This is a genomic window from Arthrobacter sp. TmtSoilC48, assembly GCF_059739425.1.
This window is the reverse complement of record NZ_AP046049.1, coordinates 3,311,624-3,368,646: the sequence shown is the minus strand read 5'-3', so window position 1 is coordinate 3,368,646 and position 57,023 is coordinate 3,311,624. Positions and strand designations below refer to the sequence as shown.

Here is a 57,023-nt window from a genome sequence, read left to right as displayed (position 1 = left end):
CCGATAGAACGCATCAGGAACAGCCGGCTCAGTGCAGAGATGGTCTATCGAGGCAGCACCATCGGGGCTTCTCCGAGGAGCAGGCAAAATCCACCCGTTCCCGGACGTCCCGGTGCCCTGGACCCCGCAGTGTCGGAAGCCGAATCGGATTTTGCACAGCGCATGAGGACGTCCTGGCGAAGTGGGAAATGCCTTGATGCCGTACTGGAGGTGTGGAGCCAGGTGCTGGATGACGCCCGGATCCATCCCGACAGTGAACCGGCAGATTTGCCAACCCCGCAACTCGCGGGTTTCCTCAGGTCGACCCTCGGCGTCCCCGGATGGCGGGACGCCGTAATGATCATGGCGGCTGCTGGCATCGGTTCCGCGAAGGCCGGGGCAGCAGCGTTCGGATTATGCAGCAGGAACGATGATTCCGACCCACTTCCTTTCGACGCCGGAGAGCTGGCATTGCCGCCGACGGACACCCGGGAAGGGGCTGGCAAGGCCTATGAAGCAAAAGGGGTGCTCAGCATCTTTGCTTACGCAGACGTCCTTCTAGGTGTTGAACCAGCTGTTCCTGACTGGGGGCAGCTTGATGCCCTGCACCGCGTCCTGTCGTACTTGTGTGTCCAGGGAGAAATGGGGGACGTAGCTGCTGCTGCCTTGACCCTGCAAGGCTGGATTGCCTGGTGCAAGGGCAGTGGATCCGTCGCACACGCCTGCCTGACGCGCGCCAATTCGGCCAGCCCTGGCTACAGGCTCGCCGAATTGCTGGACGAGGTTCTCGGGCAAGGAAGCATCTGCGCTTGGGCAAGCCGTCCAGAGTCCGCATGGGGAACCTACAAAGGATCCCTTCGGTAGCCATTACGCTTCATCAAGCGTGGGATTCATAAAACCGTGAGACAATGGATGCCGAGACCCGGTTGGGTCCGCGTTTGAATGCCTGTAATGAGCCCGGAATCCGGGAACATTACGGTGTCGTTGGCAGTTGTACATAGTGACTCTGCAGACGGCGATCGCATTTGAAATTGATCGCGGACTTGACAGGGTCATAGTGGTGTTGCCCGCATGGTGATTCCACAGACCGCCGCTAGAAAGGTTTTCTGTGACCCCGTCTTCCGTCGAGAAGGAACCCGCCGCCCAGGCCGAACTGTCCGCTGAGGAAAACAAGGCGGCCACTTCGGCAAAGCGTGCGGCGACACGTGTTGCCACCAAGGCCTCAGAGGACACCTCTGACAAGCCGGCACCAAAGAAGCGTGGACCCAAGCCCGGCGCCAAGGCCGCGGCCGAAGCCGCGAACCAGTCTTCGGACCCCGAGGCCGACGCCGAAGAAGTGGTTGTCGAGGACGAAGATTTCGATCCCGCAGCAGCTGAGGAAGTTGAAGTCGGAGACGACGATGTCGAGGACGGCGCCGGAACCGGCAAGGACAAGGCAGCGCCCTCCGGATCCGGATTCGTCTACTCGGACGCCGATGACGACGACGCCCCTGTCCAGCAGGTCATGTCGGCCGGTGCCACGGCTGACCCCGTAAAGGACTACCTGAAGCAAATCGGTAAGGTCGCCCTGCTGAATGCTGAACAGGAAGTCGATCTGGCGCTTCGCATCGAAGCCGGCCTGTTTGCCGAAGAAAAGATCAACGCCGACGACGGTTCCATGGACCCGAAGCTCAAGCGTGAACTTGAATTCGTTATCCACGATGGCAAGCGGGCCAAGAACCACCTGCTCGAAGCCAACCTTCGCCTCGTTGTTTCCTTGGCCAAACGCTACACCGGCCGTGGCATGCTCTTCCTGGACCTCATCCAGGAAGGCAACCTGGGCCTCATCCGCGCCGTGGAGAAGTTCGACTACACCAAGGGCTTCAAATTCTCCACGTACGCAACGTGGTGGATCCGCCAGGCCATTACACGCGCCATGGCTGACCAGGCCCGCACCATCCGCATCCCGGTGCACATGGTGGAAGTCATCAACAAGCTCGCCCGTGTCCAGCGGCAGATGCTTCAGGACCTGGGCCGTGAACCTACGCCGGAAGAATTGGCGCTGGAGCTGGACATGACGCCTGAGAAGGTCGTGGAGGTCCAGAAGTACGGCCGTGAACCGATTTCGCTCCACACGCCGCTGGGAGAGGATGGCGACTCCGAGTTCGGTGACCTCATCGAGGACTCTGAAGCTGTTGTCCCGGCTGATGCCGTGAGCTTTACGCTCCTCCAGGAGCAGTTGCACTCGGTTCTGGACACCCTGTCCGAGCGTGAGGCCGGAGTCGTAGCAATGCGCTTTGGCTTGACCGATGGCCAGCCTAAGACTTTAGACGAAATCGGCAAGGTCTACGGCGTTACCCGTGAGCGCATCCGCCAGATCGAATCCAAGACCATGTCCAAGCTGCGGCACCCGTCCCGCTCGCAGGTCCTGCGGGACTACCTGGACTAAAAAGAGGTCCTGGTGGACTAAAGAGGTCCACTGACAACGGTATTGGCCCGGTCGGAGTATCCGACCGGGCCAATGCTGTTTCGGGCACTTTGTCACTAATGCGGATCAATGGCTTCAAACGAAACAGGGCCCCTCCCGGATGGGAGGAGCCCTGTTCTTGCTCGAAGTGATGTGGCTGGATAGTGTCCGGCCTTACCGCCAGTCCTGTCTAATCGACCGGGACGGGTGCCTTCTCGTTGAGGCGCTCGGTCTCGTCGTGCCAGTCGGAGGTCAGGGGCCGGAGCGTGGCCTCAACTGCGCGTGCGTGGTGGCCGCAAAACAGCAGCTCACCGCCGGAGGACTCGAGTACAACGCGGACATATGCTTGAGCCCCGCAACGATCGCATCGGTCAGCTGCGTTCAGTGTGCGGTCTGCAACTGCTGTTGTCATGTCGGCCTCCTTAGTAGTTCTGTACATCCATATAACCAGTATTCGGAGCAGAACCATGGCAAGGATGGATCACTTTCGCTGTCCGCGTATCACATGTGCGTAACGTAACGAAGTAGAATGCCGGTTTCCGGGAGTGGCAACCGGTGCCGATGGGGGACCGCGACTAGCCTAAGATGGGCAGTGTTTGCCTTGAGATATACCCCGAAGGAGCACACCGCGAGTGGCACCGAGTTCTGAATACAACGCCCGGCATCTATCTGTCCTGGAGGGCCTGGAGGCCGTTCGCAAGCGCCCGGGCATGTACATCGGTTCCACCGACTCCCGTGGCCTTATGCACTGCCTGTGGGAGATCATCGACAACGCTGTTGATGAGGCACTGGCGGGCTTCGGCCATGACATCAAAGTCATCCTGCATGCGGATAATTCGGTCGAAATCCATGACGACGGCAGGGGCATCCCTGTTGACGTCGAACCGAAGACGGGACTTTCCGGCGTCGAGGTTGTCTTCACGAAGCTGCACGCAGGCGGCAAGTTCGGCGGCGGTTCTTACACCGCCTCCGGTGGCCTCCATGGTGTGGGCGCCTCCGTGGTCAACGCGCTGTCCAGCCGGCTGGATGTCCAGGTCGACCGCGGCAGCAAGACGTACCAGATGTCCTTCCGCCGTGGCGAGCCGGGACGTTTCATTGATGCCGGCGCCAAGCCCAGCCCCAACGCGCCCTTCGAGCCTTTCGTTGAAGACTCTGTATTGGACGTGGTTGGCAAGGCCAAACGCGGGGTCACCGGCACCAGGGTGCGTTACTGGGCCGACCGCCAGATCTTCACGCCGGACGCCAGATTCTCTTACGATGACCTCGCCTCGCGCGCACGCCAGACGTCGTTCCTGGTCCCCGGGTTGAAGATCACTGTCCGCGACGAGCGCAAGCTCGCGGGCACCCCTGGCGAGAACGGTGTGCACGAGGAAGTCTTCCACCACGACGGCGGTATTTCGGAATTCGTGGAGTTCCTCGCGGCCGACTCCGGAGTCACCGACGTGTGGCGTCTCCACGGTTCTGGGAAGTTCAAGGAAACCGTCCCGGTCCTGGACGAAAACGGGCACAGCAAGATCGCCGAAGTTGAACGCGATTGCGAAGTCGATATCGCCTTGCGCTGGGGGATCGGTTACGAGACCACGATGCGCAGCTTCGTCAACATCATCGCCACGCCCAAGGGTGGCACGCACCAGGCGGGCTTCGAGGCAGCCCTGCTGAAAACCTTCCGCAAGGCCGTGGAAACTAATGCCAGGAAGCTGAAGGCAGGCAACGACAAAATCGAGAAAGACGACGTCCTGGCCGGCCTGACCGCTGTGCTCACCGTCCGCTTGGCCGAGCCACAGTTCGAAGGCCAGACCAAGGAAATCCTTGGCACGTCCGCTGTTCGCGCCATCGTCGCAAAGGTGGTCGAGCAGGAAATTTCCAGCAGGTTGTCCTCGGCCAACCGCAATGACAAAGCGCAGTCGGCGTTGTTGCTGGAAAAGATCGTTGCGGAGATGAAGTCGCGCATTTCGGCCAGGGTGCACAAGGAGACCCAGCGCCGGAAGAACGCACTGGAAACCTCCTCGATGCCCACCAAGCTTGCCGACTGCCGTACTGATGATGTGGCGCGATCCGAGCTCTTCATCGTTGAGGGTGATTCCGCCCTCGGTACCGCCAAGCTGGCCCGGTCTTCGGATTTCCAGGCCCTGCTTCCTATCCGGGGCAAGATCCTTAATGTCCAGAAGGCGTCGGTAGGGGACATGCTCTCCAACGCAGAATGTGCTGCACTCATCCAGGTTGTCGGCGCAGGCTCAGGCCGGAGTTTCGACCTCGATGCGGCGCGTTACGGCAAGGTCATCCTGATGACAGATGCCGACGTCGACGGCGCGCACATCCGCACGCTGCTGCTGACGCTCTTCTTCCGCTACATGCGGCCCATGGTCGAGGCGGGCCGGGTGTTCGCGGCAGTTCCGCCCCTGCACCGCGTGGAGGTCATCAACCCGGGGCAGAAGGCCAACGAGATGATCTATACGTACTCCGAGGCAGAATTGCATGTTCTCCTGGCCAACCTGGCCAAGGAAGGCAAGCGCTACAAGGAGCCCATCCAGCGTTACAAGGGCCTGGGCGAAATGGATGCACAGCAGCTCGCCGAGACCACCATGGACCCGCGTCACCGTACCCTTCGGAAGGTCGGCATCGACAGCGCCCAGCGTGCCGAAGAGGTTTTCGATCTCCTCATGGGCTCGGACGTCGCGCCCCGCAAGGAATTCATCATCGCAGGGGCAGCGACCCTGGACCGGGAACGCATCGACGCCTAGGAGACTGCGTAATAGCGTTCAGACCCGCGGTTTCCGGCCTGGCTTCGTGACGGAGCCGGAAGCCGCGGAAGCTGGTGCAGCAAAGGCCGCTGCTCCTACGGCCAGGGCCAGTGCTCCCAGGCCCCACGGGAGACCCGCCGCTACGGCAACCCCGCCCACCAACAATGGCCCGCCGGCGTCGCCAAGCTCCCGGCCAAGTTCAGCTGAACCCATCGTGCGGCCGAGGCGTTCGGCGGGAGTCGCATCGGCCAGGTGCGCGAAGGCCAGTGGGGTGGCAACGCCAATTCCCAAGCCGATAAAAATGGCAGCACAGTAGATCGGCACGGCGCGATAGATGGAAACGGCGCCGTCCATGGCCAATGCCGCGGGAAGAAGGCCCGCGATGAGTACGCCAAGGACTATGGCCAGCAAACCGGCCACCATGCCGGGCCGGTCTGCCAGGACTCCGCGATCCCGCAATCGTCCGATCCTTGGCTGGACGAGGGATGACGCCACGGCCAATACCGTAACGACGGCGACACTGCCGGCGGTGCCCATCCCTTCCCTTGCCGCCAGCGCAGGGAGGAAGCCCACTGCCGCGCCCAAGGCGCCGGTCGACGCAGCCAGCACCACGGTAGGTCCAAGGAATGATCGCTCGGTACTTTGCTTCCAGACATCAACGATGGTGTACCTGGGCCGGGGCAGGGGAGCCAGTCGCGGCACCGAAATGGCCGCCCAGACGGCTACTGCCAAGCCCAACAAGGAGAGGATGAGGAAGAGCAGGCTGAATCCGCCTGCGATGATCGCGACAGCTCCCAAAAGGGGACCGATCGCGTAGCCAAGACCTTTCCATGAGCCGTAACGGCCAAAGTAGCGCCCGGTGTGTTTGCCTGCCAGCCTGGCAACGCCGGCAGAAGATGCCGGCGAGAATGCCGAGGCAGCCATGCCTTGGCCAAGACGCGCTGCGGCCAGCATGAACGGTTCATCGGCCCACAGTCCGATCAGGGACGCACCGGAGAAGGCAAGGAGCCCTCCGATGATCACCGGTTTGGGCCCGATGCGGTCGCTGACAGCCCCAAACACCGGTTTGAGGAAGATTTCCGCGATGTCGTACAGGGCCAACAGGATGCCCAGGCCAAGCAGGCTCAAGCCGATGTCCGCGCTTTCGGCGCCAAGTCCGGCGGCTACTGCGTGGGCTCCAAATGCGGTGGTGAAGCCGGCCGCATAGAGGGGCCATCGGCGGCTCGGGGAGATGTCTGCACTCAAGCGTGACTTGTGGTCGTTCACGCTTCTCAATGTAACAGCTGCTACATTCAATCTTGTGACTGATGACGAATTGGGATGGTTGCTGATCCTGGTCCACGTGCCATCGCAACCCTCCAAGCACCGTGTTGCCGTGTGGCGGGAGCTTCGGCGGACGGGGGCGGTTCCGTTGTCCCCCGGAACATGGCTGGTTCCGGCCCACCCCGCTTTTGACGCCGGCCTGGCCAAGGCCCGTTCCCTTGTTGCCAAAAGCGAGGGCAAGTGGACCTTGATAGATGCTTCGCCTCGAGATGGCGCGGACACCTTCCGGGCGGCGTTCGAGACGGCCCGCGCCGAGGAGTGGGCGGAATTCATGGCGGATTGCGCGAAGTTTGAGCAGGAGATAGCCAAGGAGATTTCGCGGAAGAAGTTCACATTCGCAGAGCTGGAGGAGGAAGAACAGAGCCTGGAGCGCTTGCGGCGTTGGTATCGCGGGTTGAAATCCAGGGATGTATTACGACTCCCGCAAGCCAGTGAAGCTTCAGAGCGCCTGGCTTACTGCGTGACCGCTTTGGAGGAGTATTCGTCCTTGGTCTATGACGCCACTCTTCCCTAAGGATCAGCACGTTCCACGGGCAACTTTCGGCCTTAGCCAAGCCAAGGGATTCTAGCCGAGCAACCCGGGGACAATGAGGAGCCCTGTGGGCACGGCGAGGAGCAAGGCTGAGGTGGCCAGGACCAGGGCGCGAAGAGCGGTGGCGAGTGGGGGCTGTGGTGAGAGCAGGCGGCTGACGCGTGACGCCGTCGTGCGCGGTGAATCTGCCCCGCCGGTGGCGCTTATGCTGCCGCCCTCGACGACGGTGCCCCCGCCGCTGAGCGCCCGCGGGCTGAGTGAATGGCCGCCCGGCTCTGGCGTTGAGGACCCGCTGGAGACTATGGCGATGGCCTTGATCAGCGTGCCTTTGCTTTCGGTCCTGAGCGCGACGTCGTCCGCCAGCATTTCGATCAGGGAGTTGACGGCTGTTTGGGCAAGCCGTGTGGTGGGGAACCAGGGGAGTGCCTGCCGCCAGGCAGCGAACGCCCAGAGCAGGAGATCGTGACGCTGCGACAGGTGGGCGTTTTCGTGGATGAGCACCGCCCGCAGTTCTGCAGGTTCCAGTGCAGCCATGAGGCCGTCGGACAAGACTGTCACCGAACGTGCGCCCCCGGGCAGGCAGTAAGCCACAGGGGAGTCGTGGTTGATCACTACGGTGCCAGGGCCGTCGTCGGAGGGCGATGCCAGAAGCGTGAGCAGTTCGCGGTGTCGCCTGCGTTGCCGTTCAATCTTGTAGTAAGTCAAAAGCAGCGTGAACACCAAGTGCGCCGTCAGGAGTGCGGCCGCGGAGAGGGCAAAAAGGTGCCAGAAGCCAAGCGCTGTGGTTGGCTCGTTGTTGAAAACCATTCCCGCCAGGCTCCTGAGCCCCGCGATCAGGTTGTCGCCGATCGGTTCCAGTCCGTAGACGAGCATGGCGCCGATCATGGACAAACCACCCGCGAGGGCAATCGCCTGCCACAGGACCATGGCCGTGAAGGGGGACCGGGCAGGCCATTGCGCACGCGAGAGAAGAACGGGTACCGGCCACGCCAGTATCAATGCCAGGACCGCCAGGAAGTATGAGGTCCAGAACATACTGGCTAATTGTAGCCGAGCAGTTTGCGCAGGGTAGCGGCTTCACTTTCGGAGACGGAGCCAATGAAGCGGGCCAGGACCGCTTCGCGGTCGGGAGCCGAGCCAAGGACTTCGTGCATCAGTTCCGCAGTGTGGTCAGCGCGGCTCGAAACAGCCTGGTAGCGGTGCGGCCGGGTTCCGCGTTCGCGTTCCACCAGGCCCTTCTTCTCCAGCCTGGAGAGCACGGTCAGGACTGTGGTCACTGCCAGGTCTTTGCCCTGGTGTCCTGCTGTGCCGTCGCCGGCTTCGGAGTCCTGCGCGAGAAGATCACGCAGAGTGTTGGCAGTTGCAGCCTCTTGGCCCGCCCAGAGCAGGTCCATCACTGCCCGTTCCAGTTCCCCAAGACTCGCCATCAATACGTCCCTACCTTCCGCGTCCCGGTGGCATAAGCCGCAACCCGGGAGCGATGATCCAACATTCCACAATAAATCTACCGCTTTTCAGCCCTTCATTCTACGTGAGGTAGAACTATCGGCGCGCCGCGGATGCCGATTCACCCTTGCAGGTGCGTAACGCCACTTGAAGAATGGGCATGTGGCTGGGCTATTTGTTCTACACTGTGTAGAAGAATAGATTTCTACACAACGTAGAAGTAAGTACACCGCACTTCGGGCCGCCGGACAAAGGACAGCCATGGACGCCTTGGAAATCGCACGCTGGCAATTCGGGATCACCACCGTCTATCACTTCATGATGGTGCCCCTTACTATCGGCCTCGGCCTGGTGGTGGCCGTGATCCAGACCCTGTGGTACCGCACGGGAAAGCCGGAGTATCTCCGGATGACCAAGTTCTGGGGCAAGCTCTTCCTCATCAACTTCATCATGGGTGTGGCAACCGGCATCGTTCAGGAATTCCAATTCGGCATGGCCTGGAGCGAGTACAGCCGGTTCGTTGGCGATGTCTTTGGTGCACCGCTGGCCCTCGAAGCCCTCCTCGCCTTCTTCGTCGAGTCCACCTTCCTTGGGCTCTGGATCTTTGGCTGGAAGCAACTGAAGCGCGGTGTCCACCTGGCATGCCTATGGATTGCCGTGATTGGTTCTGTCTTCTCCGCCTACTTCATCATCGTGGCCAATTCGTGGATGCAGCACCCTGTGGGCGTTGAGATGGTGGACGGCCGGCCCGTCATGACGGACGCCTGGGCGGTCTTCACCAACAACACTGCACTGGTTGCCGTACCGCACACCCTCTTCGGTGCCCTTGGTGTTGCCGGGGCCTTCCTGCTCGGCATCGCCTGGTATCATCTGTGGCGCCGCCGCCATGACGGCATTGACGTGGTTGGCGCGGACGGCCGGCTGGTCGCAGGCGAGGCCGACATCCCGGGCCGCGACAAGGGCGACTACACCGTATGGATGCGTTCCCTCCGGATCGGCGCCGTGGTGGCGATGATCTCCTTTGCGGGCACCGCCCTCACGGGAGACCTGCAAGGCAAGCTCATGTTCGAACAGCAGCCCATGAAAATGGCTGCAGCGGAGGCAGCGTGCCACGATGGCACCGGTTTTTCCGTACTGAGCGTAGGCAACCTGGGTGCCAAGAACTGCGACGACATCGTGGCGGTCATCGAAGTGCCCGGGATCCTTTCCTTCCTCGCCAAGGGCGACTTCACCACCGAGGTTAAGGGCGTGAACAGCCTGCTTGGGGAGTATAAGGAGAAGTACGGCACACACTTGCCGGACAACCCGCTGTACGGCGACCGCGCCGGCCAGGAAATCCAGTACGTGCCCGTCATGGAGGTCACCTACTGGGGCTTCCGGATGATGATCGGCTTCGGGGGCGTCGCCGCCTTGGCCGCGTTGATAGCCCTCTGGGTCACCCGCAAGGGCGTCGTCCCTGGGTCAAAGTGGCTCATGCGCCTTGCCGTCTTCGGAATCCTGGCACCGTTCGGGGCCAACGCCGCCGGCTGGATCTTCACGGAGATGGGCAGGCAACCCTTCGTCGTAGCCCCAAACCCTGACATGAACGGCATTGACCAGGTCTTCATGTTCACCGCCGCTGCCGTTTCACCCGGCGTCAGTGCCGGCGAGCTCATGACCTCCCTGGTTGTCCTGACCGCAATCTACGCCGTCCTGCTGGTGGTGGAAGTCAAGCTCCTGGTCAAGTACGTCCGTGGCGGCGTCGCCTCAGCCATGCCCGAACTTGCGCACGGCCAGGAGCAGGAGCCCCGCGACAAGAACGACGACGGCGCACCCGGCCCCGACAAAGCCGACGACGTCCTGGCGTTCGCCTACTAGAAACAGAGGAATAGACAATGGAATTGTTGCCAACCATCTGGTTCGTGGCCATCGCAGTACTGTGGACCGGCTATCTCTTCCTTGAGGGCTTTGATCTCGGGGTAGGCATGCTCATGAAGCTGTTTGCGCGTAACAACACGGACAGGCGCGTACTGCTCAATACCATCGGCCCTGTCTGGGACGGCAACGAGGTTTGGCTTCTCACCGCAGCCGGAGCCACGTTCGCAGCTTTCCCCCTCTGGTACGCCTCCTTGTTCTCGGCGCTCTACCTACCGCTCCTGTGCGTCCTGGTGGCGTTGATCTTCAGGGCAGTTGCCTTCGAATACCGGGGCAAAGTGGACACTGAACGCTGGCGCACCACGTGGGACTGGGCAATCGCCGTTGGATCCTTCGTGGCCGCCTTTGGCATCGGCGCAGCGCTGGCGCTCACCACCACGGGGTTGCCGCTGGACGCCAACGGGGACCGAAGCGGTGGACCGTTCGCCTGGTTCAGCGGATACGCACTCCTGGGCGGTTTCGGTGTTGTCGCGTTCGCCTTGGTTCATGCCCTGGCCTTCCTGGCGTTGAAGACCGACGGCGAGGTGCGGCTGCGTGCCCGCCGCTGGTTTGTGCGGCTGGTGCCGGTTGCCGTCCTGCCCATGCTCGCCTGGATGGTTGCAGTGCAGTTCCTGAGCGGCAAAGCCTGGACCTGGGTCATTGTGGTGGCTGGAGTCGCGGCAGTTGTTTTGGCCTGGCAGTGGGCCCGCAACGGTTCCGAGGGCCGGGCGTTCGCTGCGATCGGAGCTTTCGTGCTGTGCGCCACGGCCTCGATCTTCGGGGCCGCGTTCCCGGTAGTTATCCCCTCAACCATGGATCCCGCGTTCAGCCTGACTATTTCCAATGCTTCCTCCTCCGACTACACGCTGGGCCTGATGAGCATCGTGGCGGCGGTCGGCCTTCCCCTGGTTATCGCCTACCAGGCCTGGACATACTGGGTGTTCCGGCGCCGTGTCAGCGCAGCGCACATTCCCCAAGCCCACGGTTTCCTTCCGGCCATCGCCGCCAAGGTGCTGGTTGCCAAGGAAAACACCAGCCCTTCCAACCCGGGAGCATAGCCGCGCCATGAAGCCCGTGTTCCCCTCCGGCCCGGCCACTCGAGCCGCCCTCTACGGAATAGGCCTGCTCTCAGCCCTCAAGGCACTTTCGCTGGTTCTCATGGCGCAGGCTGTGGCGGGTGCGCTGGCCGGGTTGGCCGGAAGTCCGTCCGATTGGACCAGCGGGCTGGTGTGGGGCGCCGTCGGCGCGGTGCTGCGGTCCCTGGCTGTCTGGGGCCAGGGCGTTGCGTCGCGGCGTGCCGCGCTGGGGGTCAAGGAGGAACTGCGGGCGCAGCTCCTCAAACGGTCACTGGCCGAGGGCGGAACGGCGGTTGAGGGCACGAACGACGGCGGGCTGGCTATCCTCGCCACGCGGGGCCTGGACGCACTGGATGACTACTACACCCAATACCTGCCGGCCCTGGTGAACTGCGCCACCGTTCCGCTGCTCATCGGTGCCCGGATACTGTTTGCCGACTGGGTAAGCGCCGTGGTCATCGTATTGACCGTTCCCTTGGTGCCGCTGTTCATGATCCTGATAGGCCGCCACACGGAAGATAGCGTCAGGGACGCCCAAACCACGCTGCGCAGATTGTCCGGGCACATCCTTGAACTTGCCAAGGGCCTGCCTGTGCTGGTGGGTTTGGGACGGGCCAGCGAGCAACGCGCAGCACTTGAGGACATTTCCGAGCAATACCGCAGCCGAACCATGGTCACGCTCCGGACGGCATTCCTCTCCGCCCTTGCCCTGGAACTCATAGCAACCATCTCGGTGGCTGTCGTAGCGGTCTTCATCGGCGTGCGGCTGGTTGCCGGAGACATGGCCCTGGAAGCCGGGCTTCTGGCACTGATCCTTGCTCCTGACTGCTACTTGCCCCTGCGTGAACTCGGTACCGCCCACCATGCCAGCGATGACGGCAGGGCAGCCTTGGAAACTGCCAACACCGTATTGAAGGCGCCCACGCACCATCGTCTTACCGATACCGAGCTACCTACCGAGAACCAGGCCTCCCGGGCCGGGCTGGCTGACATTGTGGTCGCAGGCCTCACGGTGACCTACACCGGACGGTCCGCACCCTCCGTCGAGCGTTTGGACTTTACCGCCCCGGCAGGCTCCGTTACAGCGCTGGACGGAGACAGCGGCGCCGGAAAAAGCACAGTCCTGGGTGTCCTGGCGGGCCTTATCGGGCCGGGCGCGGGCGCATCCGTGACCGGTACGGTAACTGGCGTATCAACGGGTACCGTGGCCTGGGTACCGCAACATCCCGTGATGGTGGCCGACACCGTGCAGGAGGAGATGGAGCTGTACCTTGGCGGGGAAGGGACAGCGGATACCGCACAGTCTGTAGTCAACATCCTGCGGAGAGTCTCGGCTGACCACCTCGCCGCCAAGCACCCTGCCGAGCTCAGCCCGGGGGAGTTGCGCCGTGTGGCTCTTGCTCGGGGTCTGGCCCGGCTCGAGTCCGGTGCCACCGTGCTGCTCCTGGACGAGCCCACCGCACATTTGGACCACTACTCAGCCAGCGTTGTCCGCTCGGCCATCACGTCCCTTCGAGGCTCTGCCACCGTGATACTGATAGCACACGACTCCGGCACCAGGGCGCTCGCCGACCATGTAGTCCGGGTGGAGCACTTACCTGCAGCGAAGCGGCCCGCCGCCGTGGCGGAACGAAGTGCTGCTGCCACCGCCGCCGTCGTTTCAACCCCTGCCTATCAGTCCACCTTTGCTGTCAACGCCGGGGCGAACGCACCCAATCCGGAAGCGCAGAACGCCGCCCTCCACACATCCTTGAACCAGGGATGGCTTCCCAACGTGCAACGCCTCGCGCTGGTCCTCCGGCCGGTCCAGGCCAAGTTCGCCGCGGCGGGCGTGGTCGGAGTCCTCGCCGCACTCTTCGCAGTCGCCCTTTCCGGCCTGTCAGGCTGGCTGATCATCCGGGCCAGCGAGCAGCCACCCATCCTCTACCTCCTGGGAGCGATCGTTGGTGTGCGCTTCTTCGGCATCGGCAGGGCCGTCCTTCGCTACTGCGAGCGGCTCCTGACCCACGACGCCATCTTTGCTGCGATGACACGCCTGCGCGGGGCGCTCTGGGCGACGCTGAGCCGCCGTGCACTCTCACTTCGCCGGCTTTTGCAGGGCGGCAACGTCCTGGGCTCGATCGTGGACGACGTTGACACACTCAGGGACCTGCTCCCGAGGGTCGCCCTCCCTCCGTTAACTGCCTTGGGCGTGGGCGCTGCGGCCATCACCGCAACTGCCATGGTGTTGCCTGTTGCCGTGCCCGCCGTTGCCTCTGCCACCTTGGTGGGACTCATTGTTGCGCCGGTCCTTGCCGTACTTGCTGACCGGAACGCCGCCAAGGCAGAACAACAGCTGCGCTCGGTGGTGCTCCGCGGTGTTGCGGCCGCCCTCGATGCCCGCGCCGAACTAACCGCCAACGGCGTGGCCGGACGCATCCTGACCGCACTCAGCGACAAGGACCGTGCCGCTACTGTTTCGGCGCAACGTTCTGCCTGGGCCGAAGGTCTCGGCCAGGCCGTCACCGTCCTCGCCTGCTCGCTCGCCGCCCTGTGGGCGGCGCTCCTGGGCGCTGAATCCGTTCAGGATGGTTCCGCCGCTCCTGCCTTGGTTGCCGTGATCGTGCTCATGCAACTGGCCCTCGTGGAGCCTTTCTCGGCAACCGTTTCCGCCGTCCGCCAAGGCCCTGCGCTCGCAGACATCCTGGGTCGCGTGGCAGCTACCGGGGCATTGTCCGCCTCCGCCGAGGCGGACAACGCAGATCACGACGCCGGTACGCACCCTTTGCCTGACCGCGAAGGCAAGGCGGGGCTGGAGTTGAACGGAATTGCGGCTGCATGGCCCGGTGGCCCCACGGTGTTCTCAAGGGTTACCGCTGAGGCAGCGCCGGGCCGATGGCTGGCAGTCACCGGCCCGTCGGGAGCCGGCAAATCAACGCTGCTTTCCGTCCTCCTTGGCTTCCTTCCCGTGAAGGAAGGCAGGGCCCTGCTCACGGGGAAAGCGGCGTGGTGTCCGCAGGAAGCCCACCTTTTCGACTCCACCATCCGGGGCAATCTCCTTCTGGCGAGGCCCGCGGGGAAGAAGCCCAACGAACAGGAAATGCATGAGGCCTTGCGGGACGTGGGGCTTGACGTGCTGGTGGAGACTTTGCCGGAGGGGCTCGACACACGTATTGGATCAGCCGGGGCATTCCTCAGCGGCGGTGAGCGGCAGCGCCTCGCCATGGCCAGGACACTCCTGACGGGCGCGCGGGTGCTGTTGCTGGATGAGCCTACGGCGCACCTGGACGCTGCTGCCGCACGCGAAATGATGGCCACCCTTCGCCGGGGTTTGCGGAACGTCACGGTGGTGTTGGTGACGCACAACCCGGAGGACATCGATCCAGCAGATGCCAGGCTGGAGCTCCCCAGCGCGGCTGGGCCCTGTTGCCTCACGTCAATACCTCCGGGAAGGGGCATACGTTGCGTCATTGGAAAACCTCCGGTTGGGTCGGCGGTTCCAGTCCTCGTTGACGGGTGGTTTGAGCGGTGCCGGCTGCTTTGCGGTGGAGAGTGTTTCAAGCCTGCGGGTGAGGGACAGGATTTGGCGGGACAGGGCGGCGGGTCTGACTTTTTGGTATTCGGTATTCATGCGGATCAGGGCCATTGGTGAGACATCGGGAGCAGCGGCCGTGCGCCGGTGCGCAGTGGCCGGGGCGTCATGTCTCTTGCTGACCTTGGCTCCCACTCGGACCTTGGATACGAGTTTTTGCTGGGGCAGCAGATAGTTGGTGAAGATCCGGTCCAGTTCCCAGATCTGATTGAGCAGCTCCAGCTCCGCAGGCGTGTCGTAGCGCAGGTAGCCGACCAGCTCGCGGACCCTGGACCAGTTCTTCTGCTCCACGTGGGCCCCGTCGTTCTTGTTGTACGGACGCGAACGGGTGAAGGTGATCCGCTGGTCCTGGCAGAAGTCGAAGAGCTGGTTGTTGATGAATTCGCCCCCGTTGTCCGAGTCGATGCCGATCACCGGGAACGGGAAGACGGATATAGCATGCTGCAGGGCCGCGAACACGTGCTTCTGCGCCCTGTTCGGCACGGACCGGTTGACCGTCCAGCCGGTGGCGATGTCCGTGACAGTCAGCGTGAAGCAGAACTGCCCTGAGTTGTTGGCTCCCTCGTGGCTGACCAGATCAATCTCCACGAACCCCGGCACAGCGTCATCCCACTGAGCCCAGGTGCGGATCGGAATCTGCGACTTCAGCAACGATCCCGGCTTGGTATGGGAGCGCCCGCGCGGCAGCAGCTTGGCCCGCTCCCCGGCCAGGCGCCTGTCGATCGTCGCCGCGCTCATCCGTGCCAACAGGGCCGCCTGAGCATCAGTGACCTGCAGCGCCTCCTCTGCCCGCAGCAGCGGAACAAGCTCGGGCAATTCCGCGGCCAGCAGCCTTCCCGCCGGAGCCCGCAGCACCGCCCAGCAGAGCACCAGCGCCTGCTGCAGATCCGCCCCGTACACGGGCGCCCGTCCGGGGCGAACGGGTCGCGGCCTCGGCGGATCGAGGGCGTGCCGCAGCACCGCCCGGGCGTAGTCCCGGTGCCAGCCTGTCAGTTCAACGACCTCGTCCAGAATCCTGCCCTTCCGGATCCGGTCACCGGCCCGATAGGACCTTGCCAGCTGCTTCGTCACGGCCTTGCGCTCCGCCATCGTCAAACCCATCCACCCTGCGTAACCCGCACGCACCCGCCCGGCAACCCCGCACCAGCCGGAGGATTATTTATGAGGCAACGTATGCCCCTTCGCGGAGGTTTTTTATGAGTCAACGCGTGGGCTGGTGAGAGTGCCTACTCCCCAGTAGCCTGTTGGCATGCCTTCTGAGGTTCCACCCCTGATCCAGCCCGATGCCAGCCAAACGGGCCTGCAGTGGCGGCCTGCCACAACTGCGGACCTCGGCAACTGGGCGGATCTGATCGCCCGGACTGCCGCCGTCGAGCATCCCGTCTGGTTCGAAAAGCGTGGCGACCTTGTCCACGTCCTGGAGTCAACCAAAAATGATCCCGGGACCAACACGCTTCTGGGATTCGATGCGGATGGTATTGCCCGCGCGTACGGAAGAATCACAAAAAACCCCGAAGGGGACAAGGCCACAGGCATGGGCTGCGTAGACCCGGACTGGCAACGCCGCGGCGTGGGGTCGGCTGTGCTCGCGTGGCAGGAAGCACAGACCCGGAGAAGGTTTCACGCCGACAACGCAGCAGGGCGCAGTACTGCGCCGCCCCGCCTCCGCATCCAAACGGAAGAACAACACCCGCACCAGGCGGCGCTGCTCCGGGCCAGGGGCTATGACGTTGTGCGCTGGTTCAACGAAATGCATCGGCCGTTGTCAGGGCCTGCTTCCACGCCTGCTCCAGCAGCACCGCTTGAGCCCGGACTGGAACTATCCACGTTTGACCCATCCCTGCACGAGGCTGTTCGCCTGGCCCACAACGATGCCTTCAGGGACCACTGGGGAAGCGAGCCACGCGACGAAGAGACCTGGCGGTTCACCGTTGAGGAACCCACGGCAAGGCACGATTGGAGCGCCGTAGTGGTTGACGCCGCCACGGGTGAAGTGGCTGGATACCAGCTGGCCAGCCATGATCCCGACTCAGCAGCCGTCCGCGGCTTCAAGGAGGGTTACACCGAGCTGCTTGGAGTCCGGCGGGCCTATCGCGGCCGGGGAATAGCGCAAGCACTGCTGGCAGACGCCCTACGGCGATTCACCGCCGCCGGGATGGACATTGCATCCCTGGACGTAGATTCTGCAAATCCGACAGGGGCCCTGGCACTCTACCTCGGCATGGGATACAGCCCGGTGAACCGGAGCATGACGTGGGAAAAGACGCTATAGCCAGGCGCGCCTAGCCGTCAACGTCGTGGAGGTGATGGACAACATCGTGCAGGAAGTACTGCGAGAACGTGAGCACGGTGAATTCAGAACCGTTGCTTCGCCGCCCTGTACGCTGCCATTCATCCTGCACCACCCGTGCGAAGGACTCAGCGATCTGCTCCCCTTCCGCGATCAACTCGTCAGCGACGGTGCGGGGGTCCGAACGTCCATATTCGCCATCGATGGCCGCTTGGTCCTGGTCCCAATTGGCAAATTCGGCGTTGTCATCACTCAGCATCAGGTTCAGCCTCTTATCGAAAAGGCTGAAGACATCCCGCACGTGGCATGCATATTCCAAGGGCGACCACGTGTGATCATTCGGGCGTGCCGCGACGTCCTCGCGGCGCAGAACGGCGCGCCACCTCGGAAGCATGTTGAGCACAGTGCCCGGGACCGTGGACGGCGTCACGGTGGAGGCGTCAAAGCCGCATTCGGGGCAGGGCTTTGAAAGCACCCACGTCCAGTCTTTTTCGTCAGGGATGATCGGCATGCCGCCAGTCTAAGGGGTCTCCGCCGGCAATCTCAGGCAAGGGCTAAAACCTGCGTCTGTTTGCCACTGACTTCGTTGCCGCCCAGGAGTAAAGTTCGCTCCGGGGAGAGAGTCGGAAAGAGAAAAACATGCTCAAGGATCAGCAAGTGGGTGCCGTTCTTCCGGCATCGGATATTGCCCGGGCCCGCGCGTACTACAGCGAGAAACTCGGACTCGAACCAGAAAATCCAGACGCCGACGACAACCTTCAGTACAGGTGCGGAGACGGGACCGGATTCTTCATCTACCAAACATCCAATGCAGGGACCGCCAAGAACACCCAGATGGGCTGGATGGTCAGTGACGTCGCCGCCACGATGGAGGAACTCCGCGGGAAGGGTGTCAAGTTCGAGGACTACGATTTCCCAGGCCTGAAGACTGAAAACGGCATTGCAACGATGCCGGACGGAACCGCAGCAGCCTGGTTCCTGGACTCAGAGGGAAACATTCTGAGCATCAACCAAAACGGCTAACCCAGCCGGACATGGCCTGACAGGGGCAGCCTGCCAAGCCAGGGCATACAGGCAGGGCCGGCGGTCTGCAACCGCCGGCCCTGCTGTTGTTCCTTGTGCTATTTTCGGCGGCGGCCTACTCGGTGGACACAGCCATTTCGTCCCAGGCCATGCTCGGCCCGATCGCCTCAACCGGCTGGGACAGCGGCACGCCGGAGCCGTCCCTGCGGCCGTGCTCGTGGGGCAGTGCCCTGGCTACACCGGCGGCCGATGACGCCTTTGCTGGTCCGTGCCCGGCCCACGCAAGGAGCAGTGTGTCTTCACCCTTGAGGAACCGGTGGACGCGGACGCCGCCGGTGGCGCGGCCCTTCGCGGGATACTCGTCGAAAGCCGTCACCTTCGCGGTTCCGGGCGCGGTGCCTGGCAGGGCGCCGTTGGTACCGGCAATGGTCACCACGACGGCGGCAGGATCGTCGGCGCGCACGGTGCCGAAGTGAATCACCTCGTCGTCAGCGGCGAGCTTGATCCCCGCCATACCGCCCGCAGTTCGTCCCTGTGGACGCACGTTGGACGCACTGAACCGCAGCAATTGGGCCTGCTTTGTCACGAAGACGAGTTCGACGTCGTCCTCCTGCGCGGGTTCCACGGCCAGAACGGTGTCCTTGTCCTTGAGCGAAATGATTTCCCAGTCCTCACGGTTCAGCGGGTACTCCGGCTGAACACGCTTCACTACGCCCTGCACGGTTCCAACGGCAAGGATGGCATCCAACGGAACCAGCGCAACCAACGTCTCGCCCTTGACCAGAGTGATGAAGTCCTTGGCCGGCACTCCACCGGCCAGGTTTGGAAGGCCGCCGACAGGGGGCAGGGCGGGCATATCCATGACCTGCAGGCGCAACATGCGGCCCAGGGAAGTGACGGCGCCGATCTCACCACGGGCCGTGGTCTTCACCACTGAACGGAAGACGTCGTGCTTCGCCCGCGGACCAGCCTCGGCCAGCGGTTCCTGGTTGGTTGTCCGTGCGATCTGTCCCGACACGCTGAGGAGGGCCCAGCAGGGGTCGTCCGGGATTTCCAACGGAAGGGCCGCGGCCTTGCCCTTGGGTCCAGGTACCGCAGCGGCAAGGGCTGCGGCGACAGTGGGGGAGACTGCCTCGGACTCCAGGAGCACGGTTCGCCGGGGAGTACCGTACTTCGTGGCGATTTCGGCCAGCTCACCCGAAACGAGGTCGCGGAGCAGCTCGTCGGAGCCAAGGATGGCCTCCAGGGCTTCGATCTCGCGGCGCAGCTCGTCCTGCTCCTTCTCCAATTCAAGGCGGGAGTACTTGGTCAGCTGCCGCAGGCGCAGTTCCAGGATGTAGTTGGCCTGGATCTCGGTGAGGTCATAGATGGACATCAGCCGCTCACGGGCTGCGGAAGCTTCATCAGAGGAACGAATGATCTGGATGACTTCATCGATATCGACGATCGCGATCAGCAGGCCTTCCACCAGGTGGAGGCGGTCCTTCTTCTTGCCCAACCGGAAAGCCGTCCGACGTCGAACCACATTGAGACGGTGGTCCACGTAAACCTGCAGGAGCTGCAGCAGGCCAAGAGTCTGCGGCTGGCCGTCAACCAAGGTGACATTGTTGATGCCGAACGAATCTTCCATGGGCGAATAGCGGTACAGCTGCTGAAGGACGGCGTTGGGGTTGAAGCCGTTCTTCAGCTCAATGACCAGCCGCAGGCCATGGTTGCGGTCCGTGAGGTCCACGACGTCGCTGATGCCGGTCAACTTCTTGGCGTTGACGGCGTCCTTGATCTTTTCGATGACCTTTTCCGGGCCAACCATGTAAGGCAGCTCGGTCACCACCAGGCCGGTCCGGCGGGCAGACAGCTGCTCCACTTCCACCTTGGCACGCGTCTTGAAGGAACCGCGGCCCGTGGCATAGGCATCGCGGATGCCGTCCAGGCCCACGATGCGGCCACCCGTGGGAAGGTCCGGGCCCGGAACGTACTTCATGATGTCATCCAGAGTGGCGTCCGGATTCGCGATCAGATGGCGTGCGGCGGCAATGACCTCAACGAGGTTGTGCGGAGCCATGTTCGTCGCCATGCCGACTGCAATGCCCGTAGTGCCGTTGACCAGCAGGTTGGGAAACGCTGCCGGAAGGACGTCAGGCTGGGTCAACTGGTTGTCGTAGTTGGGGACGAAATCCACAACGTCTTCGTCGAGGTGGTCCGTCATGGTCAGCGCAGCCGCTGCCAGGCGCGCCTCGGTGTAACGCGGGGCGGCAGGACCGTCGTCGAGCGATCCAAAGTTACCGTGGCCATCGATCAACGGCAGGCGCAGGGAAAAGTCCTGGGCCATGCGGACCATGGCGTCATAGATCGCGGCATCGCCATGCGGATGGAGTTTTCCCATGACTTCGCCCACGACGCGCGCACTCTTGACGTGCCCCCGGTCCGGGCGCAAACCCATGTCCGCCATCATGTAGAGGATGCGGCGCTGAACCGGTTTGAGGCCATCACGTGCGTCAGGAAGGGCTCGCGAATAGATCACCGAGTAGGCGTACTCCAGGAAGGAGCCCTCCATCTCGGAAGTGACGTCGATGTCGACGATGTTCTCGGTGAAATCGCCGAGAGGCTCGCCTTTGCGTGCGGGAGTTTGGCTGCGGGCCATGGGGTCGGTGGATCCTTAAAGATGTACTGCGGATGTTTTAGCTAGGCTAAGCCTATGGTGGATCAGCCCGGCGTCGGCATTTATCCGGAATATTGGGAGGCCGATGTCGTCCTGCGTGACGGCGGGACAGCCCACCTCCGCCCCATCCGCCCCCAGGACGCAGATGCCCTGCAGGCCTTCCATGCCGGTCAATCCCAGGCTTCCATCTACATGCGGTTTTTCTCCTTCAAGCCCAAACTGTCCGGAAAAGAAGTGCGGCGCTTCACTGAAGTCGACCATGTGAACCGGGTGGCGTTCGTCATCACGATCGGTGGCGAAATCATGGGAGTGGGCCGCTACGACCGGCTGGAGGACCCCGACGAAGCCGAGGTGGCGTTCAACATTTCGGACGCCCATCAAGGCCGCGGCATTGGCTCAATCCTCCTGGAGCATCTCGCCGCAGCCGCCCGCGAGAACGGTATTCGTCGGTTCATCGCCGAGGTCCTCCCCGAAAACCGCAAGATGCTCATGGTGTTCGCCGATGCCGGCTATGACCTCAAGCGCGGGTTTGACGACGGCGTTGTGAGCGTCGAGTTCAATATCGACCCCACCGAAAAATCGCGGGCGGTGATGGAGTCCCGCGAACACCGCGCAGAGGCCCGCAGCGTGCGCGACCTGCTGGCGCCGTCGTCGGTGGCGGTGATCGGTGCCAGCCGCAAATGGGGGACAGTAGGCTACCAACTACTGGAACACATTATTGAGGGTGGCTTTGAGGGCCCGGTCTATGCGGTGAACCCGGAGGCCTTCGAGCTGGCCGGCATGATCTCCTTTGCCCGCTTATCGGAAATCCCCGGGCCCGTTCAACTGGCGATCATCGCAGTGCCTTACGAGGAAGTGCCCAAAGTAGTGGACGACTGCGCAGCAGCAGGCGTCAAGGGCATCGTGGTTGCAACCGCCGGATTTGCCGACGACGGCGAAAGGGGCCTCGCGCGCCAACACGAGTTGGTGCGGCGCGCCCGGGCCAATGGCATGCGGGTTATCGGGCCAGAGTCACTGGGAATACTGAACACCCATCCAGCCGTATCCCTCAACGCCTCCATGGCGCCGAGCATGCCGCCCCGAGGAGGCCTGGGCCTTTTCAGCCAGTCAGCGGCCGTGGGCGTGGCCGTCTATGCCGCGGCCAGGCGGCGCCGGTTGGGCCTGTCCACATTTCTCTCCGCCGGGAACCGCGCAGATGTCTCGGGCAACGACGCCATGCAGTACTGGGAGGACGACGCCGATACTTCCGCCGTAGGGCTCTACCTGGAGTCAATCGGGAATCCCCGTAAATTCTCCCGGCTTGCCCGCAGGCTGTCCCGGAGCAAACCGGTGATCGTCGCCAAATCCGACGTCACGGGCCTCCGCCTTCCGCCCGGACATGAAGTCCGGACCACCCAAGCACCCGCCGCAGCAGTGGACGCAATGATGAGGCAGGCAGGGGTCATCAGGGTGGGAACCATTGAGCAATTGATGGACATCGCCCAGATCGTCTCCTCCCAGGCATTGCCCGCCGGCCCTGGCCTGGCTGTCTACTCCAATTCAGTCGCCTTGGCGAAAGTCGTCGCTGACAGTGCCGGGCCCCTTGGGCTGGATGTCAACCGGTTGGTAACGGACGTCGATCTCGACGCCGGCATGTCAATCGCCCTTCCAGCGCTCCGGGCCAGCCTGCAGGCAAGCCTCGCGGACGAATCCGTCAACGCCATCGTGGCCGCACTCCTGCCTGCACGCGGACTCACGGTAGAAGCGCTCGCCGGTGTCCTGGCCGAGTGTGCGGCGGAGGCCGGCAAGCCCGTGGTAGCTGTATTCACAGGCATTCTGGACCCCTCCATCCCCGTGGAAGGAATGGTAGGCGGCTCCGATGGTCCGTTACTGCCCTGCTATTCCAATGCAGGTGCCGCAGTCGGTGCCCTGGCCGCGATCGTCCGCTACGCCCAATGGCTGGATCGCGACCAAGGTCTTTTCGTCGAGCCCGGTGGCTGCGACGTCGAAGGGACCAAGGCAACACTGGCCAGGATGCTGACCGGCGTGACGGGCGAGAAACTCCGCAAGCTCGACGCCGGTGCTGCCGCGGAACTACTCGCCGGCTACGGTATCGCCGTGGTGCCGACAATCGGCTTCGGGACGCCGGAGGAAGCTGTTGAAGCAGCCGAACGCGTGGGCTGGCCAGTGGTTCTGAAGACCACTGACCCCACCCTGAGGCACCGCCTGGACCTGGGCGGCGTCCGGCTGGACATCCAGGATGCAGAGTCCTTGCTGCAGAACATCGCGCAAATGAAGCGGGCACTGGAACCCTACGGTTCGCCGTCCCTCGAAGTCCAGGCAATGGCCCCGGTAGGCCAGGCGTGCACCTTCCGCGCAATGGAGGACCCCTTGCTGGGTCCAGTGGTGTCCTTCGGCTTGGCAGGGGACGCAGTGAATCTGCTGGACGATTGGGCACACCGGGTCCCACCGTTGTCCGCGGCAGACCTGCACGACCTCATCCGCTCACCGCGGGCGTCGAGGAAACTGTTCGGCTATCAGGGGCTCCCCGCAGTGGATGTTCCTGCCCTGGAGGACATCGCCGCCAGGCTGGCCAAACTCAAGGATGACCACCCCGGAATTGCCCTGGTGGAGTTCAACCCTGTGCTCGGAGGCCCTGAAGGTGCAACGATTCTGGGTGCCGATGTGTGGATCGGTAACGCGGCCAGGCGCACCGACAGCGCTCGCAGGGCAATGCGCGGCTAGGCGCTTCCTGCACGCCAGCGACAGGCCCAGTGGCCGGGCACGCAGTTAGGAAGTCCCCAGTGGATCTGTGAAAATGGGGGAATGAGCACCCAGTCTCCGACGCCTCAGTCCCGTCCGTCCAACGCCGGGCACCACAGCGCCCATAACCACAGCTTGCAGGGACAGAGCCTGGACCAGGCGCTGCAACAGGCTGGTTTCTACCCCCGGCTGGTGGCCGACGTCGTGGATGACGCCTTGGATGGCCGCGACTGCCTGTCACACCTGGTGCACCTTGAGACGCACTTCGATCGCGCCGAGGTTCGCCGCCACATCACAGTGCTGGTGCTCACCGAAGACATGCTGGTGATCACCCACGTTGACGATCAGCAACTGGATGAAGCCGGGGAGCAGATCGTTGCCCAGATTTCCACGGAGTCCGTACCCGTGGCACAGATCCGTTCCGTGGTCCTTAGCTACATGTATTCGCAGCCGCAGGACTACAAGCCGTCGGATCCCGTTCGGGAAATGACGGTGTCCATTGCCTGGTCCGGCGGGCAGCGCCTGGACATGGGCCCGGCAAGCTGCGGTGATCCACAGTGCGAAGCGGACCATGGCTACAGCGGAACCATTGCCCAGGAGGACATCGTCCTGCGCATCAGTGCCGAAGCGGACGGCCTCCAAGCGGTCCAGGATGCCAAGGTCTTCGCACGCGCCCTTCGTGCCGTGAACACGGCAAATCCCACACCCGTCCCACACACCGGCATCCCCGCGCCGCGGCCACGTTCGGGGGTCTTCAGCAACCGCTTGAGCCGCGGACACCAGCGTTGAGGGTGACTGCACAGGAGCACACGCAGCCAACGTCCGGTACGGCGCCGGCCCTGGACCTCCCTTCGCCCCCGCTCTTTGGGAGCAGATCGATCGCCGAAGTCTTCACCAGTGCGGCCGCGAGCATGGGCATCCCCGGATTTGCCAACCAGCTTCACCTGCCTGCCGCGCAGCGTGTCTGTGTGGTCCTCGCCGATGGGCTGGGCCGTAGCCTGCTCAAACAAAAGGCCTCGCACACACCGTTCCTGCGGTCCATTCTGTCCAGCGGACAGGGCAGCGTCCCCAACTGGATTGATTCCGCTTTTCCCAGCACCACAGCGGCTTCCCTCGCCAGCCTGGGCACAGGGCTTCCTGCCGGGCAGCACGGCATGGTGGGCTATGACGTCCTGGATCCTTCCCAGGACAAAGTAGTGAACCTGCTTGGCAACTGGGACGCCCACGTGGACCCTGCGCTTTGGCAGCCGCACGCTACCGTGTTCGAACGCATTGGTGCCGAAGCCGACGTCGTTACCGTGAGCCTCCCGCAGTTCGGCAATTCCCCCATGACCCAAGCAGCCCTCCGGGGCAGCCGTTTCGTGGGCGGCACAAGCCTGCATGCGCGCACAGCCGCCGCAGCAGAGGCAATGTCCGGCGGCGGCCCATCCCTGATGTACTTCTACGTCAACGAGTTGGACAAAGCCGGTCACCGCTACGGCTGCCAGTCCGACCGCTGGGAACACCAACTTGAAGAGCTCGACTCCACCGTCAAGAGACTGTCCGCGACGCTGCCCCCTGGAACCACTATCGTGCTGACCGGGGATCACGGAATGCTGGACGTTCCCGAGTCCCAGCGCATTGACTTCTCAGCTGATGCCTCACTCGTCGCCGGGGTCCGCCACACTGCAGGCGAGCCCCGCATGGTGCATCTCTACCTTGAGCCCGGCCTTCCTGAAACCCAGCGCGAGCTACTGATCTCTGCCTGGCGGGCAAGGTTTGGCGAACGCATCTGGGCTTTCACCCGTGAGCAGGCGATAGGCGCCGGATTGTTCGGTGACGTCCAGCCGGAGGTGGCGCCGCGCATCGGCGATGTCATGATCGCCGCCCGGGATACCCTTGCCCTTTACGACACCCGCAGGGTCCGTCCGGCATCGTTGGAAGTAGTCGGCCAACATGGGTCCTTGACGAAGGCGGAGCGCGAAGTGCCATTCCTTTGCTTCCCGGCGGCCGGCAAAAAGGGCAAACGTGGCTGAACTCGTCTTCTTCTCGGGCACCATGGACTGCGGTAAGTCCACCTTGGCTTTGCAAATGGACTACAACCACCGCGCGCGGGGCAGGGGCGGGGTACGTTTCAGCTGCAACGACCGCGCAGGTGATTCGACGATTTCCAGCAGGTTGGGCCTCCGGACAGACGCCGCTGAAGTCCGTGCGGACACGGACTTCTGGGACGAAGTGGTTGTACGCCGGACCAGTGGGCTCCGTGTGGACTATCTGATCTGCGATGAAGCCCAATTCTATTCCGCTGCCCAGGTGGAGCAACTGGCACGCCTGGTGGATGAGATGGAGGTGGACGTCTTCGCCTTCGGGATCACCTCGGACTTTCGAACCACCCTGTTTCCCGGCTCCCAACGTCTGATCGAACTCGCTGACAAAGTACAGGTGCTACAGGTCGAGGCACTGTGCTGGTGCGGGCGCCGGGCAACTCAAAATGCCCGAACCGTGGACGGCATCATGGTGGTGGAAGGGGACCAGGTCATGGTTGGCGATGTTGCTCCCCAGACCGCCGGCGACGCCCAGGCCATGAGCAATGAAGTTCGGACAGGGGAAGCTGCCGGCCATGAACCGGTGGTTGGCTATGAGACGTTGTGCCGACGCCATTACATGCGCCGCGTGACAGCCCACGGGGCCAACCTGATGGCCGGCGGAGACCAAACTCTGCCGTTCGACGTCGATGCCTGCCTGTGGCCCGGAGCGGGCTCCGGCACTGGCTCCGGCCTGAAGCCAAGCTAGGTGCTGGTCGCCGCGCTGGATGCTGGTCGCCGCGCTGGGTGCTGGTCGCCGCGCTGGATGCTAGTCGCCGCGGGCGCCGAAGACGATCTCGTCCCAACTGGGGATGCTTGACCGCTTTGGACGGGAGGGCTGGCGCTCTACGGGTGCCTCAGCATCCTTGTGGGTGTTATGGTCCCCGGCCTCAACGCTTGCCTTGTCCTGCGCGGCTGGCTCTGTACGCGAGACAGCACGATCGGACTGTGTTTGCGGGGTCGTGGCGCCGCCAAGCAGTTCGTCCAACCCTGCCCGTTGCGTTTGGCTGGCCCCGGAATCAATTCGATCCGCATCCCTGGGATCATGAGCGCCGACCGCCCCCGGCTTGCGGTCGGTTAAGGACGTCACGGGCCTCAGTGGGCTGGCCACAACGGTGATTTCCCGTGTTTCCGTGCTGACGCCATCGTGGAGCTTCAGTGAGTCGTCGTCGTTTGAGTCATGGTTCCGGGGCGCGAGGCTAAGCCGGGACAGCATGGACGGGCGTCCGTCCTTCCGCGCAGGCTCGGCCACGGGAGAAGCTTCCGGTTCCGGTTGATCTGCGGCGGGTTCCTCGGCCGGGTGTTGATCTTCACCGGTTGAACGCGGGTGGGCTGCAGGAACGTTGCTGAGCAGGACGGCCAGGGCGTCATCGCCGTCCTCGTCCACGCCCAGGCGCTGCCCGCGCCGTGAGCGGAGCATTTCCAGGAGGCTGTCGGACTCTTTCGCAGACGCGCGTGCCGCGGTTTCGGCGTCCGTCTCAAAGTCGAAAGGACGATCGGAGACGGCGGCAAGCCGGCGCGTAGGAACGGGCCCGTCCAGGGGCTCCAGTTCACTGAGCTGCTGGGCCCAGCGGTTGGCGTTCTGCAGGGATTTCCGCTGCGGACTGAACGTCCACATCGCGGGCGGCTCCTCGCCGATGCTGCCGCGCGTACCGGGGACCGCCTCAAAGCGCGCGACGACGGTCCAGGAACCATCCGAACGGCGCCACGAGTCCCATTCAACCGTTGAAGAATCGATGCCGTGCGCGGACAGGCGGTGGGCTACCATTTCGCCGAGTGTCGCTGGATTGTCGCCAAAGGCGGAACGATAGATGTCCTGGCCCGGTGCCGGGGAAGCTACTTCAATGTTCCTGGCCTGCTGCGCAACGTACTCACGCTCGGCCAGGACCGGGCCCTCGTAGCGTTGCACGTTGGCAAGGGGCAACCCGGACAACTCCGCTACCTCGGCCGCCGTAGCTCCACTGCGGATTCTGGACTGAATATCCCTGGGGGACATGGCAATCGGGGTGTTTGACGCCCGCGCAGCAACCTGGGCGGGGGTCCTGCTCGTCGCGGCACGAAGTGCCTCGTCGATCGGAAGCTGGAACATCGCACCGCCGGGTCCGCTAAGGAGCAGATGCCCGCCGTCGTCGTGGACGCCTACCAGCCGTAGATCCTGCATAACACCCTCCACCACATGGCATAACTGACATTCGAAACTCTGCCACCCCCGTTGCCCTTTTCCTACTAGGACAAAGGGCGTGCCGTGATATTCCGGCGAAAATGGCAGATTACCGGCCGGTTCCGTCCCTGCAATCCGAGCTCAAATTGCTGCCTCTGGACAATCGCTGGACAGGGGAGGACAATCTGGCCGATATCGGGCACAAATCCGGGGCGTCCGGCGTTACACCCTTAGACCGGCGGCGGGCAGGAAATCCGCCAGGCCGGAATCCTACCCGGAGCAAGTACGACAGGACGAAGAAGGACCATGGCCACGGATTACGATGCCCCTCGAAAGACCGAGGAAGACGTCAGCGAGGACTCGATTGAGGAACTCAAGACGCGCCAGTCGGGGAAGCAATCCTCTGCGGTGGATGTCGATGAGACCGATCTTGCCGATGGCTTCGAGCTCCCCGGAGCGGACCTATCCGGAGAAGAGCTCCTTATTCAAGTCATGCCACCACAGCCTGACGAATTCACGTGCTACAACTGCTTCCTTGTGAAGCACCGCTCCCAGATTGCAGCTGAGAGGAACGGGCACCTGTACTGCACGGAATGCGAGAGCTAGCAGCTAACGTGCGCCCAGCGCAGCGACGAGTTCGTCCGGGCGGCGCGAAGACACCAGCCAGTAGGGTGTTCGATCGGCGGGATCGGTGATCTCGATTTTCACGACGGCATCGATCCACCCGCGGAAGCACATGTAGGCGAGGCCATTGAGGCGGGTTCCACGTTCGGCGGTGGCCGCCTCTTTTCTGAAGGCCTCGACGCTGCCGACGAATTTACGGTCGATAGTGGCCCGTCCCACCCTAAGGCTGTCCCGCGTAACGGTGATGGTGGGTGTTGAAACCACCAGCAGGGTGGTCATGACGGCCAGAAGCACCAGGGCGGCGGTGATGCCCGCGGCGGCACTGATGGGTGCGAACATCAGGATTCCGGCGCTCGAGAGGCCCACGACGACAACCCAGATCCAGATGGTCGGCCATAATTTCTCGGTGAAGAGCACCTGGGAGGCGGAGGGACTGTTCCGGGCAGGCATGGGGACGGACTGGTCAGGCGTAGGCATGGGTCCAGCTTATCGGCCCTTGGGCCGGCTAACTGCCCGGAGTGCCCGCAGGGATGTGCCCCACGTAGAATGGTCCACTGTGAGCAACGAGACCGCAGTATTCAGTAATGACACCACCGCAGCGTATGGCGCGCCCACTTTGGACGTTCAGCTGAAAATGCTCGACGCCGGGCTGGAAGCACCGTCCTACGCGCACCCGGGCGATGCCGGCGCGGACCTGCGGGCCCGCGAGGACGTGAAACTTGCCCCGGGTGAACGGAAATTGGTTCCTACGGGCGTTTCGATTGCCCTCCCGGATGGCTTTGTTGCCCTGATCCACCCGCGGTCCGGGCTCGCCACCAAACATGGCCTCACCGTTGTCAATGCACCCGGGACTGTGGACGCAGGTTACCGCGGCGAAATCGCGGTCACCTTGTTGAACACTGACCTGAACCACGCCATTGAGCTCAAGCGCGGCGATAGAATTGCCCAAATGGTGATTCAGCGCGTCGAGTACGCGCGCTTCGTGATGGTTGATGATCTATCCGACTCCGCCCGCGGTACGGGCGGCTTTGGTTCCACTGGCGGATTCAACGCACCGGTGGCCTGATAACCCACGGGGTTGCGGTTTACTTGGGGATAGACCACTACTAAGGAGACAACCCAATGCTTTTTGGGCGCGGCAAAAAGTCCAAGGCCGAGCGGCTGGAAACCGCTGGCACCGTCGAGGAAAACGACGCCGTTGAGGCAACAGCCCCTGCAACCGGCGCATCCGGTACCAAGGGTGATTTCCGGCTTGGCAAAGGTCCCTGGGACATCGATGAGATCGAGGACCGCGACGGATACGTGGATCTCGGCGCACTGCTGATCGCACCCGCCGACGGACTCCAGCTGCGGCTGGAAGTAGAAGAAGCTACCCAGCGCGTGGTGGCAGTGACCATGGACCTGGCCGGCTCAAGCCTTCAGCTCCAGGCATTCGCCGCTCCGCGTTCGGAGGGCCTGTGGGACGAGATCCGCGAGCAGATCGGCCAATCCGTAGCCAGCCAGGGTGGCGAGACAGAAGAAGTATCCGGAACGTTTGGCACAGAGCTCATCGCCAAGCTTCCCGCGGAAGCTACCGACGGCAGCCGGGGTTTCCGCGCCGCCCGCTTCATGGGTGTGGACGGCCCCCGCTGGTTCCTGCGGGGAGTCCTCGGTGGCGAAGCCGCACTGGACCGGGAGGCCGCCGCCGCCCTGGAGGAGCTCTTCCGGCGCGTAGTTGTTGTCCGCGGCGACAACCCGATGCCGCCGCGGGAACTGTTGCAGCTGCGCCTGCCCAAGGACGCTGCCGCCCAAGCCCCAGCCCAAGCCCAGGTTCCCGATCCCGATGCGCAGCAGGCCGGGCCTGCCATGCAGCAGCCGGAGCGGGGACCGGAGATCACCCAGATTGGCTGATACGCCCGGCTCGACAGGACCGTCCAGCCAGCAGTCCCAGCAAGTCGCTATCCGTGATCTCCCTTCCCGCGGCAGGGCCACCTGCACTGGGTTCATCGAGTCCGTCACGCATCAGCCGCCAAGTGAGCAACCCTTCTTTTCAGCAGTGGTGGTGGACGCGTTGGAGCACAGTTTCCAGCCGTCGGTTGGTGGCGGGGGAGTGAAAAGGCCCTATGCGCGGTTGCGCGTCATCTGGTTGGGCAGGAACCGTGTACCTGGGATTGAAGCAGGAGTTGAGCTGCGCCTGAACGGCATGGTGACGCAACTGGACGGCTTGCCTGCGATGTTCAATCCACGCTACGAAATACTTTCCCGTCAGGAGCACCTATGACCGTGGCCAACGGATCAGAGCCGAAGGATTCCGCACAGCCGACGCCAGGCGGGACTGAAACCCCGGCCACTGGGTCAGCCAAGACCCCGGCAGCCGAAACCCCGGGGGTGGCGGAGTTGGCTGCGGGCTATGCAGAAAAGGCAGGGCTTCAGCGCAACAGTGCCGGCCATGTAGACATGTTGAAGTCTGCCGGGGGAGTGCAAGGCATCGCGGAGAGTATCCTGCCGGGCCTCGTTTTCCTCGTGGCCTTCACCATAAGCCGGGACTTGACGGTTTCCCTGGTCGCGGCGTTGGCGACGGCAGCAATCTTCACTGTTGTCCGCCTGATCCAACGACGCCCGTTGACGCAGGCACTTGCCGGTGTGGTCGGCGTCGGGATTTCTGCTTGGTTGGCCAACACCACAGGGAAGGCCGAGGACTTCTACGTTCTCGGCTTCTTCACCAACATTGCCTACATCACGGGCATGGTACTTTCCATCGTCCTCAAATGGCCCATTGCAGGGTTGCTGTTCGGATTCGTCCGCAACGAGGGTCTCGAATGGCGCAAGGATCCCGAACGCCTGCGGGCGTACCAGCTTGGTACCTGGATTGTTGTGGCCGTGCTTGCGCTGCGGCTGGTGGTGCAGGTGCCCCTGTACTTCCTGGGTGAACCAGGCTTGACGGCGTTGGCGACTACCCGGCTCCTCATGGGTGCACCGCTGTACATCCTTGGCCTTTGGGTGGCCTGGCTTGTGACCAAGCCGGCACCTCAGCCGTCGAAGCCGTCGTCCTCGGCCTGATCCGCAACGCCGGCATCGCCGTCGCGGGGCCCCTGGCCTGCCATCGACGCCGGCGACAACAGTGCCCGCAGACCGTCCTCTGCCTGGATGGTGGTGACGAAGAACAGTTCGTCGCCACCATCGAGGACATCGTCCCGGCTTGGGGTGATGGGTGCCTGATCGCGCAGGATGGCTACCAAGGTGGCGTCTTCCGGCCACTCAATGGCGCCCACTGTGCTCCCAATGACGTGGGAGTCGTGCGGAACGGTAAATTCCACGATCGAGGCGACGCCGGTCTGCAAGGTCAACAGCCGGACGATGTCGCCGATTTCTACGGCTTCCTCAACCAGCGCAGTCATGAGCTGGGGAGTGTTGACGGCGACGTCCACACCCCACGAGTCATTGAACATCCAGTCGTTCTTGGGGTTGTTGACGCGCCCAACAGTGCGGCCCACGGCGAATTCCGTCTTGGCCAGCAAGGAAACCACCAGGTTCACTTTGTCATCACCCGTCGCGGAAACCACGACGTCGGCATCCTCAAGTTTGGCGTCCTGCAGGGTGCTGAGTTCGCAGGCATCGCCCACCAGCCAGCGCGCACCCCGCAGGCCGCTGCGGCCAATGACTTCAGGTTTGAGGTCGATGAGCAGGATTTGATGGTTGTGGGCCAGGAGCTCACGGGCAATGGACGAGCCGACGCTGCCTGCGCCAACGATGACAACTTTCACTAAGACTCCTTGGCCGGTGCTTTGGCGAGGACCCGGCTGATCTCCGAGGTCCTGTCCAGGCTCAACATTGCGTGGACGGTATCGCCTTCCTGGTACGCCGTGCCCGGCAGGGGCAGGAGGCCTTCACCAAAACGCGTCAGGAAGGCTATGCGAATGCCCGCGGCAGCTTCAATGGACGTCAGGCTGTGGCCAATCCATCCTTCATGCAGGTCCACCTCCGCCAGGACGAGCCGCCCTGATGGCTCCCGGTAATCGCCGGCGAGATGCTGTTCGGGAAGGATGCGCCTGAGGACCTGGTCGGCGCTCCAGCGCACGGCAGCCACGGTGGGAATGCCGAGGCGTTGGTAAATTTCGGCGCGTCCGGGATCGTAAATACGGGCCACGACGTGTGCCACATGGAATGTCTCACGTGCTACCCGGGTGGCCAGGATATTGGAATTGTCACCACTGGAAACTGCGGCGAAGGCGTAAGCCTCTTCCACTCCGGCCTGCTTGAGCGTGTCCCTGTCGAAACCTACGCCGGTGACCTTGCGGCCGGTAAACGTGTTGCGAAGCCGACGGAACGCCCGCTCGTCCTGGTCGATGATGGCCACCGAATGGCCGGCGTCTTCCAAAGTGTGTGCCAGGGTTGCGCCAACACGGCCGCAACCCATGATCACGAAGTGAGCCACCGTGTCTCCTTATGTGTGTTTACCGTGCCGCTGCGTATGACTTTACCGGTGCAGCGGACGTAAGGCGGCGACCGCCGTCATGACATCGCCGGGGATTCAGAGTAGTTTTGCGAAAGTGTTGACAATACTGAATGCTGCGAAGCGTGTGGTTGTGGGCCGGCCAGTCCGGAATGACCGCTTATCCCACACCCTCTTGCCTAAACGCATCGCTTTGCCGATCTTCGCCTCGGACGCCCTGTCTTCAGTGGCCTACGCGCCGGATGAAATCCTGCTGACCCTGGCTCTCGCCGGTGTCAGCGCCGTGGCCTTCTCCCCGTTCGTCGGCTTAGCCGTGATGGTGGTTTTGCTCACAGTGGTTGCCTCCTATCGGCAGAATGTGCACGCCTACCCATCGGGCGGGGGCGACTACGAGATCGCCAACGTCAACCTGGGCAAATATGCCGGGCTCACCGTCGCTTCCGCGCTCTTGGTGGACTACGTCCTGACCGTTGCGGTATCGATGTCTTCCGCAGCGGCCTACCTCACCACGGCGATCCCTTCATTGCACGGCCAACAGGCGATGATCGCGACTGTGGGCGTGATCATTCTCGCCCTGGTCAACCTGCGGGGCATCAAGGAGGCCGGCACGGTCTTCGCCGTTCCCACCTATATTTTCATGGCGTCCATCCTGGGCATGACCCTCGTGGGCATCTTCCAGGCGCTGACGGGACAACTTGGCCAGGCGCCATCCGCCAACTTCACCATCGTGCCCGAGGCCGGCTTCGATGAAGGCCTCGTTGGACTTGCCGGCGCATTCCTGTTGCTGCGTGCCTTTTCCTCGGGCGCCGCGGCATTGACGGGTGTGGAGGCAATCAGCAACGGGGTGCCCAATTTCCAGAAGCCCAAGAGCAAGAACGCTGCCACAACCCTGCTGTTGCTGGGCGCGATCGCGGCGGCCATGCTGGCCGGCATCCTTTACCTCGCCAACGCCACCAAGGTCCACATTGTTCTGGATCCCGCCAAGGAATTCCTTCTTGACGGCAAGCCGTTGCCCGAGGGCTATATCCAGAACCCGGCCATCAGCCAGATCGCAGACACCATTTTTGGGGCAGGTTCCATTCCCTTTTACGTGGTGGTGGCCGCCACTGGCGTCATCCTTGTCTTCGCTTCCAACACCGCCTTCAACGGCTTCCCCGTGCTGGGATCCATCCTTGCGCAGGACGGCTACCTGCCCCGCCAGCTCCGAACCCGCGGCGACAGGTTGGCCTTCAGCAACGGCGTGCTGGCCCTGGCTGCCGGAGCGCTGGTCCTCATCCTTTCGTTCAACGCCGACGTCACCAAGCTCATCCAGCTCTACATCGTGGGTGTCTTCATTTCCTTCACCGCCAGCCAACTCGGCATGGTCCGCCACTGGGGCCGGGAGCTGAAACTGGCCAGGGACAAGTCGGTACGCCGCAGGATCATCAAGTCCCGGACCATCAACATGGTGGGCTTCGGCATGACGGGGTTGGTCTTGGTCATCGTCCTCATCACCAAGTTCGAGCAAGGTGCCTGGATCGCACTCCTGGCAATGTTCGTGCTGTTCCTCATCATGTGGAGTATCCGGGCGCACTATGACAATGTTGCCAAGGAGTTGGCAGTTGACGAGGATTCATCGCCACGCGCATTGCCCACCCGGGTCCACGCCGTTTTGCTTGTGTCCCACGTCCGCAAGCCTGTATTGCGTGCCCTGGCCTACGCCCGGGCGTCGCGGCCTTCGCGACTCGACGCGGTCACCGTGGATATCAACTCCGAAGAGACAGAACATACCGTCCGGGATTGGGAGAAGCTGGAAATTCCAGTACCCCTGACCGTGCTGGCCAGCCCCTACCGTGAGACCGTGACTCCCATCATGGAGTACATCAAGAACATGAGACGCGACTCTCCCCGCGACTTGATCGTGGTGTACATCCCCGAGTATGTCGTGGGCAAATGGTGGGAGCAGCTGGTCCACAACCAGACGGCCCTCAGAATCAAGACGCGGCTCCACTTTGAACCTGGAGTCATGGTTGCCAGCGTTCCGTGGCAGCTGAAGTCCTCCGAAGAAGCAAAGGCACTGCAGGATACCCAATGACCTCCCACAGCATTTCACCCCTTACTGACAACAGCGGAGGCCAAGGTACAGCCGGCACCGAACTGACCGTTGACGTTGGCCCCATCGCGCATGGCGGGCATTTCGTCGCACGCCATGAGGGCCGCGTCATCTTCGTACGCCACGGCATTCCGGGGGAGAGGGTCCGCATCCGGTTGACCGACTCCGGCGACTCGTCGCGCTTCTGGCGTGCCGACGTCGTGGAGGTCCTGGAAGCCTCGCCGGACCGCGTGCCGCACTTCTGGAAGCCGGCAGATTCGCTGGCGGCCTGGCAGCACGGAAATCCGCCCGTGGGAGGTGCCGAGCTCGGCCACATTTCCCTGCAGCGGCAGCGCGCCCTGAAGGCTGAAGTGTTGTCGGAGCAGCTCAAGAGACTCGCCGGCCTGGACCTTGCGGTCGAGGTTGAGGGCGTAGGTGCCAACGACGACGGCGGACTCGGCTGGCGTACGCGCGCCAGCTTTGCCGTGACCTCCAAGGGGCGGCTGGGTATGCATGCCCACCGTTCCGACGTCGTGGTGCCGATCCGGGAGATGCCCTTGGCACTTCCCGGAATTAACGAACTCAAGTTGTGGGACCTCGATCTCAGCGGGATAGCGCGCGTGGAAGTGGCGACACCTGCCAATGGCTCCAGGCCGCTGGTGTTGCTGGCGCCGGAGGAAACGACCAGTCCCAAGCGGCTGCACAGCGTCCTTTCGCAGTTGCCGCATGATGTCTCCGTAGCCAGCTTCGATCCCGGCAAGGGCCAGGTGCTGCAGCTTCGGGGGAGGACCTGGGTGCAGGAATCGGCGGCAGGGCATGACTACCGTGTGACGGGCGAAGGGTTCTGGCAGATTCATAAGGACGCGCCCGATACCCTTGTGGACGCGGTGACCGGCTACCTCGCAGGCGGAGGGTATCTCCAACCCGGTGCGGCGGTGGCCGACCTCTACGCCGGCGCCGGCCTGTTTACTGCTCCTTTGGCTGATGCGGTGGGCGTTACCGGTTCGGTTTTGTCCGTTGAAGGATCACCTGGCACCAGCCGTGACGCGCGCAAGAACCTGCACGGAGAATCCCATGTCGAGATCGTGCAGGGACGAGTGGAGCGGGTATTGCACCAGCGACCACGGAACTTCGATTCCCTGGTCCTGGACCCACCGCGCGTGGGTGCTGGAAAAGCAGTGGTAAACCAACTCATGGCCTCACATCCCAGGGCAATCGCCTATGTGTCCTGCGATCCGGCTTCTTTTGCACGTGATCTGGGTTACTTCCAGCAAGGGGGTTGGCGCTTGGAGTCATTGAGGGCCTTCGACCTGTACCCCCACACCCATCACTTGGAAACCGTCAGCCTCATCGTTCCCGCCGGTTAGGCCGGTTATCGCCCGTCACGCCACCGATGGCGGGCGATGCGTGGGTTAGCGCGTTTGATGGAGCTGCCTGGCAGCGGTGCTTGAACGTGATCGAAGCCACTACGATGGGCATAGTAGTCCCACATAGCAGCCCCACTCCGCATTGTTCCGCGCGGGGGCAGGGGTTGACCAACTGAGAGTGCCGCCCGGCTAAGTAAGGTGCGCCTAACTGGCTAGCGGCCAACCACGCGACAAAGATGAAACTGTTGCGAGAGGAGTCCTGCCATGAGCACTGTGGACAGCTTCGGTTCCAAAGGCGTACTGAATGTAGCCGGCACCGATTATGAAATTTTCCGGTTGAACTCCGTAGAGGGCGCAGACAGCCTTCCGTTCAGCCTTAAGGTATTGCTTGAAAACCTCCTGCGGACTGAGGATGGCGCCAATATAACGGCTGACCACGTCCGCGCCCTGGCCGGTTGGGACCCCAACGCGGAGCCCGACACGGAAATCCAGTTCACCCCTGCCCGGGTCATCATGCAGGACTTCACCGGCGTACCCTGCGTTGTAGACCTCGCCACCATGCGCGAGGCCGTGAAAGAACTTGGCGGCGACCCCAAGCGCGTCAACCCCCTGGCACCCGCCGAAATGGTCATCGACCACTCCGTCCAGATCGACGCCTTCGGTAACTCCGGCGCACTGGAGCGCAACATGGAGATCGAATACCAGCGCAATGGTGAGCGCTACCAATTCCTGCGGTGGGGCCAGACGGCCTTCGATGACTTCAAGGTTGTTCCTCCGGGAACCGGCATTGTCCACCAGGTCAACATCGAGTACTTGGCCCGCACAGTCATGACCCGTGAGGTCGACGGCGTGCTTCGTGCCTACCCGGACACCTGCGTCGGAACCGACTCCCACACCACCATGGTCAACGGTCTGGGCATCCTGGGCTGGGGCGTCGGCGGCATCGAAGCCGAGGCTGCCATGCTTGGCCAGCCCGTCTCCATGCTGATTCCCCGCGTCGTGGGCTTCAAGCTCAACGGCAGCATCCCGGCCGGTGCCACCGCAACGGACGTTGTGCTGACCATCACCGAGATGCTGCGCAAGCACGGTGTTGTTGGCAAGTTCGTCGAATTCTACGGTGAAGGCGTTGCCGCTGTGCCGCTGGCAAACCGTGCAACCATCGGCAACATGAGCCCGGAGTTCGGTTCCACGGCTGCCATGTTCCCGATTGACGATGTCACCTTGGACTACCTGCGCCTGACCGGCCGTTCCGAAGAGAATGTCGCCCTGGTGGAGGCATACACCAAGGAACAGGGCCTCTGGCACGATCCTTCCCGCGAGCTGCGCTTCTCCGAGTTCCTCGAGCTGGACCTTTCAACGGTTGTTCCCTCCATCTCCGGCCCGAAGCGTCCCCAGGACCGCATCGAGCTGACCGATGCCAAGGAGCAGTTCCGCAAGGACATCCACAACTACGTCGCCATTGAAGACGGCAGCGTTGACGAGGCATTGGACGAATCGTTCCCGGCTTCGGATGCTCCTTCCTTCACGCACGCTGATTCGCACACCACGGAGACCGCACGCGTTGCTTCCGCCGCCAACGGCGCGCAGGGCCGCCCGTCCGCTCCGGTGCACATCAAGACCGCTGACGGCCGCGAGTTTGAGTTGGACCACGGTGCAGTATCGATCGCCTCGATCACTTCCTGCACCAACACCTCCAACCCGTCCGTCATGTTGGCTGCAGCCCTCCTTGCACGCAACGCCGTTGACAAGGGCCTGACGTCCAAGCCGTGGGTCAAGACTTCCGTGGCTCCGGGTTCGAAGGTCGTTACGGACTACTACGAGAAGTCCGGCCTGACCCCGTACCTGGAAAAGCTGGGGTTCTACATCGTTGGCTACGGCTGCGCGACGTGCATCGGCAACTCCGGCCCTCTGGAGCCGGAGATCTCGGAAGCCATCCAGGCCAACGACCTCTCCGTGACGGCTGTCCTCTCGGGCAACCGCAACTTCGAAGGCCGTATCAACCCGGACGTCAAGATGAACTACCTGGCCTCCCCGCCGTTGGTCATCGCTTACGCCCTGGCCGGTTCCATGGACTTCGATTTCGATACCGATGCCCTGGGCACGGACTCCGAGGGCAACGAGGTCTTCCTGAAGGACATCTGGCCCAACCCCATCGAGGTGCAGGAAGTCATTGACTCCTCCATCGACAAGGCCATGTTCGCCAAGGGATACGAGGGCGTCTTCGACGGCGACGAGCGCTGGAAGGCACTGGACACTCCTGCAGGCGACACCTTCGCCTGGGCCGAGGACTCCACGTATGTCCGCAAGCCCCCATACTTCGAGGGCATGAAGGCACAGCCGGACCCCGTCAAGGACATCCAGGGTGCCCGCGTGTTGCTCAAGCTCGGCGATTCCGTCACCACCGACCACATCTCGCCGGCCGGCTCCTTCAAGTCCGACACGCCGGCAGGGCAGTACCTCCTGGCCAATGGCGTGGAGCGCAAGGACTTCAACTCCTACGGCTCGCGCCGTGGCAACCACGAAGTCATGATCCGCGGTACGTTTGCCAACATCCGCATCAAGAACCAACTCCTGGACGGCGTCGAAGGTGGCTTCACCCGCGACTTCAGCCAGGAAGGTGCACCCCAGGCCTACGTTTACGATGCTGCGCAGAACTACCAGGCTGCGGGAACGCCGCTGGTTGTCCTTGCAGGCAAGGAATACGGTTCCGGATCATCCCGTGACTGGGCAGCCAAGGGCACGGCCCTCCTGGGTGTCAAGGCCGTCATTGCCGAGAGCTACGAGCGCATCCACCGCTCCAACCTCATCGGCATGGGCGTTCTTCCCCTGCAGTTCCCCGCTGGCGAGTCTGCGGCAACCCTGGGCCTGACCGGTACGGAGACGTTCTCGGTTGAAGGCGTCACGGCGCTGAACAACGGCACCACGCCCAAGACGCTCAAGGTCACGGCAAAGGCCGAGGACGGCACGTCCAAGTCCTTCGACGCTGTCCTGCGCATCGATACCCCGGGTGAAGCGGACTACTACCGCAACGGTGGCATCCTGCAGTACGTCCTGCGTCAGATCTCCGCAGCATAGTGAACCTGCTGGTTTCCAGCTGATTCTCCAATGCAGGCAGCCCCGGCTGGTCGCCCGACCAGCCGGGGCTGCTGCGTCTGTGGATGACTATTCGTCCTCCACAGGCGCGAAAACGCCTGCCCCGGGCACGCGCTAGAGTTAACAAGCACGTCATTCACCCTAAGGAGGGCCGTTGGGACTCTTGGAAACCATCAAGGATCCACAGGACCTGGCAAAACTGTCCGGCCAAGAGCTGGAACAGCTGGCCGGCGAGATCAGGAATTTCCTGATTACCAACGTAGCCGCTACGGGTGGACATCTGGGTCCCAACCTCGGCGTCGTCGAGCTCACGCTTGCCGTGCATCGCATCTTCGAGTCTCCCCGGGACAGCATTGTCTTTGACACCGGGCACCAGTCCTATGTCCACAAGCTCCTCACGGGCAGGCAGGACTTCAGTACGCTCCGGCAGCAGGGTGGCCTCTCCGGTTACCCTGACCGCGCCGAATCCGAGCATGACATCGTCGAAAGCTCCCATGCATCGTCGTCTTTGTCCTGGGCGGACGGCATTTCCCGCGCCCGGCAGTTGACCGGCGAAGGCGACCGGTTCGTCGTCGCGGTTGTAGGGGACGGTGCCCTTACGGGTGGCATGACCTGGGAAGCAATCAATAATATTGCCGCTGATAAGCGGCGGCGCGTGGTGATTGTGGTCAACGACAACGGCCGCTCCTATGCACCTACTGTGGGCGGTTTTGCCGACTATCTGGCATCGCTGCGTCCCACCATCGACACTTTGCGCACGACGCCGGCCTATGAGCGGATGCTTGACTGGTGGAAGAAGAAGCTCCAGAACGGTGGTCCAGTAGGCCAGTTCACCTACAAGAGCCTGCACGCCATGAAGAAGGGCATCAAGGACTGGTGGGCGCCCCAGGGAATGTTTGAAGACCTGGGCATGAAGTACATCGGTCCGGTGGACGGCCACAACCTCCAGGCCATGGAGCACGCGCTCACAACGGCCAAGGCCTACGGTGGCCCCGTGATCGTGCATGCGATGACCGAAAAGGGCCACGGCTATGCCCCCGCCCTTGCCAACGAGGCCGATCAATTCCACGCTGTGGGAATCATTGATCCAGAGACGGGTGAGCCGACCGAAAGGCCCGGTGCCAGATCCTGGACCTCGGTCTTCGCCGAGGAAATCGCCGACATCGCTGACGAGCGTCCTGACATTGTCGGTATCACCGGGGCAATGCTGATACCGGTCGGTCTGCATAAATTCGCGGAGCGCCATCCTGAACGCGTTATCGACGTCGGTATCGCGGAACAGCATGCACTCACGTCTGCTGCGGGGATGGCCTACGGTGGCCTGCACCCGGTGGTGGCGGTTTATGCAACCTTCCTGAACCGTGCCTTCGATCAGCTCCTGATGGATGTGGCACTCCACAAGGCAGGGGTCACGATCGTCCTGGACCGTGCAGGCGTTACAGGGCCGGACGGTCCCAGCCATCACGGTATGTGGGACATGGCAATGGTCCAGATTGTCCCCGGACTCCATTTGGCCGCACCGCGCGACGCCACCCGGCTCAGGGAAGAACTGCGCGAGGCGGTCGCCATCAATGACGCCCCCACGGTGGTACGTTTCTCCAAGGGCAGCGTTGGTTCTGAAGTGGAGGCTATTGAGCGGCTCCACGATGGCGTGGATATCCTGGCGCGCCGTCCCGAGGGCTCCAGCGAAAACGACGTCCTCATCATCAGCGTTGGCGCCATGTCCGAGCTCGCCCTGGATGTCGCCGGCCGACTTGGCGCCCAGGGAATCAGCTCGACGGTGGTTGATCCCCGTTGGCTCCTGCCTGTCCGCAGGTCAATCATCGCCCTTGCCGCCAGGCATCGTCTGGTCATCTGCATCGAAGACGGCGTCCGGGCCGGCGGCGTGGGTTCGCGCATCCGCCAGGAAATGCGCGCAGCCGGTGTTGATACGGCTTTGAACGAGGTGGGCTTGCCTGTTGAGTTCCTGGTGCACGGATCCAGGAGCCAGGTCCTGGAACGCGTCGGACTGACGGCCCAGAAAATAGCCCACGACGTCGTAGCCCAGGTCCTGGGTACAAAGGTCCCCTTTGCGCGGCCCCTGCCAGGTCAGGAACACCCCACCACCGGCAGTCTGCCCAAGCTGTGAGTCCCGATCGCGAGCCGGGCTCCCTGCAGCCCGGTGACCTCGTGGTGGCGAGAAACAGGAAATGGAACGGCAAGGCACACTGGGTTGTGCCCGGCCGCTACCTGGGTGAGGACATCCACGGGTGGTGGATTTTCCAGGGCGCGGGGGAGTTCTGTTCGCGTCCCGGTGCTGCCTTCTACACAGCTTCGGATGCCGTCCTGCTGGTACCGCGGACCGGCGAATTCGTAGCCACGTTCTATGACGACACGTACCCGGGTGACTTCCGGATCTACGTAGACCTGGCAACCGGCCATGGGTGGAACACGATCAGGCCAGGCGTCACCGAGTTCCACATGATCGATATGGACCTGGACGTCATCCGATCCACCCTTCACGGTGTGTTCGTCGATGACGAGGATGAGTTTGAGGACCACAGGGTAGGCATGGGATATCCCGCAGAAACCGTGGAAACCATGCGTGCGGAGTGCGCAGCCCTTCGTGAAGCAGTGGACGCCATGAAGGCTCCATTCGACGTCGAGGGCACCAGCAACACCAGTGCAGAGTGGTTCAGGAAAGGACGAACATGAGCGGCATTATCCGCGCATACAAACGCGACGACGACGGAGTACTGCACTTCCGTGAAGCCTGGTACGACGACGACGACCACCAGTTCGTGATCAATCACGGGGTGGTGGGCCACCAAAGCAAGACGGATGAAACAGGGGTCGACGACGACTCTTCCGTAGACGGTTTGATGGCGGCTTTCGCTGCCCAGTGTGAAGAGGACGGATTCGCTGAGATCCCCGAGTCCGAGCAGTTTTGGGTAGTGGCACAATTCGCTCTGAAGACCAAGGACGGCACGGAACGTGACCGTCACTTCGAGCGCAAGGCGAAGGCGGCGCTGACTGGTGAACTGGCTTGGCGGGGATTGGGAATCGTGGACCGCACGGAGATCGGAAACTCGCGCCTGAACGTGTTTTGCCTTTGCCCGGATGTCAACAAGGCCGTCAATGCCATCAAGATCTGCGTTCGTAATGAGGACCTGGACTTCACCAAGCTCTCCATCGCAGCGGCTCCGCACAGCGACCCCACGGCATTCCGCCTGAAGCACTCGCCCAAGCAAGGTGTGGGCTTTACCCTCTAAGTAGGACCTAACGCACTCAGGAGGGATGTTCCATGTCGTCCAAGAGCAATTGGCCCGGACATACGCCGCTGCCCAAGGGTCTTGCGGCGCCGGCAAAACGCGCCCTGGCCCACGAAGGCATCGAAACTTTGGAACAGCTGGCCGAGTTCGGCGAACAGAAAGCCTCCAAGCTCCACGGCATGGGACCGGTGGCCATAGCCCAGCTCGAGGAGGCAATGGAGGAATCCGGCATCACTTTCGGCTTGCGCTAAACGTCGGCCATGGGCCCCGGAGTGGCGTTATAGGCTGGGTTCCATGACTGAATATCGACGCCTTGGCCATTCCGGACTGACCGTCTCAGCTGTAGGGCTGGGTTGTAACAATCTGGGGCGCGCCAACACTCCCACGGAGTCGCAGGAAGGCACGGATGCCGTTGTCCACGCCGCGATCGATGCCGGGGTGACGTTCTTCGACGTCGCGGATGTCTACGGCCGGGAACCTGGCCTCAGCGAGACCATGCTTGGCAAAGCGCTGAAGGGGCATCGCGACGACGTCGTCATCGGTACCAAGTTTGGTATGGATATGCGCGGGGCCAATGGCAATGACTTTGGCGCGCGCGGTTCCAGGCGCTACATCCTCAACGCGGTGGAAGCCTCGCTACGCAGGCTGGGCACGGAGTGGATCGACCTCTACCAGTTCCACACCCCGGACCCACAGACGCCCATCGAGGAAACCCTTGCAGCGCTGGATGTCCTGGTCAGCAGCGGCAAGGTCCGCTACATCGGACACTCGAACTTCGCCGGATGGCAGATCGCCGAGGCCGAGTACGTTGGGCGGCAGTCTGGAGGGGTTCGCTTCATTTCAACCCAGAACCACTACAACCTGCTGGACCGCCGCGCCGAGCTCGAAGTACTGCCTGCCGCGGGCGCCTTCGCGCTTGGCGTGCTTCCTTACTTCCCCCTGGCCAACGGCCTGCTCACCGGCAAGTACTCCGCAGGTCATGCCCCCGAGGGCTCCCGCCTGAGCCACACGCGAACCAATCTGGTGCATGACGCCGACTGGCAGCAGCTGGGCCGCTTTGGCCAGTTCGCCAAGGAGCGGGGCATCACCGAACTCCAGCTGGCGTTCTCGTGGTTGGCAGCCCAACCCGGCGTCAGCAGTGTTATTGCCGGGGCGACGCGTCCGGAGCAAATTCGTGAGAACGCTGAAGCAGTGTGCTGGGTCCCGAGCCAGGAGGAGCGCGAGGAACTGGACGACATCTTCCCGCGTGCTCCCAAAGTGGCACTCTTCTAGACGGCAAAAGGCTCAAACAGGAAAGGGCAGTGGCGGGGCTTTCGCTCCGGCCACTGCCCTCCCTGGTGCCGCTTTAGGCTGGGGCCCTGGTGCCGATTTAGGCTGGGGCGGAGGCGACGCCCGGTGCCAGGAAACGCTTGCCATTGACGCGGTCAGAGGCACCAACACGGTCCAGGTATGGAGTGATGCCACCCAGGAACATGGGCCAGCCCGCTCCCAGGATGACGCAGAGGTCGATGTCCTCAGGCCCGGCAACTACGCCTTCTTCAAGCATCAGTCCGATTTCTTCGGCCAGTGCATCCTGGGTTCGCCGCAGCACGTCCTCGCGTGTGGAGGGAGTGTTGCCGAAGGACATGATGGCCAGGGTCTCAGCCGGGATAATTGGCTGTCCATCCGGACCTGGGACCCAGAGGGACTTTACGCCGTTATCGATGAGCTTCTGCAGGTTCTGTGAAACGGGGAAACGGTCTCCGAAGGCATTGTGGAGGGACTCCTGCACGTGCTGTGCGACCGGCAGTCCCACCATGGCGCTCAAGGTGAAGGGAGTCATCGGCAGGCCCATGGGCCGCAAAGCGGAGTCTGCCACTTCGGCGGGGGTGCCTTCGTCGAAGGCCGCGATAACTTCGCCCATGAGGCGGAGAAGGATGCGGTTCACGACGAACGCCGGCGCGTCCTTAACGAGGACCGCGGTCTTCTTCAGGCCCTTGGCGAGTTCAAAAGCCGTGGCAAGAACGGCGTCGTCAGTCTTCGGCGCCCTGACAATTTCCACGAGGGGCATGACGGCAACAGGGTTGAAGAAATGGAAGCCCACCAGCCGCTCCGGGTAACGGAGGTCCTCGGCCATGGCGGTAACAGACAGCGAGGAAGTGTTGGTGGCGAGGATGCACTCGGGAGAGACGATCTCTTCCACTTCGGCGAAGACCTGCTTCTTGATGTTCAGTTCTTCAAACACGGCCTCGATGACGAAGTCCGCATCAGCGAAGACTTCCTTGGATACCGAACCGGTGACCAGCGCCTTGGTCCGGTTGGCGGCGTCGGCCTTGATCCGCTTCTTTGCCAGCAATTTGTCGACCTCTGCGTGGACGTACGCAACGCCCTTGTCCACCCTGGCCTGATCGATGTCTGTCATCACGACAGGCACCTTGAGTTGGCGAGCGAAAAGTAGCGCCAACTGGCTTGCCATGAGCCCTGCACCTACCACGCCCACTTTGGTGACCGGACGCGCCAGCTTGCGGTCCGGTGCGCCTGCAGGCCGCTTGGAGCGCTTCTGGACGAGGTCCAGGAAGGCGTACACGGTGGAGCGGAACTCATCCGTCTGCATCAGGCCGGAAAGGGTTTCACATTCCAGTTCGGCCGATTCGCCTTGGCCCATGGTGCGGTTTGCTTCCATGATGTCCAGCACCTTTGCAGGCGCGGGAGAGGCATTGGACGTCTTCGCCTCCACAAACGCGCGGCCTGCTGAGACCGCTGCAGCCCAGCGGCGGGCGACGTCCTCGTCCGAGGGGTCGACGGCGTTCTTCCGTGCTGGTGTTTCTTTGCCGGCAATGATACGGGCAGCCCATGCCAGGGACCGCTCCACGAAGTCGGCCGGCTCGAAGAGGGCATCGGCAATGCCGAGCTCAAAGGCCTCCGGGCCGGTGAGTGTGCGGTTGTTGCTGAGCGGGTTCTCGATCATTACCTTGACGGCGTTTTCGGGTCCGATCAAGCGGGGGAGAATGTATACGCCGCCCCAGCCCGGAACAAGGCCAATAAAAGCCTCAGGCAGTGCGAGGGCGCCGGCGCCGGTGGAGACGGTCCGGTAGGTGGATTGCAGGGCGATCTCCAGTCCTCCGCCAAGAGCCAGGCCATTGATGAAGGCGAAGCTGGGCACGCCGAGGTTGGCCAGGGTGGAGTACACCGCGTGTCCAAGCTGGGCCATCCACAACCCATGTTCGCGTTCCTTGAGGGTCTTTACTGCAGACAGGTCTGCGCCGGCCACCAGGAAGTAGGGTTTGCCGGTTACGCCGACGCCGACGATCTCGCCCTTGGCGGCGCGGTCCTTGAGCCCTTCCAGGACCTGTCCCAATTCCACCAGGGTGTTTGGCCCCAGGGTGGTGGGTTTGGAGTGGTCCAGTCCGTTGTCCAGGGTGATGAGGGCGAAGGTGCCTGCACCGCCTGGAAGCTGGATGTCCTGGACGTAGGAATGCGTCACGATCTCGTCAGGGAAGAGGGAGGCGAGCTTCTGGAATTCTGCGGCGCTCATGCGGCGGCTCCTTCTGTGGTGGCGTGGCTTGAAGCCGGGACGGAGGATTCGAAATCAGCGTGGTTCGGGTTCTCCCAGATCACTGTGGCACCCATGCCCAGGCCGATGCACATGGTGGTGATGCCATAACGGACAGAGGGGTCTTCCTGGAATTGCCGCGCCAGTTGGTTCATCAACCGAACGCCCGAGGAAGCGAGCGGATGTCCGACGGCGATCGCCCCGCCGTAGCGGTTGACCCGGGGGTCGTCATCCGCGATGCCGAAGTGGTCAAGGAAGCTCAGGACCTGCACGGCGAAGGCTTCGTTGATCTCGAACAACCCGATGTCTTCGATAGCGAGGCCCGCGTTCTTGAGGGCCTTTTCCGTGGCTGGCACGGGACCGATTCCCATGACCTCAGGTTCTACTCCCGCGAAGGCATAGGAAACCAAACGCATCTTGACCGGTAGACCCAATTCCGCCGCGGCTTCTGCCGAAGCGAGCACCGCAGCCGTCGCGCCGTCGTTCAAGCCTGCTGCGTTGCCCGCCGTAACCCGCCCATGGGCCCGGAAGGGCGTACGCAGTTCGGCGAGATCCTCCACTGTGGTTCCTGGGCGGGGCGGCTCATCCTGGGTGTGAAGTGCCCAACCCTGCCCTGGCTTCATGGTGGCGACCGGGACGAGGTCGTCCTGGATCTGCTGGCGGGAATAGGCTTCGGCCAGTTTCGCCTGGGACGCGGCCGCGTAGGCGTCCGTTCGGTCCTTGGTGATGGCCGGGAAGCGGTCGTGCAAATTCTCGGCCGTGTTGCCCATGTTCAGCGCTGCTGGATCTACGAGCCGCTCGGACATGAACCGGGGATTGGGATCAGCGCCTGAGCCCATGGGGTGGTTGCCCATGTGCTCCACGCCGCCGGCAATGACGACGTCGTATGCGCCAAAGCCGATGCCACTCGCCGTCGTCGTCACTGCCGTCATGGCTCCGGCGCACATGCGGTCTATTGCGAAGCCGGGCACCGTGCGGGGAAGGCCCGCCAGCAGGGCAGCCGTCCTGCCGATGGTTAGCCCTTGATCGCCCGTCTGGGTTGTCGCGGCGATGGCTACCTCATCAATGCGGGCAGCAGGCAATGACGGATTGCGGCGCATCAGTTCCCGGATGCATTTCACTACCAGGTCATCAGCCCGTGTCCCCGCATAGATGCCTTTCTCGCCGGCTTTACCGAAGGGTGTCCGCACACCATCCACGAACACGACGTCGCGGACGCTCCTCTGGGCGTTGCGTGATGGACTCATGTGTTAACTCCTCGTTGAGACATGGTGCCGGATCCCGCTGAGCGGATCTCCGGCTGGCATTGATGCAATGTTACTCGCCAGTAACTTAGGGTGCAAGGTGCTGGGTCTGCGAGGTGCCGGGTCTGCAAGTTGCTGGGCTTGGAATATGCACGGGAATGCCAGGGCGTCCTGGGACGCAAAAGGCCCGCCACCTCGAACCGGAGTTCGCGTGACGGGCCCGGAGGCAAGGTAGTGGTTCAGTCAGAGTCCTTGGATTGCTGTGCTTCCCTCGGCTTGGACTCCTTGCCGGGGAGTGGCTTTGGGTTCAGGCACGCCTCGGTCAGGATGGGTGCGGCGAAGGAGATTTGCCATTCCCGCGCACCAAGGGTGCGTAGCTCTTCGGCCACTGATTCCAAAGAAACGTCCGACGGCGGGCGCCACGCCACGCGCCGCAGGTAGTCCGGGGTGAGCAGGTTCTCAATGGGAAGTTTCAGCTCGTCGGCCTTCTCCTGGAGCGCCGGGCGGGCCGTGGCGAGGCGTGCCGCAGCGGCCGGATCCCGGTCCACCCACACGCGTGGCGGGGGTGGGGCGTTGGTAGCCAAGTGCAGGGGAGGCAGTTCGGTGAGCGTGCGGGCAGTCGTTATGCACCGCAGCCATCTGGGGGCTTCGCGCTGGGCGGACCTGCCATGGAAGCCCTTGGTGGCCAGGAGCTGTGGAACGGTTGTGGGAAGAGCCTTGGCTGCTGCGACGAGGGCGGAATCCGGGATGAGCCGGCCGGGAGCGACATCTCGCTTGCGAGCTAGTTGATCCCGTTCCTGCCACAGTTCCCGAACGGCGGCCAGCTGGCGGCGGTCACGGATCTGGTGGAGTCCGGATGTCTTCCGCCATGGATCCACCCGCGGGGGTGCGATGCCCGCAGCCAGGATTCCCGCGAATTCTTCCTCGGCGAATCCGAGCTTGCCGTCGGCCTCCAGAAGTTCGATAAGTTCCTCGCGTAGTTCGGCCAGGACTTCGACGTCGAGGGCAGCGTAGCGCAGCCACGGTTCTGGCAACGGCCGGGTGGACCAGTCTGCGGCGGAATGTTCTTTGGCGAGACCGAACCCAAGGAGTTGTTCGATGACGGCAGCGAGCCCCACGCGGGGAAGCCCGGCGAGACGGGCCGCGAGTTCGGTATCGAAGAGTTTGTCCGGCCACATGCCCAGCTCGGAAAGGCACGGCAGGTCCTGGGTGGCAGCATGCAGGATCCATTCGACGCCCCGTAGGGCGTCATTGACGATGTCCAGGTTGTCAAAGGGCTCGGGGTCGATCAACCAGGTGCCGGCTCCTTCGCGCCGGATTTGGACCAGGAAAGCGCGTTGGCCATAGCGGAATCCGGAAGCGCGTTCAGCGTCGACACCGGCGGGCCCTGTTCCGGCGGCAATGGCCGCGGCGCAGCGCTCCAGTCCTGCCAAGGTATCGATGACCAGCGGCACGCCTTCGCGCGGGGTATCGAGATCGATGACTTCAGGGATGTGGCTGTCGAAGCCTTCAACTTTGATGTGGGTCGTGGGATCAGCAACCGGATCGCCGGTTGTGGTTTTATCCAGGTTTTCAGGGGTCATGGTGGCTTAAGCTTACCGATTCCTGCTGCTGCAGGCCCTCGCGGACGAATTCAGGGCATTCAATTGAGCCTCCTGTTGGGTAGTCCAGTGACGCCTGGTGGAAGGGGCGGCAGTCCGGCGAACGTACAAACCATGTCAGACCAGGCTTCCAGGTGTGCTTGCACATTGGCCGTGGCAGGCGTCCAGGAGGCCCGCAATTCGATATCTATCGTGTCGGGGCGATCGGAGAGAGTGCCGAAGCTCTCTGAGAGAATCCTCGTGGCGGTCCCTCCGGCAGCGCGGTACTGGGCGGCATGGTTTTCAAGGGCTTCCACCAGCCAGGTCCAGGCGACGGAACCCAGCATGGTGTCGTTTCCCATTTCGGCATCCATCTGGGCGCGGATATAGGTGACAATCCTGAATTCGCCTTCCCATACGGCTGATCCATCGGGATCGTACAGCAGGATGAAACGGCCCGTGGCCAATTCCTCGTCCTCTTCGTCCGGAGGGCCGGCGTTCTGCTTTTCGGCGAATGCTTTGGCTGCAGGGCCGTGGACCGGTACCTGCCGGGTAGCTGCCGTGGGGCTGAAGACTTCCGCTCCAAGGGCCACGGCATATGGTGCCAGACGGGCGGGCGCGGGGATTTCGTCCAACCGCAGTTCGCTGCGGCATTGTGCTTTTCGTAGCGTTCCCAAGGCGAAAAGAAATTCCGAGGGAACCTGGGCGAGGGCGTTCACCATCGCAGATTATGCGTCCGGGGCGGCGAATCCCTGTAGGCTCGCCGCCCCGGACAATTCCTTGTTCACTTGTTAGCTGGCCGCCAAATCGCTGGCCAGCTCCCGCTTAATGGCGGCGACGAAGGCATCGATATCTTCCTCCGTGGTATCGAAGGAACACATCCACCTGACTTCACCACGGGCAGCGTCCCAATCGTAAAAGGCGAAGGATGAGCGCAGGCGGTCTGCGACTCCGGCGGGCAGGATCGCAAAGACGCCGTTCGATTGTGTCGCCTGGGTGGGCTCCACGCCGTCGATACCCTCGATCGCCGAGCGCAGGCGTGCTGCCATCGCGTTGGCGTGGGCAGCTGACCGCAGCCACAGGCCGTCCTCCAGCAAGGCTATGAACTGCGCCGAAATGAAGCGCATCTTCGAAGCCAGCTGCATGTTCATTTTCCGAAGGAATTTCAGGCCGTCGGCTGCTTCAGGGTTGAGGGCAACCACGACTTCACCAAAAAGCAGTCCGTTCTTGGTACCGCCGAATGACAGGATGTCCACACCGGCGTCGCGCGTGAACGTACGCAGGGGTACGCCAAGGTGAGCTGCAGCGTTTGCCAGCCGCGCTCCGTCCATGTGCAACTTCATGCCCTTGTCATGGGCGTGATCGGCGATGGCGCGCACTTCTTCAGGCGTGTAGCAGGTGCCCAACTCGGTGGTCTGGGTGATGGAGACAACCAAGGGTTGCGCGCGATGCTCATCGCCCCAGCCCCAGGCTTCACGGTCGATCAACGCGGGCGTGAGCTTTCCGTCTTCCGTGGGTACCTGCAGGAGCTTGATGCCGCCCACGCGCTCGGGCGCCCCATTCTCGTCCATGTTGATGTGCGCCGTGGAAGCGCAAATGACGGCGCCCCAGCGGGGGAGGAGCGACTGCAGGGACAGGACGTTGGCGCCTGTGCCATTGAAGACCGGGAAGGTTTCGATGCCACTGCCGAACTGCTGTTCCAGGACCTCCTGGAGCCGGGCAGTGTAAACGTCCTCACCATAAGAGACCTGGTGGCCTCCGTTGGCTGTAGCCAGGGCAGACAGGATCTCCGGGTGGACCCCGGAGTAATTGTCCGATGCAAACCCCCGGACCGAGGGGTCATGGAGTTGCCCCGATGCTGCGGTGGCGCTGGGGATTGCCTCTGTTGTGCTCGTCACTGGTTCGTTCACGCTTTCAAGTCTATTTGGCCAACACGATGCGCTGGCCGTTGATGGTGGCCGCAGGTTTGTCGAAGAGCTCGACGACGGCAGCGGCCAGTTCTTCGACGTCGGTATAGCCGGGGAAACGCCGCTCCGGGTGCTCGCGCCGCATGGCGGCATCGACGAGGGATTTGACCACGAAAATAACAGCGGCGCTGTGTTGCTGCGGTGCGACGGCTTGCTGAGGTGCGGGGTCTTGCGCGTCTCCGGCCTGCGCTTGCCGGAAACCGTCCGCTACCGCGAGTGTCCAGGCTTCCGCAGCGGCCTTGGCAGCGGCATAGCTGGCGGTAGCGGCTGTGGGAGCAGACGCAGTAGTGGACGAGACCATGGCAAAACGGCCATATCGTGATTCTTCCAACTGGCGATAGAAGACGCGGGAGACATTGCGCAGGGTGGTGATCGCGCCCTCTTCAAGAGAGGCCCAGTCGTCATCGGACTGGTCCTCGATGCCGGTCGCACTGCGCCAGCCACCCACAAGATGGATGACGCCGTCTACCCGGTCGATGCCGAGCTGACGAATCGTCTCTGCAAGTTCGCGGACGGCGTCAAGGCTTGCGAGGTCGCAAACCAGCGGAGTCACGCCATCTCCGGCCTCCAAGGCCGCGGTCTTGATGCGGACGTCGTCTGAACCGATAGTGAAAACCCTGTGACCGGCGGCCGCCAAAGCGCGCGCCGCGGCGACGCCGGACGCGCTGCTGCCGCCGGTCACGAGGACTGTCAGTGGGCTCATCAGGCCGCCATCGCGCCAGTGATGCCGGTAGTGGATTCGATAACAGGGCGCATTTTCTTCTCCAATGCTTCGTAGAACATGGACAGCGGGAACTCATCGTCCAGGACTTGATCGGTAAGGCCGCGGGGGGCACCGTTCAAAGGCAAGGCATCAGGGCCCTTGGCCCAGATCGATGCCGGGTGTGGAGTCACTGTACCGGAAATGAGTTCGTAGGCCGCAAGCCAGTGGGCAGCCTTCGGGCGGTCGATGGAACGCCAGTACAGCTCTTCGATCCTGGCACCGAGTTCGATGACTAAATCTGCCGCTTCGTCCCAGTCGATGCGGAGCTTGCTGTCCGTCCAGTGCAGCACGTGGTGTTGGTGCATCCACGCGAACAGGAGCTGGCCACCAAGGCCGTCGTAATTGCGGACCCGGCTGCCTGTGATGGCGAACCGGAAGATCCGGTCAAAAATCACCGCGTACTGCACGAGCTTGGCGTGCTTGCGGGCATCAGGATCGGCGTTCTCGTCCTTTTCGATCCGCACGGACTCGCGGAAGGCCGTCAGGTCGCATCGGAGCTCCTCCAAAGAGTAGAGGAAGAACGGCATGCGCTGCTTGATCATGAACGGATCAAAGGGAAGGTCGCCGCGCATGTGCGTGCGGTCGTGGATCAAGTCCCACATGACGAATGTGCGCTGGGTGAGTTCCTGGTCTTCAAGGAGCTCCGCGGCGTCCGCAGGGAGCTCAAGTGACGTGGTGGCCGCCGCAGCCTTGAGTACGCGCCGGAAGCGGGCCGCTTCGCGGTCTGCAAAGATGGCGCCCCACGTGAATGTCGGCGTCTCCCGGACAGCCACTGTCTCCGGGAAGAGGACTGCCGAGTTGGTGTCGTAGCCCGGTGTGAAATCCACAAAACGGATCGGAACGAACAGCTTGTTGGAGTACTCGCCAGCTTCCAGTCCGCCTATGAACTCCGGCCAAATGACCTCGATCAAGACAGCCTCCACCAGCCGGTTGGTGCTGCCGTTCTGGGTGTACATCGGGAAGACCACCAGATGCTGGAGTCCATCCACCCGCTGTTCCTGCGGCTGGAAGGCCTGGAGGGAGTCCAGGAAATCCGGAACTCCAAAGCCGTCCTGGACCCAGCGGCTGAAGTCTTCCACCAACAGTTCAAGGTATCGGGCGTCGTGGGGGAAATGAGGGGCCAGCGTGTTGATGGCGTCCGAAATCCTTGCCACCAGTTGGGCGGCTTCAGCGTGGGCAGCCGGATCCTTAATGGAACCGTCCTGCTCCTGGTAAGCCTGGAGTGCGGTGGCAGCGGCCTTGAGTGCAGTCCACTCCGCGTTGTCGGCAGTGACACGCGGGAGGGCGGCGGTGGCGGTGATAGTCATTGATGCTCGTCCTTTCAGAAGTCGTTCATGCTTCTGATGTGAGCGTAGCAACCGAAAAGTTTAGCTAATCCAAAAAACGGTTGAGCATAAGAAACTCTGGTGGAAACGGTTGTTTCAAAGCGTCCGAGATGCAGCAGCTGCGCATTCCGGGACGGGCACCGCACGCGAGACCGCCCCGGAAGGGCCTACTTCTTTTCGGGTTCAGCCGGCTCTTTCGACTCCACAAGCCGCAGCGAGATCGAGTTGATGCAGAAGCGCTGGTCCGTGGGAGTGCCGTAGCCCTCACCTTCAAACACGTGGCCCAAATGCGAGTCGCAGTTGGCACACCGGACTTCTACCCGGTCCATCCCCATCGTGCGGTCATGGAGGTAACGCACCGTGCCTTCGGCCAACGGTGCCCAGAAGGACGGCCAACCACAATGGGAATCAAACTTTTCGTGGCTGGTGAACAACTGGCTGCCACAAGCGCGGCACTGATAAACGCCTTCGGTATGAGTGTCCCAGTACTCGCCGGTGTAAGGCCGCTCAGTACCGGCCTGGCGCAGCACGCGGTACTCATCCGAAGTCAGCTCTTCACGCCACTGGGCATCGGACTTCTCCATGGGCACGGCCGTGGTCTTGCTGGTGTTCTCAGGAGTGTTCATGTCTTATGCAACGCTCACGAGTCGCCGATAAATCCCGAACCCGCATACAAGTGAAGAACTGGAAGCCCCAACTGGTCCTGCGCCTTATTGGCCCAATCCGTGTGGAAAGTATCCGCGATTGCGTGCGGACGTGTTACCACCACAGCTTGCGCGGCATCCAGTGCCCGGACCTTCGCTACCAAGCCGGCCACGGCACCGCCGTCGACGATCTCGCCCGTGACACCCCCGCCCAAACCTTCCAGCGCAGCCAACGAAGTGGCCAGGGTTTCCGACGCCTCCGCCCTCTCATCATCCGGGTTGGGGGACTGGCCGCCAAGTTCCCGGAACGCTTTGGCAATATCGAGCATGGAAAGGTTCTCCAGGAAATCAACCACGAGATGTCGCTCGGTATTGGCCGGGACCAGGACAACCAAGGGCGCGTCGCCGCCGTCGACCAATTTGGCGATGTTGACGCGGTCGTCGGGACCAAGGGGCTCTTCTGTCAGGATGACGATGGGATCGCTCATGGCTACAGCGTAGTCCCGCCGAACAGCACGACGCAGATTTTCGGCCCTCAATTCTCGCAGGCCATTCCCGCAACCAATCCGCCGCGCTGCCGCCAGGTGCATGGACCACGGCCACTGAACGGCGACAATGGAGCCATGGCATTGAATACCCGGTCAGCGAGCGACGCTGCAGAGAAGAAGATGTCCCTGCGCACCAAATGGGCCATCGCAGGAATCCTCACCGGAGGGACACTCGCAGGACTCGTCGGTGCTGGATCTTCAGCGCTCGCAGTGTATTTTGCCCGGCGCGTCATTACGCCCGCTGCCCGTCATGAGGACCAGGAGGTTCTCGCCGTCATCCGTGGAGACAAGGGACTGCAAGTCATCCTTGCGGCCACCCCGGACACCACCATCGACGGCGTGTTCAGCCTCTTCTTCGAGGGCGGTAAAGGCCATGCCAGGATTGGCAGGATCGTGTCCTACTCACCAGCTGAACAAACGGTGCTGCGCGAGGTCGAAGAGGTCTACAGCGGCAATCTGGCTGAAGCCCGCCGGGGATGGTGGAGCGGCGCGACCTACCCGGATCCCGCTGCCATCGGCCTGGCCGCCGAGGACGTGGAGATTGACCTCGACGTCGGAAAGGCGCCAGCGTGGTTGGTCCGGGCGGATGCAGCTACCCACGCACCCATCTGGGCGATCATGGTGCACGGCCGCGGTGCCACCAGGCTTGAAGGCCTCAGGGCTGTACGGACCGCGCGGGAGCTGGGACTGGACAGCCTGCTGATTTCATACCGCAATGACGGACTTGCACCCTCGGCACTTGACGGGCGGTACGGCCTGGGCTCCACGGAGTGGCGCGACGTGGAAGCCGCCATCGAATATGCGATGGCACACGGCGCCCGGGAAGTGGTGCTGTTCGGCTGGTCCATGGGTGGAGCCATCAGCCTCCAAACAGCCGATCTGTCCAAGCACAGGCACCTGATCCGTGCATTGGTGCTGGACGCGCCAGTGATTAATTGGGTCAACGTGATGGCCCACCATGCAGAGATGAACAGGATCCCCTACAACGTAGGCCGATACGGACAGCTGATGCTCGGACATCCACTGGGCCGCCGGCTCACCGGGCTATCCGCTCCCGTGGATTTCAAAGCGATGGACTGGGAAGCACGAGCCGTTGAGCTACGAACCCCAACCTTGCTTATCCACAGCGTCGATGATGATTACGTCCCCTTTGAGCCTTCTGCCAGCCTTGCGGAGAAGAACCCGGACATGGTGACGTTCGAACCGTTCCACGGAGCGCGGCATACGAAGGAGTGGAACGTTGACCCGGAGAAATGGGAACGGCTGGTTCGCTCGTGGCTTCAGCGTCAATTGGCTCCACGGAACAATCCCGGGCAAACAGACGGTGACAGGCAGGTCGGGTGACGCTAGCCCTTGGCGCCGATCGGTGCGGTCACGGCCTTGGTCAGCCGGACCAGGTCCCCTGGGGCAAGTTCGATGTCGAGACCGCGTCGCCCGCCGGACACCAGGATGGTGTCAAAGGACAACGCGGAATCATCCAGGACTGTAGGGGAGGGCTGGCGCTGGCCCAAAGGGGAGATTCCGCCCAAGACGTAGCCGGTCCGGCGCTCGGCCGCCTTGGGGTCCGCCATGGCTGCCTTCTTCGAACCCAGGGCTGCCGCCACGGACTTGAGGTCCAGGGTTCCTGAAACGGGGACGATGCCGACGGCGAGTTTGCCTTCGACTTCAACCATCAAAGTCTTGAAAACCCGCTTGGGATCGATGCCCAGGACTTCGGCAGCTTCCAGCCCATAACTTGCGGCCGATGGATCATGGGAATACGGGTGCAGCACGAAGGGAACGCCGGCCGCAGCTAGTGCTGCAGTGGCCGGCGTTCCCTGTGATGCCATCTTCTTGGCCATGTGCCAGGACGCCTCTCACCTTTGCTGTGCAGAAAGTGGCTTTGCCTTGCAGAAAGGCTTAGCGTTCCAAACGGCTTGCTGCCGCCACTTTCCGCTTGATCCTGCCCAGCATGGCGGTCATGCCGCGCATACGCAGGGGAGTGATGGCCCTGGTCAATCCCAGCAACTCCGGCATGTCATCCGGAACGTCCAGAATTTCCTGGGCCGTCAACCCATCGAGTCCTTCGTGCAGTACCCCGGCGAATCCACGCGTGGTGGGAGCCTCCGGAGGCGCTTTGAAAAACAACCGGTAGGCGCGGGGGCCTTCGGCATTGTCCTTGTTTTTCTCGGATTCGATCGTGAGGAACAAAGGTGACTGGCACTCCACAACCTGCTCCAGCAACTCCGGGTGGTCCTTGAGGCGCTCCGGAAGCTCCGGCAGCCCACGCGAGAACTCGAGCAGCAGTTGCAGGCGGTCAGGCTCCGTCAGTGCCTGGAAGTCATCGACGATTTCCGCCAGTGCGGCGGGCAAAGTGTTGGTACTCATCACTTCCAGCTTACGCACAACGGCGCTGATTGCATTGCTAGTTACGGACCAAGGCGGCCGGCACGGATCCGCGCTCGGCGCCCTTGACGATGGGGACGCGGACCGCGTTGCCCCACTCGGTCCAGGAACCGTCGTAGTTGCGGACGGTTTCAAAGCCCAGCAGGTACTTCAGTGCGAACCAGGTGTGGCTGGACCGCTCGCCAATGCGGCAGTAGGCCACGACGTCGTCGCCCGCCGTCAAACCGGCTTCCCCCAGGTAGAGGGCTTCCA

General features: G+C 62.8%; 49 protein-coding genes and 1 pseudogene (2 of these 50 running past the window's edge). 27 read left to right on the top strand and 23 right to left on the bottom strand.

Annotated elements, in window-relative coordinates:
* On the top strand, nt 1–843 hold the 3' portion of the coding sequence (locus AC6I97_RS15635; protein ID WP_224089591.1) for a DUF4192 domain-containing protein. 426 nt of this gene lie to the left of the window's left edge; the window shows 843 of its 1,269 coding nt (coding positions 427–1,269); the start codon falls outside the window, past its left edge; the stop codon is at nt 841–843.
* Between the two features lie 244 nt (nt 844–1,087).
* Nucleotides 1,088–2,407, top strand: coding sequence for an RNA polymerase sigma factor (locus AC6I97_RS15630; RefSeq protein WP_224167079.1), 1,320 nt, complete (start codon nt 1,088–1,090; stop codon nt 2,405–2,407).
* A 208-nt stretch (nt 2,408–2,615) separates the two neighbouring features.
* Here AC6I97_RS15630 and AC6I97_RS15625 read toward each other — a convergent pair whose 3' ends face one another.
* Entirely contained in the window at nt 2,616–2,837 is a 222-nt protein-coding gene (locus AC6I97_RS15625; RefSeq protein ID WP_021473125.1) for a DUF7455 domain-containing protein, read from the bottom strand.
* 220 nt (nt 2,838–3,057) lie between these two features.
* Here AC6I97_RS15625 and AC6I97_RS15620 point away from each other — a divergent pair, with 220 nt between their 5' ends.
* Complete coding sequence (locus AC6I97_RS15620) at nt 3,058–5,166, top strand: DNA gyrase/topoisomerase IV subunit B (protein ID WP_224089593.1); 2,109 nt, start codon at nt 3,058–3,060, stop codon at nt 5,164–5,166.
* Between the two features lie 18 nt (nt 5,167–5,184).
* Here AC6I97_RS15620 and AC6I97_RS15615 read toward each other — a convergent pair whose 3' ends face one another.
* On the bottom strand, nt 5,185–6,432 hold the full coding sequence (locus AC6I97_RS15615) for an MFS transporter (RefSeq protein ID WP_497945374.1): 1,248 nt from the start codon (nt 6,430–6,432) through the stop codon (nt 5,185–5,187).
* Nucleotides 6,433–6,466: 34 nt separating this feature from the next.
* Between AC6I97_RS15615 and AC6I97_RS15610 the strand changes: the two genes are divergently transcribed.
* Nucleotides 6,467–7,003, top strand: a complete 537-nt coding sequence (locus AC6I97_RS15610; RefSeq protein WP_497945373.1) for a Chromate resistance protein ChrB — start codon at nt 6,467–6,469, stop codon at nt 7,001–7,003.
* Nucleotides 7,004–7,054: 51 nt separating this feature from the next.
* Here the strand turns inward: AC6I97_RS15610 and AC6I97_RS15605 are convergent, their stop codons facing one another.
* Nucleotides 7,055–8,056 carry a M56 family metallopeptidase gene (locus AC6I97_RS15605; RefSeq protein ID WP_497945372.1) on the bottom strand — a complete coding sequence of 334 codons (1,002 nt, stop codon included), beginning with the start codon at nt 8,054–8,056 and terminating at the stop codon, nt 7,055–7,057.
* A gap of 5 nt (nt 8,057–8,061) precedes the next feature.
* Nucleotides 8,062–8,448: a BlaI/MecI/CopY family transcriptional regulator gene (locus tag AC6I97_RS15600; protein ID WP_189016115.1), complete on the bottom strand. Its 387-nt coding sequence runs from the start codon at nt 8,446–8,448 to the stop codon at nt 8,062–8,064.
* 280 nt (nt 8,449–8,728) lie between these two features.
* On the opposite strand from AC6I97_RS15600, the gene AC6I97_RS15595 reads away from it, so the two are divergent.
* The 3 genes from AC6I97_RS15595 to cydD are packed head-to-tail and all read left to right on the top strand — an operon-like array spanning nt 8,729 to nt 15,067.
* On the top strand, nt 8,729–10,324 hold the full coding sequence (locus tag AC6I97_RS15595) for a cytochrome ubiquinol oxidase subunit I (RefSeq protein ID WP_497945371.1): 1,596 nt from the start codon (nt 8,729–8,731) through the stop codon (nt 10,322–10,324).
* Between the two features lie 17 nt (nt 10,325–10,341).
* Entirely contained in the window at nt 10,342–11,418 is a 1,077-nt protein-coding gene (gene cydB, locus AC6I97_RS15590) for a cytochrome d ubiquinol oxidase subunit II (RefSeq protein WP_497945370.1), read from the top strand.
* Nucleotides 11,419–11,425: 7 nt separating this feature from the next.
* Nucleotides 11,426–15,067: a thiol reductant ABC exporter subunit CydD gene (cydD, locus tag AC6I97_RS15585; RefSeq protein WP_497945369.1), complete on the top strand. Its 3,642-nt coding sequence runs from the start codon at nt 11,426–11,428 to the stop codon at nt 15,065–15,067.
* 261 nt (nt 15,068–15,328) lie between these two features.
* On the opposite strand, the pseudogene AC6I97_RS15580 reads toward cydD, so the two are convergent.
* A pseudogene (locus tag AC6I97_RS15580) lies at nt 15,329–15,745 on the bottom strand (integrase catalytic domain-containing protein); the annotation flags it as partial.
* A 511-nt stretch (nt 15,746–16,256) separates the two neighbouring features.
* Between AC6I97_RS15580 and AC6I97_RS15575 the strand changes: the two are divergent.
* On the top strand, nt 16,257–17,279 hold the full coding sequence (locus AC6I97_RS15575; protein WP_497945368.1) for a GNAT family N-acetyltransferase: 1,023 nt from the start codon (nt 16,257–16,259) through the stop codon (nt 17,277–17,279).
* 10 nt (nt 17,280–17,289) lie between these two features.
* On the opposite strand, the gene AC6I97_RS15570 is transcribed toward AC6I97_RS15575, so the two are convergent.
* Nucleotides 17,290–17,808: a DinB family protein gene (locus AC6I97_RS15570; RefSeq protein WP_497945367.1), complete on the bottom strand. Its 519-nt coding sequence runs from the start codon at nt 17,806–17,808 to the stop codon at nt 17,290–17,292.
* Between the two features lie 128 nt (nt 17,809–17,936).
* On the opposite strand from AC6I97_RS15570, the gene AC6I97_RS15565 reads away from it, so the two are divergent.
* On the top strand, nt 17,937–18,320 hold the full coding sequence (locus tag AC6I97_RS15565; protein ID WP_224089609.1) for a VOC family protein: 384 nt from the start codon (nt 17,937–17,939) through the stop codon (nt 18,318–18,320).
* Nucleotides 18,321–18,435: 115 nt separating this feature from the next.
* Here the strand turns inward: AC6I97_RS15565 and AC6I97_RS15560 are convergent, their stop codons facing one another.
* A complete protein-coding gene (locus AC6I97_RS15560) occupies nt 18,436–20,961 on the bottom strand; it encodes a DNA gyrase/topoisomerase IV subunit A (RefSeq protein WP_309930668.1) in 2,526 nt (841 codons plus the stop codon).
* 54 nt (nt 20,962–21,015) lie between these two features.
* Between AC6I97_RS15560 and AC6I97_RS15555 the strand changes: the two genes are divergently transcribed.
* The 4 genes from AC6I97_RS15555 (at nt 21,016) to AC6I97_RS15540 (ending at nt 26,493) form a co-directional block, all read left to right on the top strand.
* Nucleotides 21,016–23,703, top strand: a complete 2,688-nt coding sequence (locus tag AC6I97_RS15555) for a bifunctional acetate--CoA ligase family protein/GNAT family N-acetyltransferase (RefSeq protein WP_497945366.1) — start codon at nt 21,016–21,018, stop codon at nt 23,701–23,703.
* Nucleotides 23,704–23,784: 81 nt separating this feature from the next.
* On the top strand, nt 23,785–24,510 hold the full coding sequence (locus tag AC6I97_RS15550) for a DUF5998 family protein (RefSeq protein WP_224089611.1): 726 nt from the start codon (nt 23,785–23,787) through the stop codon (nt 24,508–24,510).
* Nucleotides 24,507–25,736 (top strand): alkaline phosphatase family protein, encoded by a 1,230-nt coding sequence (locus AC6I97_RS15545; RefSeq protein ID WP_497945365.1) that lies wholly within the window; start codon nt 24,507–24,509, stop codon nt 25,734–25,736. Before AC6I97_RS15550 ends, AC6I97_RS15545 begins: the two co-directional genes overlap by 4 nt.
* Entirely contained in the window at nt 25,729–26,493 is a 765-nt protein-coding gene (locus AC6I97_RS15540; protein ID WP_497945364.1) for a thymidine kinase, read from the top strand. Before AC6I97_RS15545 ends, AC6I97_RS15540 begins: the two co-directional genes overlap by 8 nt.
* A gap of 60 nt (nt 26,494–26,553) precedes the next feature.
* On the opposite strand, the gene sepH is transcribed toward AC6I97_RS15540, so the two are convergent.
* Nucleotides 26,554–27,945: a septation protein SepH gene (sepH, locus tag AC6I97_RS15535; RefSeq protein ID WP_497945363.1), complete on the bottom strand. Its 1,392-nt coding sequence runs from the start codon at nt 27,943–27,945 to the stop codon at nt 26,554–26,556.
* A 306-nt stretch (nt 27,946–28,251) separates the two neighbouring features.
* Here sepH and AC6I97_RS15530 point away from each other — a divergent pair, with 306 nt between their 5' ends.
* Nucleotides 28,252–28,551, top strand: coding sequence for a DUF4193 domain-containing protein (locus AC6I97_RS15530; RefSeq protein WP_224089614.1), 300 nt, complete (start codon nt 28,252–28,254; stop codon nt 28,549–28,551).
* Nucleotides 28,552–28,554: 3 nt separating this feature from the next.
* On the opposite strand, the gene AC6I97_RS15525 is transcribed toward AC6I97_RS15530, so the two are convergent.
* Complete coding sequence (locus AC6I97_RS15525; protein ID WP_497945362.1) at nt 28,555–29,046, bottom strand: DUF3093 domain-containing protein; 492 nt, start codon at nt 29,044–29,046, stop codon at nt 28,555–28,557.
* A 79-nt stretch (nt 29,047–29,125) separates the two neighbouring features.
* On the opposite strand from AC6I97_RS15525, the gene dut reads away from it, so the two are divergent.
* From dut to AC6I97_RS15505, 4 genes are read left to right on the top strand one after another with little or no spacing between them, the layout of a single operon-like run.
* Nucleotides 29,126–29,635 (top strand): dUTP diphosphatase, encoded by a 510-nt coding sequence (gene dut, locus AC6I97_RS15520; RefSeq protein ID WP_224089615.1) that lies wholly within the window; start codon nt 29,126–29,128, stop codon nt 29,633–29,635.
* Nucleotides 29,636–29,691: 56 nt separating this feature from the next.
* Nucleotides 29,692–30,459 carry a DUF3710 domain-containing protein gene (locus AC6I97_RS15515; RefSeq protein ID WP_224167092.1) on the top strand — a complete coding sequence of 256 codons (768 nt, stop codon included), beginning with the start codon at nt 29,692–29,694 and terminating at the stop codon, nt 30,457–30,459.
* Complete coding sequence (locus AC6I97_RS15510; protein ID WP_224089618.1) at nt 30,452–30,829, top strand: hypothetical protein; 378 nt, start codon at nt 30,452–30,454, stop codon at nt 30,827–30,829. The genes AC6I97_RS15515 and AC6I97_RS15510 overlap by 8 nt, the downstream gene beginning before the upstream one ends.
* Complete coding sequence (locus tag AC6I97_RS15505; protein WP_497945361.1) at nt 30,826–31,608, top strand: DUF3159 domain-containing protein; 783 nt, start codon at nt 30,826–30,828, stop codon at nt 31,606–31,608. Before AC6I97_RS15510 ends, AC6I97_RS15505 begins: the two co-directional genes overlap by 4 nt.
* On the opposite strand, the gene AC6I97_RS15500 is transcribed toward AC6I97_RS15505, so the two are convergent.
* Both AC6I97_RS15500 and AC6I97_RS15495 read right to left on the bottom strand, forming a co-directional pair.
* Entirely contained in the window at nt 31,578–32,312 is a 735-nt protein-coding gene (locus AC6I97_RS15500) for a potassium channel family protein (RefSeq protein WP_224089620.1), read from the bottom strand. The genes AC6I97_RS15505 and AC6I97_RS15500 overlap by 31 nt on opposite strands.
* The gene (locus AC6I97_RS15495; protein ID WP_224167094.1) at nt 32,312–32,983 is read right to left on the bottom strand and encodes a potassium channel family protein; all 672 of its coding nucleotides are present in this window, start codon (nt 32,981–32,983) and stop codon (nt 32,312–32,314) included. The genes AC6I97_RS15500 and AC6I97_RS15495 overlap by 1 nt, the downstream gene beginning before the upstream one ends.
* A gap of 115 nt (nt 32,984–33,098) precedes the next feature.
* Here AC6I97_RS15495 and AC6I97_RS15490 point away from each other — a divergent pair, with 115 nt between their 5' ends.
* The 8 genes from AC6I97_RS15490 (at nt 33,099) to AC6I97_RS15455 (ending at nt 44,055) form a co-directional block, all read left to right on the top strand.
* Complete coding sequence (locus tag AC6I97_RS15490) at nt 33,099–35,075, top strand: APC family permease (RefSeq protein WP_224089621.1); 1,977 nt, start codon at nt 33,099–33,101, stop codon at nt 35,073–35,075.
* Entirely contained in the window at nt 35,072–36,439 is a 1,368-nt protein-coding gene (locus AC6I97_RS15485) for a class I SAM-dependent RNA methyltransferase (protein WP_497945360.1), read from the top strand. The genes AC6I97_RS15490 and AC6I97_RS15485 overlap by 4 nt, the downstream gene beginning before the upstream one ends.
* Before the next feature lie 264 nt (nt 36,440–36,703).
* Nucleotides 36,704–39,514, top strand: a complete 2,811-nt coding sequence (gene acnA / locus AC6I97_RS15480; protein WP_497945359.1) for an aconitate hydratase AcnA — start codon at nt 36,704–36,706, stop codon at nt 39,512–39,514.
* A 172-nt stretch (nt 39,515–39,686) separates the two neighbouring features.
* Entirely contained in the window at nt 39,687–41,660 is a 1,974-nt protein-coding gene (gene dxs / locus AC6I97_RS15475; RefSeq protein WP_224089624.1) for a 1-deoxy-D-xylulose-5-phosphate synthase, read from the top strand.
* On the top strand, nt 41,657–42,226 hold the full coding sequence (locus tag AC6I97_RS15470; RefSeq protein ID WP_224167097.1) for a DUF402 domain-containing protein: 570 nt from the start codon (nt 41,657–41,659) through the stop codon (nt 42,224–42,226). The genes dxs and AC6I97_RS15470 overlap by 4 nt, the downstream gene beginning before the upstream one ends.
* Nucleotides 42,223–42,783: a hypothetical protein gene (locus AC6I97_RS15465; RefSeq protein ID WP_497945358.1), complete on the top strand. Its 561-nt coding sequence runs from the start codon at nt 42,223–42,225 to the stop codon at nt 42,781–42,783. Before AC6I97_RS15470 ends, AC6I97_RS15465 begins: the two co-directional genes overlap by 4 nt.
* A 32-nt stretch (nt 42,784–42,815) precedes the next feature.
* Nucleotides 42,816–43,034 carry a helix-hairpin-helix domain-containing protein gene (locus tag AC6I97_RS15460; protein ID WP_224089628.1) on the top strand — a complete coding sequence of 73 codons (219 nt, stop codon included), beginning with the start codon at nt 42,816–42,818 and terminating at the stop codon, nt 43,032–43,034.
* A 43-nt stretch (nt 43,035–43,077) separates the two neighbouring features.
* Nucleotides 43,078–44,055, top strand: coding sequence for an aldo/keto reductase (locus AC6I97_RS15455; protein WP_497945357.1), 978 nt, complete (start codon nt 43,078–43,080; stop codon nt 44,053–44,055).
* A 97-nt stretch (nt 44,056–44,152) separates the two neighbouring features.
* Here the strand turns inward: AC6I97_RS15455 and AC6I97_RS15450 are convergent, their stop codons facing one another.
* From AC6I97_RS15450 to AC6I97_RS15410, 9 genes are all read right to left on the bottom strand, one after another.
* On the bottom strand, nt 44,153–46,297 hold the full coding sequence (locus AC6I97_RS15450) for a 3-hydroxyacyl-CoA dehydrogenase NAD-binding domain-containing protein (protein WP_497945356.1): 2,145 nt from the start codon (nt 46,295–46,297) through the stop codon (nt 44,153–44,155).
* The gene (locus AC6I97_RS15445) at nt 46,294–47,562 is read right to left on the bottom strand and encodes a thiolase family protein (protein ID WP_497945355.1); all 1,269 of its coding nucleotides are present in this window, start codon (nt 47,560–47,562) and stop codon (nt 46,294–46,296) included. Before AC6I97_RS15445 ends, AC6I97_RS15450 begins: the two co-directional genes overlap by 4 nt.
* A 236-nt stretch (nt 47,563–47,798) precedes the next feature.
* Nucleotides 47,799–49,142 (bottom strand): HRDC domain-containing protein, encoded by a 1,344-nt coding sequence (locus AC6I97_RS15440; protein WP_224089632.1) that lies wholly within the window; start codon nt 49,140–49,142, stop codon nt 47,799–47,801.
* Between the two features lie 59 nt (nt 49,143–49,201).
* Entirely contained in the window at nt 49,202–49,861 is a 660-nt protein-coding gene (locus tag AC6I97_RS15435; RefSeq protein ID WP_216923118.1) for a DUF3000 domain-containing protein, read from the bottom strand.
* Nucleotides 49,862–49,930: 69 nt separating this feature from the next.
* Nucleotides 49,931–51,049 carry a threonine aldolase family protein gene (locus AC6I97_RS15430; protein ID WP_497945354.1) on the bottom strand — a complete coding sequence of 373 codons (1,119 nt, stop codon included), beginning with the start codon at nt 51,047–51,049 and terminating at the stop codon, nt 49,931–49,933.
* Between the two features lie 10 nt (nt 51,050–51,059).
* Complete coding sequence (locus tag AC6I97_RS15425; protein WP_497945353.1) at nt 51,060–51,809, bottom strand: SDR family NAD(P)-dependent oxidoreductase; 750 nt, start codon at nt 51,807–51,809, stop codon at nt 51,060–51,062.
* Entirely contained in the window at nt 51,809–53,176 is a 1,368-nt protein-coding gene (locus AC6I97_RS15420) for a DUF6421 family protein (RefSeq protein ID WP_497945352.1), read from the bottom strand. The genes AC6I97_RS15425 and AC6I97_RS15420 overlap by 1 nt, the downstream gene beginning before the upstream one ends.
* A 185-nt stretch (nt 53,177–53,361) precedes the next feature.
* Nucleotides 53,362–53,820, bottom strand: coding sequence for a peptide-methionine (R)-S-oxide reductase MsrB (msrB, locus tag AC6I97_RS15415; protein ID WP_497945351.1), 459 nt, complete (start codon nt 53,818–53,820; stop codon nt 53,362–53,364).
* 14 nt (nt 53,821–53,834) lie between these two features.
* Nucleotides 53,835–54,326, bottom strand: a complete 492-nt coding sequence (locus AC6I97_RS15410; RefSeq protein ID WP_497945350.1) for a hypothetical protein — start codon at nt 54,324–54,326, stop codon at nt 53,835–53,837.
* A 135-nt stretch (nt 54,327–54,461) separates the two neighbouring features.
* Between AC6I97_RS15410 and AC6I97_RS15405 the strand changes: the two genes are divergently transcribed.
* Nucleotides 54,462–55,730, top strand: coding sequence for an alpha/beta hydrolase family protein (locus AC6I97_RS15405; RefSeq protein ID WP_497945349.1), 1,269 nt, complete (start codon nt 54,462–54,464; stop codon nt 55,728–55,730).
* A 2-nt stretch (nt 55,731–55,732) separates the two neighbouring features.
* On the opposite strand, the gene ybaK is transcribed toward AC6I97_RS15405, so the two are convergent.
* The 3 genes in view from ybaK to AC6I97_RS15390 are tightly spaced (at most 58 nt apart) and all read right to left on the bottom strand, a layout consistent with a single transcriptional unit that may run on beyond the window.
* On the bottom strand, nt 55,733–56,227 hold the full coding sequence (gene ybaK / locus AC6I97_RS15400) for a Cys-tRNA(Pro) deacylase (RefSeq protein WP_224089640.1): 495 nt from the start codon (nt 56,225–56,227) through the stop codon (nt 55,733–55,735).
* Nucleotides 56,228–56,285: 58 nt separating this feature from the next.
* On the bottom strand, nt 56,286–56,753 hold the full coding sequence (locus tag AC6I97_RS15395; protein WP_224167107.1) for a SufE family protein: 468 nt from the start codon (nt 56,751–56,753) through the stop codon (nt 56,286–56,288).
* A 37-nt stretch (nt 56,754–56,790) separates the two neighbouring features.
* Nucleotides 56,791–57,023, bottom strand: partial view of a sulfurtransferase gene (locus AC6I97_RS15390; RefSeq protein WP_224089642.1) — the final stretch only. The gene runs 694 nt beyond the window's last position; only the last 233 of its 927 coding nucleotides appear in the window; its start codon lies off the right edge, out of view — the gene reads right to left on this strand; its stop codon occupies nt 56,791–56,793.

What these genes read in the sequence shown, in the direction of transcription:
- AC6I97_RS15625 (WP_021473125.1), bottom strand. Translation starts at nt 2,837, where the DNA reads ATGACAACAGCAGTTGCAGACCGCACACTGAACGCAGCTGACCGATGC.
- AC6I97_RS15605 (WP_497945372.1), bottom strand. Translation starts at nt 8,056, where the DNA reads ATGTTCTGGACCTCATACTTCCTGGCGGTCCTGGCATTGATACTGGCG.
- AC6I97_RS15600 (WP_189016115.1), bottom strand. Translation starts at nt 8,448, where the DNA reads ATGGCGAGTCTTGGGGAACTGGAACGGGCAGTGATGGACCTGCTCTGG.
- AC6I97_RS15595 (WP_497945371.1), top strand. Translation starts at nt 8,729, where the DNA reads ATGGACGCCTTGGAAATCGCACGCTGGCAATTCGGGATCACCACCGTC.
- cydB (WP_497945370.1), top strand. Translation starts at nt 10,342, where the DNA reads ATGGAATTGTTGCCAACCATCTGGTTCGTGGCCATCGCAGTACTGTGG.
- cydD (WP_497945369.1), top strand. Translation starts at nt 11,426, where the DNA reads ATGAAGCCCGTGTTCCCCTCCGGCCCGGCCACTCGAGCCGCCCTCTAC.
- AC6I97_RS15575 (WP_497945368.1), top strand. Translation starts at nt 16,257, where the DNA reads ATGCCTTCTGAGGTTCCACCCCTGATCCAGCCCGATGCCAGCCAAACG.
- AC6I97_RS15570 (WP_497945367.1), bottom strand. Translation starts at nt 17,808, where the DNA reads ATGCCGATCATCCCTGACGAAAAAGACTGGACGTGGGTGCTTTCAAAG.
- AC6I97_RS15565 (WP_224089609.1), top strand. Translation starts at nt 17,937, where the DNA reads ATGCTCAAGGATCAGCAAGTGGGTGCCGTTCTTCCGGCATCGGATATT.
- AC6I97_RS15560 (WP_309930668.1), bottom strand. Translation starts at nt 20,961, where the DNA reads ATGGCCCGCAGCCAAACTCCCGCACGCAAAGGCGAGCCTCTCGGCGAT.
- AC6I97_RS15555 (WP_497945366.1), top strand. Translation starts at nt 21,016, where the DNA reads ATGGTGGATCAGCCCGGCGTCGGCATTTATCCGGAATATTGGGAGGCC.
- AC6I97_RS15550 (WP_224089611.1), top strand. Translation starts at nt 23,785, where the DNA reads ATGAGCACCCAGTCTCCGACGCCTCAGTCCCGTCCGTCCAACGCCGGG.
- sepH (WP_497945363.1), bottom strand. Translation starts at nt 27,945, where the DNA reads ATGCAGGATCTACGGCTGGTAGGCGTCCACGACGACGGCGGGCATCTG.
- AC6I97_RS15530 (WP_224089614.1), top strand. Translation starts at nt 28,252, where the DNA reads ATGGCCACGGATTACGATGCCCCTCGAAAGACCGAGGAAGACGTCAGC.
- AC6I97_RS15525 (WP_497945362.1), bottom strand. Translation starts at nt 29,046, where the DNA reads ATGCCTACGCCTGACCAGTCCGTCCCCATGCCTGCCCGGAACAGTCCC.
- AC6I97_RS15515 (WP_224167092.1), top strand. Translation starts at nt 29,692, where the DNA reads ATGCTTTTTGGGCGCGGCAAAAAGTCCAAGGCCGAGCGGCTGGAAACC.
- AC6I97_RS15505 (WP_497945361.1), top strand. Translation starts at nt 30,826, where the DNA reads ATGACCGTGGCCAACGGATCAGAGCCGAAGGATTCCGCACAGCCGACG.
- AC6I97_RS15485 (WP_497945360.1), top strand. Translation starts at nt 35,072, where the DNA reads ATGACCTCCCACAGCATTTCACCCCTTACTGACAACAGCGGAGGCCAA.
- acnA (WP_497945359.1), top strand. Translation starts at nt 36,704, where the DNA reads ATGAGCACTGTGGACAGCTTCGGTTCCAAAGGCGTACTGAATGTAGCC.
- AC6I97_RS15465 (WP_497945358.1), top strand. Translation starts at nt 42,223, where the DNA reads ATGAGCGGCATTATCCGCGCATACAAACGCGACGACGACGGAGTACTG.
- AC6I97_RS15460 (WP_224089628.1), top strand. Translation starts at nt 42,816, where the DNA reads ATGTCGTCCAAGAGCAATTGGCCCGGACATACGCCGCTGCCCAAGGGT.
- AC6I97_RS15455 (WP_497945357.1), top strand. Translation starts at nt 43,078, where the DNA reads ATGACTGAATATCGACGCCTTGGCCATTCCGGACTGACCGTCTCAGCT.
- AC6I97_RS15450 (WP_497945356.1), bottom strand. Translation starts at nt 46,297, where the DNA reads ATGAGCGCCGCAGAATTCCAGAAGCTCGCCTCCCTCTTCCCTGACGAG.
- AC6I97_RS15445 (WP_497945355.1), bottom strand. Translation starts at nt 47,562, where the DNA reads ATGAGTCCATCACGCAACGCCCAGAGGAGCGTCCGCGACGTCGTGTTC.
- AC6I97_RS15440 (WP_224089632.1), bottom strand. Translation starts at nt 49,142, where the DNA reads ATGACCCCTGAAAACCTGGATAAAACCACAACCGGCGATCCGGTTGCT.
- AC6I97_RS15435 (WP_216923118.1), bottom strand. Translation starts at nt 49,861, where the DNA reads ATGGTGAACGCCCTCGCCCAGGTTCCCTCGGAATTTCTTTTCGCCTTG.
- AC6I97_RS15425 (WP_497945353.1), bottom strand. Translation starts at nt 51,809, where the DNA reads ATGAGCCCACTGACAGTCCTCGTGACCGGCGGCAGCAGCGCGTCCGGC.
- AC6I97_RS15420 (WP_497945352.1), bottom strand. Translation starts at nt 53,176, where the DNA reads ATGACTATCACCGCCACCGCCGCCCTCCCGCGTGTCACTGCCGACAAC.
- msrB (WP_497945351.1), bottom strand. Translation starts at nt 53,820, where the DNA reads ATGAACACTCCTGAGAACACCAGCAAGACCACGGCCGTGCCCATGGAG.
- AC6I97_RS15410 (WP_497945350.1), bottom strand. Translation starts at nt 54,326, where the DNA reads ATGAGCGATCCCATCGTCATCCTGACAGAAGAGCCCCTTGGTCCCGAC.
- AC6I97_RS15405 (WP_497945349.1), top strand. Translation starts at nt 54,462, where the DNA reads ATGGCATTGAATACCCGGTCAGCGAGCGACGCTGCAGAGAAGAAGATG.
- ybaK (WP_224089640.1), bottom strand. Translation starts at nt 56,227, where the DNA reads ATGGCCAAGAAGATGGCATCACAGGGAACGCCGGCCACTGCAGCACTA.
- AC6I97_RS15395 (WP_224167107.1), bottom strand. Translation starts at nt 56,753, where the DNA reads ATGAGTACCAACACTTTGCCCGCCGCACTGGCGGAAATCGTCGATGAC.